Annotated in this window: 57 protein-coding genes, 1 pseudogene and 2 other annotated features (2 of these 60 cut by a window edge); of the genes and pseudogenes, 51 read left to right on the top strand and 7 right to left on the bottom strand. The window is 36.4% G+C overall.

The features are described 5' to 3' along the window. From clpX to yihA, 4 genes are all read left to right on the top strand, one after another. A protein-coding gene (gene clpX / locus GMB29_RS20525; protein WP_136351956.1) for an ATP-dependent protease ATP-binding subunit ClpX crosses the window boundary here: on the top strand, window positions 1–943 show its 3' portion. The gene continues 323 nt to the left of window position 1, outside the view; 943 of the gene's 1,266 nt are visible here — the last part of the coding sequence; its start codon lies beyond the left edge, outside the window; it ends in the stop codon at window positions 941–943. 355 nt (window positions 944–1,298) lie between these two features. Beyond that, window positions 1,299–2,978: an ATP-dependent protease LonB gene (gene lonB, locus GMB29_RS20520; RefSeq protein WP_136351955.1), complete on the top strand. Its 1,680-nt coding sequence runs from the start codon at window positions 1,299–1,301 to the stop codon at window positions 2,976–2,978. A gap of 188 nt (window positions 2,979–3,166) precedes the next feature. After that, window positions 3,167–5,491, top strand: coding sequence for an endopeptidase La (gene lon / locus GMB29_RS20515; RefSeq protein WP_136351954.1), 2,325 nt, complete (start codon window positions 3,167–3,169; stop codon window positions 5,489–5,491). After that, the gene (yihA, locus tag GMB29_RS20510) at window positions 5,488–6,072 is read left to right on the top strand and encodes a ribosome biogenesis GTP-binding protein YihA/YsxC (protein WP_136351953.1); all 585 of its coding nucleotides are present in this window, start codon (window positions 5,488–5,490) and stop codon (window positions 6,070–6,072) included. Before lon ends, yihA begins: the two co-directional genes overlap by 4 nt. 132 nt (window positions 6,073–6,204) lie before the next feature. Here the strand turns inward: yihA and GMB29_RS20505 are convergent, their stop codons facing one another. Continuing rightward, complete coding sequence (locus GMB29_RS20505; protein WP_136351952.1) at window positions 6,205–6,693, bottom strand: LiaI-LiaF-like domain-containing protein; 489 nt, start codon at window positions 6,691–6,693, stop codon at window positions 6,205–6,207. A gap of 274 nt (window positions 6,694–6,967) precedes the next feature. On the opposite strand from GMB29_RS20505, the gene hemA reads away from it, so the two are divergent. The 8 genes from hemA to ysxE all read left to right on the top strand — a co-directional run bounded on the left by hemA (window position 6,968) and on the right by ysxE (window position 15,867). Next, window positions 6,968–8,326: a glutamyl-tRNA reductase gene (hemA, locus tag GMB29_RS20500; RefSeq protein WP_136351951.1), complete on the top strand. Its 1,359-nt coding sequence runs from the start codon at window positions 6,968–6,970 to the stop codon at window positions 8,324–8,326. Between the two features lie 19 nt (window positions 8,327–8,345). Then, window positions 8,346–9,176, top strand: coding sequence for a cytochrome C assembly family protein (locus tag GMB29_RS20495; RefSeq protein WP_136351950.1), 831 nt, complete (start codon window positions 8,346–8,348; stop codon window positions 9,174–9,176). 31 nt (window positions 9,177–9,207) lie between these two features. Next, on the top strand, window positions 9,208–10,140 hold the full coding sequence (gene hemC / locus GMB29_RS20490; protein WP_136351949.1) for a hydroxymethylbilane synthase: 933 nt from the start codon (window positions 9,208–9,210) through the stop codon (window positions 10,138–10,140). Then, window positions 10,140–10,925, top strand: a complete 786-nt coding sequence (locus GMB29_RS20485) for a uroporphyrinogen-III synthase (RefSeq protein WP_136351948.1) — start codon at window positions 10,140–10,142, stop codon at window positions 10,923–10,925. Before hemC ends, GMB29_RS20485 begins: the two co-directional genes overlap by 1 nt. 13 nt (window positions 10,926–10,938) lie before the next feature. Further along, a complete protein-coding gene (hemB, locus tag GMB29_RS20480) occupies window positions 10,939–11,925 on the top strand; it encodes a porphobilinogen synthase (protein WP_136351947.1) in 987 nt (328 codons plus the stop codon). A gap of 38 nt (window positions 11,926–11,963) precedes the next feature. Next, entirely contained in the window at window positions 11,964–13,250 is a 1,287-nt protein-coding gene (gene hemL / locus GMB29_RS20475; protein ID WP_136351946.1) for a glutamate-1-semialdehyde 2,1-aminomutase, read from the top strand. Between the two features lie 253 nt (window positions 13,251–13,503). Next, on the top strand, window positions 13,504–14,688 hold the full coding sequence (gene spoVID / locus GMB29_RS20470; RefSeq protein WP_168733781.1) for a stage VI sporulation protein D: 1,185 nt from the start codon (window positions 13,504–13,506) through the stop codon (window positions 14,686–14,688). A gap of 147 nt (window positions 14,689–14,835) precedes the next feature. Then, window positions 14,836–15,867, top strand: coding sequence for a spore coat protein YsxE (gene ysxE / locus GMB29_RS20465; RefSeq protein WP_136351944.1), 1,032 nt, complete (start codon window positions 14,836–14,838; stop codon window positions 15,865–15,867). Window positions 15,868–15,975: 108 nt separating this feature from the next. Here ysxE and GMB29_RS20460 read toward each other — a convergent pair whose 3' ends face one another. After that, the gene (locus GMB29_RS20460; RefSeq protein ID WP_136351943.1) at window positions 15,976–16,167 is read right to left on the bottom strand and encodes a hypothetical protein; all 192 of its coding nucleotides are present in this window, start codon (window positions 16,165–16,167) and stop codon (window positions 15,976–15,978) included. A 241-nt stretch (window positions 16,168–16,408) separates the two neighbouring features. Continuing rightward, window positions 16,409–16,688, top strand: a binding site (T-box leader). Between the two features lie 65 nt (window positions 16,689–16,753). On the opposite strand from GMB29_RS20460, the gene GMB29_RS20455 reads away from it, so the two are divergent. From GMB29_RS20455 to pheA, 23 genes are all read left to right on the top strand, one after another. Further along, a complete protein-coding gene (locus tag GMB29_RS20455) occupies window positions 16,754–19,405 on the top strand; it encodes a valine--tRNA ligase (RefSeq protein WP_136351942.1) in 2,652 nt (883 codons plus the stop codon). Window positions 19,406–19,474: 69 nt separating this feature from the next. Then, window positions 19,475–20,776: a bifunctional folylpolyglutamate synthase/dihydrofolate synthase gene (locus GMB29_RS20450; protein WP_136351941.1), complete on the top strand. Its 1,302-nt coding sequence runs from the start codon at window positions 19,475–19,477 to the stop codon at window positions 20,774–20,776. A 598-nt stretch (window positions 20,777–21,374) separates the two neighbouring features. After that, entirely contained in the window at window positions 21,375–21,512 is a 138-nt protein-coding gene (locus tag GMB29_RS20445; protein WP_155443928.1) for a hypothetical protein, read from the top strand. A 5-nt stretch (window positions 21,513–21,517) separates the two neighbouring features. Continuing rightward, complete coding sequence (locus GMB29_RS20440; protein ID WP_406600355.1) at window positions 21,518–22,279, top strand: prepilin peptidase; 762 nt, start codon at window positions 21,518–21,520, stop codon at window positions 22,277–22,279. Window positions 22,280–22,397: 118 nt separating this feature from the next. Continuing rightward, window positions 22,398–22,577 carry a hypothetical protein gene (locus tag GMB29_RS20435; protein ID WP_136351940.1) on the top strand — a complete coding sequence of 60 codons (180 nt, stop codon included), beginning with the start codon at window positions 22,398–22,400 and terminating at the stop codon, window positions 22,575–22,577. A gap of 119 nt (window positions 22,578–22,696) precedes the next feature. Then, entirely contained in the window at window positions 22,697–23,743 is a 1,047-nt protein-coding gene (locus GMB29_RS20430) for an SPOR domain-containing protein (RefSeq protein WP_136351939.1), read from the top strand. A 184-nt stretch (window positions 23,744–23,927) separates the two neighbouring features. Further along, on the top strand, window positions 23,928–24,500 hold the full coding sequence (locus GMB29_RS20425; protein ID WP_136351938.1) for a Maf family protein: 573 nt from the start codon (window positions 23,928–23,930) through the stop codon (window positions 24,498–24,500). Between the two features lie 145 nt (window positions 24,501–24,645). Next, entirely contained in the window at window positions 24,646–25,335 is a 690-nt protein-coding gene (radC, locus tag GMB29_RS20420) for a RadC family protein (RefSeq protein WP_136351937.1), read from the top strand. A gap of 247 nt (window positions 25,336–25,582) precedes the next feature. Continuing rightward, entirely contained in the window at window positions 25,583–26,596 is a 1,014-nt protein-coding gene (locus tag GMB29_RS20415) for a rod shape-determining protein (protein ID WP_136351936.1), read from the top strand. Between the two features lie 77 nt (window positions 26,597–26,673). After that, window positions 26,674–27,597, top strand: a complete 924-nt coding sequence (gene mreC, locus GMB29_RS20410) for a rod shape-determining protein MreC (protein ID WP_136351935.1) — start codon at window positions 26,674–26,676, stop codon at window positions 27,595–27,597. Further along, complete coding sequence (mreD, locus tag GMB29_RS20405) at window positions 27,594–28,112, top strand: rod shape-determining protein MreD (protein WP_168733779.1); 519 nt, start codon at window positions 27,594–27,596, stop codon at window positions 28,110–28,112. Before mreC ends, mreD begins: the two co-directional genes overlap by 4 nt. Window positions 28,113–28,214: 102 nt before the next feature. Next, window positions 28,215–28,898, top strand: a complete 684-nt coding sequence (minC, locus tag GMB29_RS20400; protein ID WP_136351933.1) for a septum site-determining protein MinC — start codon at window positions 28,215–28,217, stop codon at window positions 28,896–28,898. 3 nt (window positions 28,899–28,901) lie between these two features. Further along, window positions 28,902–29,705, top strand: a complete 804-nt coding sequence (gene minD, locus GMB29_RS20395; RefSeq protein ID WP_136351932.1) for a septum site-determining protein MinD — start codon at window positions 28,902–28,904, stop codon at window positions 29,703–29,705. A gap of 183 nt (window positions 29,706–29,888) precedes the next feature. Next, on the top strand, window positions 29,889–30,680 hold the full coding sequence (locus tag GMB29_RS20390; protein ID WP_136351931.1) for a M23 family metallopeptidase: 792 nt from the start codon (window positions 29,889–29,891) through the stop codon (window positions 30,678–30,680). Continuing rightward, on the top strand, window positions 30,673–31,539 hold the full coding sequence (locus tag GMB29_RS20385; RefSeq protein WP_136351930.1) for a M50 family metallopeptidase: 867 nt from the start codon (window positions 30,673–30,675) through the stop codon (window positions 31,537–31,539). The genes GMB29_RS20390 and GMB29_RS20385 overlap by 8 nt, the downstream gene beginning before the upstream one ends. 113 nt (window positions 31,540–31,652) lie before the next feature. Beyond that, a complete protein-coding gene (locus GMB29_RS20380) occupies window positions 31,653–33,113 on the top strand; it encodes an Rne/Rng family ribonuclease (protein ID WP_168733778.1) in 1,461 nt (486 codons plus the stop codon). Window positions 33,114–33,294: 181 nt separating this feature from the next. Then, window positions 33,295–33,381, top strand: a sequence feature (ribosomal protein L21 leader region). Window positions 33,382–33,393: 12 nt separating this feature from the next. Continuing rightward, the gene (gene rplU, locus GMB29_RS20375; protein WP_136351928.1) at window positions 33,394–33,702 is read left to right on the top strand and encodes a 50S ribosomal protein L21; all 309 of its coding nucleotides are present in this window, start codon (window positions 33,394–33,396) and stop codon (window positions 33,700–33,702) included. A gap of 11 nt (window positions 33,703–33,713) precedes the next feature. Next, window positions 33,714–34,049, top strand: a complete 336-nt coding sequence (locus GMB29_RS20370) for a ribosomal-processing cysteine protease Prp (RefSeq protein ID WP_136351927.1) — start codon at window positions 33,714–33,716, stop codon at window positions 34,047–34,049. Window positions 34,050–34,065: 16 nt separating this feature from the next. Next, complete coding sequence (gene rpmA / locus GMB29_RS20365) at window positions 34,066–34,356, top strand: 50S ribosomal protein L27 (RefSeq protein WP_136351926.1); 291 nt, start codon at window positions 34,066–34,068, stop codon at window positions 34,354–34,356. 688 nt (window positions 34,357–35,044) lie between these two features. Continuing rightward, the gene (locus GMB29_RS20360) at window positions 35,045–35,596 is read left to right on the top strand and encodes a Spo0B C-terminal domain-containing protein (protein WP_136351925.1); all 552 of its coding nucleotides are present in this window, start codon (window positions 35,045–35,047) and stop codon (window positions 35,594–35,596) included. A 15-nt stretch (window positions 35,597–35,611) separates the two neighbouring features. Next, on the top strand, window positions 35,612–36,895 hold the full coding sequence (obgE, locus tag GMB29_RS20355) for a GTPase ObgE (RefSeq protein WP_136351924.1): 1,284 nt from the start codon (window positions 35,612–35,614) through the stop codon (window positions 36,893–36,895). Window positions 36,896–37,070: 175 nt separating this feature from the next. Further along, the gene (locus GMB29_RS20350; protein WP_136351923.1) at window positions 37,071–37,514 is read left to right on the top strand and encodes an ACT domain-containing protein; all 444 of its coding nucleotides are present in this window, start codon (window positions 37,071–37,073) and stop codon (window positions 37,512–37,514) included. A 20-nt stretch (window positions 37,515–37,534) separates the two neighbouring features. Next, the gene (gene pheA, locus GMB29_RS20345; protein ID WP_136352172.1) at window positions 37,535–38,416 is read left to right on the top strand and encodes a prephenate dehydratase; all 882 of its coding nucleotides are present in this window, start codon (window positions 37,535–37,537) and stop codon (window positions 38,414–38,416) included. 300 nt (window positions 38,417–38,716) lie between these two features. Here the strand turns inward: pheA and GMB29_RS20340 are convergent, their stop codons facing one another. Then, window positions 38,717–39,256, bottom strand: coding sequence for a transcription repressor NadR (locus tag GMB29_RS20340; RefSeq protein ID WP_136351922.1), 540 nt, complete (start codon window positions 39,254–39,256; stop codon window positions 38,717–38,719). A 73-nt stretch (window positions 39,257–39,329) separates the two neighbouring features. Beyond that, entirely contained in the window at window positions 39,330–40,466 is a 1,137-nt protein-coding gene (locus GMB29_RS20335) for an IscS subfamily cysteine desulfurase (RefSeq protein ID WP_136352171.1), read from the bottom strand. A 122-nt stretch (window positions 40,467–40,588) separates the two neighbouring features. Between GMB29_RS20335 and nadB the strand changes: the two genes are divergently transcribed. The 6 genes and pseudogenes from nadB (at window position 40,589) to GMB29_RS20305 (ending at window position 46,900) form a co-directional block, all read left to right on the top strand. Next, window positions 40,589–42,133, top strand: a complete 1,545-nt coding sequence (nadB, locus tag GMB29_RS20330) for an L-aspartate oxidase (RefSeq protein WP_136351921.1) — start codon at window positions 40,589–40,591, stop codon at window positions 42,131–42,133. Window positions 42,134–42,135: 2 nt separating this feature from the next. Then, window positions 42,136–42,966 (top strand): carboxylating nicotinate-nucleotide diphosphorylase, encoded by an 831-nt coding sequence (gene nadC / locus GMB29_RS20325; RefSeq protein ID WP_136351920.1) that lies wholly within the window; start codon window positions 42,136–42,138, stop codon window positions 42,964–42,966. An 11-nt stretch (window positions 42,967–42,977) separates the two neighbouring features. Beyond that, window positions 42,978–44,087 carry a quinolinate synthase NadA gene (gene nadA, locus GMB29_RS20320; RefSeq protein ID WP_136351919.1) on the top strand — a complete coding sequence of 370 codons (1,110 nt, stop codon included), beginning with the start codon at window positions 42,978–42,980 and terminating at the stop codon, window positions 44,085–44,087. Between the two features lie 293 nt (window positions 44,088–44,380). Next, window positions 44,381–44,521: pseudogene (gene safA / locus GMB29_RS28125) on the top strand (SafA/ExsA family spore coat assembly protein); the annotation flags it as partial. 1,408 nt (window positions 44,522–45,929) lie between these two features. Then, a complete protein-coding gene (locus tag GMB29_RS20310) occupies window positions 45,930–46,637 on the top strand; it encodes a YhcN/YlaJ family sporulation lipoprotein (protein WP_227551766.1) in 708 nt (235 codons plus the stop codon). 74 nt (window positions 46,638–46,711) lie between these two features. Continuing rightward, a complete protein-coding gene (locus GMB29_RS20305) occupies window positions 46,712–46,900 on the top strand; it encodes a DUF8096 family protein (protein ID WP_136351916.1) in 189 nt (62 codons plus the stop codon). A gap of 74 nt (window positions 46,901–46,974) precedes the next feature. Here GMB29_RS20305 and GMB29_RS20300 read toward each other — a convergent pair whose 3' ends face one another. After that, window positions 46,975–47,157, bottom strand: coding sequence for a hypothetical protein (locus GMB29_RS20300; RefSeq protein ID WP_136351915.1), 183 nt, complete (start codon window positions 47,155–47,157; stop codon window positions 46,975–46,977). Window positions 47,158–47,364: 207 nt separating this feature from the next. Between GMB29_RS20300 and GMB29_RS20295 the strand changes: the two genes are divergently transcribed. From GMB29_RS20295 to yajC, 7 genes are all read left to right on the top strand, one after another. Continuing rightward, a complete protein-coding gene (locus tag GMB29_RS20295) occupies window positions 47,365–47,898 on the top strand; it encodes a BofC C-terminal domain-containing protein (protein ID WP_227551397.1) in 534 nt (177 codons plus the stop codon). A 308-nt stretch (window positions 47,899–48,206) separates the two neighbouring features. Beyond that, entirely contained in the window at window positions 48,207–48,815 is a 609-nt protein-coding gene (gene ruvA / locus GMB29_RS20290; protein ID WP_136351914.1) for a Holliday junction branch migration protein RuvA, read from the top strand. A 10-nt stretch (window positions 48,816–48,825) separates the two neighbouring features. After that, window positions 48,826–49,830, top strand: coding sequence for a Holliday junction branch migration DNA helicase RuvB (ruvB, locus tag GMB29_RS20285; RefSeq protein WP_136351913.1), 1,005 nt, complete (start codon window positions 48,826–48,828; stop codon window positions 49,828–49,830). Beyond that, window positions 49,823–50,023, top strand: a complete 201-nt coding sequence (locus GMB29_RS20280) for a DUF2905 domain-containing protein (RefSeq protein ID WP_136351912.1) — start codon at window positions 49,823–49,825, stop codon at window positions 50,021–50,023. Before ruvB ends, GMB29_RS20280 begins: the two co-directional genes overlap by 8 nt. Window positions 50,024–50,053: 30 nt before the next feature. Continuing rightward, a complete protein-coding gene (gene queA, locus GMB29_RS20275; RefSeq protein WP_136351911.1) occupies window positions 50,054–51,082 on the top strand; it encodes a tRNA preQ1(34) S-adenosylmethionine ribosyltransferase-isomerase QueA in 1,029 nt (342 codons plus the stop codon). Window positions 51,083–51,200: 118 nt separating this feature from the next. Beyond that, the gene (tgt, locus tag GMB29_RS20270; protein ID WP_136351910.1) at window positions 51,201–52,346 is read left to right on the top strand and encodes a tRNA guanosine(34) transglycosylase Tgt; all 1,146 of its coding nucleotides are present in this window, start codon (window positions 51,201–51,203) and stop codon (window positions 52,344–52,346) included. Between the two features lie 26 nt (window positions 52,347–52,372). Next, window positions 52,373–52,633: a preprotein translocase subunit YajC gene (yajC, locus tag GMB29_RS20265; RefSeq protein WP_136351909.1), complete on the top strand. Its 261-nt coding sequence runs from the start codon at window positions 52,373–52,375 to the stop codon at window positions 52,631–52,633. Window positions 52,634–52,679: 46 nt separating this feature from the next. Here the strand turns inward: yajC and GMB29_RS20260 are convergent, their stop codons facing one another. Further along, on the bottom strand, window positions 52,680–53,066 hold the full coding sequence (locus GMB29_RS20260) for a TIGR04086 family membrane protein (RefSeq protein WP_136351908.1): 387 nt from the start codon (window positions 53,064–53,066) through the stop codon (window positions 52,680–52,682). 225 nt (window positions 53,067–53,291) lie between these two features. Between GMB29_RS20260 and GMB29_RS20255 the strand changes: the two genes are divergently transcribed. Then, entirely contained in the window at window positions 53,292–53,948 is a 657-nt protein-coding gene (locus GMB29_RS20255) for a DUF421 domain-containing protein (RefSeq protein ID WP_136351907.1), read from the top strand. A 94-nt stretch (window positions 53,949–54,042) separates the two neighbouring features. Here GMB29_RS20255 and spoVB read toward each other — a convergent pair whose 3' ends face one another. Beyond that, on the bottom strand, window positions 54,043–55,614 hold the full coding sequence (spoVB, locus tag GMB29_RS20250; protein WP_136351906.1) for a stage V sporulation protein B: 1,572 nt from the start codon (window positions 55,612–55,614) through the stop codon (window positions 54,043–54,045). A 157-nt stretch (window positions 55,615–55,771) separates the two neighbouring features. On the opposite strand from spoVB, the gene GMB29_RS20245 reads away from it, so the two are divergent. Both GMB29_RS20245 and recJ read left to right on the top strand, forming a co-directional pair. Next, on the top strand, window positions 55,772–56,065 hold the full coding sequence (locus GMB29_RS20245; RefSeq protein ID WP_136351905.1) for a post-transcriptional regulator: 294 nt from the start codon (window positions 55,772–55,774) through the stop codon (window positions 56,063–56,065). 344 nt (window positions 56,066–56,409) lie between these two features. Further along, window positions 56,410–57,671: the 5' portion of a single-stranded-DNA-specific exonuclease RecJ gene (gene recJ / locus GMB29_RS20240; protein ID WP_136351904.1), read on the top strand. It continues 1,096 nt past the right edge of the window; only the first 1,262 of its 2,358 coding nucleotides appear in the window; its start codon is at window positions 56,410–56,412; its stop codon lies beyond the right edge, outside the window.

The raw sequence follows: 57,671 nt of genomic DNA, 5'->3' as shown, positions 1-57,671 counted from the left end.
AAAAAGTAACATTGCAATGATTGGGCCAACAGGTAGTGGTAAAACATTACTAGCGCAAACGTTAGCTCGTATTTTAAATGTGCCATTTGCGATTGCAGATGCAACTTCTTTAACTGAAGCTGGTTATGTTGGAGAAGATGTGGAAAATATTCTTTTAAAGCTTATTCAAGCAGCTGACTATGATGTTGAAAAAGCAGAAAAAGGAATTATTTACATCGACGAAATTGATAAAGTTGCACGTAAATCCGAGAACCCATCAATCACACGTGATGTTTCAGGAGAAGGTGTACAGCAAGCATTACTTAAAATACTTGAAGGTACAGTAGCCAGCGTTCCTCCACAAGGTGGAAGAAAGCATCCACATCAAGAGTTTATTCAAATTGATACTACAAATATCTTATTTATCTGTGGTGGTGCGTTTGATGGAATTGAACAAATTATTAAACGCCGTCTAGGTAAAAAAGTAATAGGATTTGGCTCAGACAATAAAAATGCAGATTTAGATAAAAAGGCCCTTCTTTCAAAGGTATTACCGGAAGATTTATTAAAATTTGGATTAATTCCAGAATTTATCGGCCGTTTACCAGTTATTGCGAGTTTGGAGCCTTTAGATGAAGATGCATTGGTAGAAATCTTAACAAAACCTAAAAATGCTCTTGTTAAACAATATCAAAAAATGCTTGATTTAGATGGAGTAGAACTTGAATTTGAAGAGGATGCTCTTCAAGAAATCGCGAAAAAAGCCATCGAGAGAAAAACTGGTGCTCGTGGTCTTCGCTCAATCATTGAAGGCATTATGCTTGATATGATGTTTGATCTACCATCTAGAGAAGATATTGTTAAAACAATTATTACTGGTGATGCAGTGACAGGTAAAACACCACCTAAGCTTGTCTTAAATGATGGTACTGTCGTCCAGGAAGATAAAAAAACTTCTGCATAATGTTTTAAAACGATGATTAAAGTATGGAAGAAGCTGATGTAAAAGTCGGCTTCTTTTTTGTGTCTATCCTATTAACCATCTATTCTTACTAACGTATACATCGGATAGATTCTAATAAAGAAAACATGTTTATTCCTGTTAAACCTCGGAGATACTAGCTATAAATAACCGCTTCATACAATAAGTACCACGAAATATTTTGCTAAAAGCAGCAAAGGTAAGCTAATGCTTGCCTTTTGTCAGCTATAAGTGAGAAGAATCTCTTTTTTATACATAGGCCATGTCCATGTTCATCTAATCATCGTGAACACATGGTTCACAAGTAGCGGTAATCACCTTAGCAGGAGGGACTACAATGAGTTGGACAAGTATCGCTTTGTTTATTCAATTGTTTTTTGGCATTATTATCGGGATGTACTTCTTGAATTTATTAAAAAGCCAAAGAACTCAAAAAATCTCAATTGACCGTGAATCAAAAAAAGAAATGGAACAACTCAGGAAAATGAGATCTATTAGGTTAACGGAACCTTTGGCAGAAAAGGTAAGACCAAAGAGCTTCCAGGATATAGTTGGGCAAGAAGATGGAATTCGTTCCTTGCGAGCCGCATTATGTGGAGCAAATCCACAGCATGTCATTATATATGGGCCGCCAGGTGTAGGGAAAACAGCTGCTGCAAGGCTGGTATTAGAGGAAGCAAAGCGAAATCAAAAATCACCATTCAAGGAAAACGCTGTTTTTGTAGAGTTAGATGCAACAACAGCACGATTTGACGAAAGAGGTATTGCTGATCCTCTTATTGGTTCTGTTCATGACCCGATCTACCAAGGTGCAGGGGCAATGGGACAGGCTGGAATTCCCCAACCAAAACAAGGGGCTGTTACACATGCTCATGGTGGAGTATTATTTATCGATGAAATTGGTGAACTGCATCCTATTCAAATGAATAAATTGTTAAAGGTACTTGAAGATCGTAAAGTATTTTTAGAAAGCGCGTATTATAATGAAGAAAATATTCAAATTCCAACACATATTCATGATATTTTCAAAAATGGCCTGCCAGCTGATTTTCGTCTTGTTGGAGCAACAACAAGAACACCAAATGAAATTCCTCCGGCCATCCGTTCACGATGTCTTGAAGTTTTCTTTAGGGATTTAGAACAGGACGAATTATCAATTGTTGCAAGAAAAGCAGCTAATAAAGTGGAAATGAAAGTAAGTGATGAAGGAATAAATGTTTTAACATCATACGTTCGGAATGGCCGTGAAGTTGTAAACCTAATGCAAATTGCAACAGGTACTGCCTTGTCAGAAGACAGAAAAGAAATAACTGTACAGGATATTGAATGGGTAATTCATTCTAGTCAATTAACACCAAGATATGAGAAAAAAATTAATAATAAGGCAAAGGTTGGCTTAGTTAATGGTCTCGCGGTATACGGCCCAAATTCCGGCGCTCTTTTAGAAATTGAAGTTACCATTATTTCTGCAGAGAAAGATAAAGGGAAAATTAATATTACAGGTATAGTAGAAGAAGAAAGTATTGGCGATCGCTCAAAATCTATTAGAAGAAAAAGTATGGCTAAGGGCTCAATCGAAAATGTCATCACTGTTTTAAGGTCAATGGGAATAAATGCAGGTGATTATGATATACATGTTAATTTCCCAGGTGGCACGCCAATAGATGGACCATCAGCAGGTATCGCAATGGCCACGGGAATCTTCTCAGCCATTCATAGAATTCCAGTTGATAATTATGTAGCAATGACAGGTGAAATAAGTATTCACGGCAATGTAAAGCCAATTGGAGGAGTCATACCAAAAATTAAAGCTGCTAAAAAAGCTGGGGCAAAAACAGTGATTATTCCAAAGGAAAATATGCAATCAATCTTAAAGGATATTGAAGGAATTAAGATTATTCCTGTCACTAATTTACAAGAAGTATTTGATATTGCGCTTGTGAATCCGCCGACAGAGAAAAGTAATCCTTTGTTGCAGAAAAATACCCAAGTTTTTCCGCAACAGGAATCAGTATAACAAGGGGATAGCCCCCTAGTCCTAACTTAAATCTGGGGACAGCCTCCTATAGAGTATATTGCTTAAGTAATCAGTAAATACTTTTTAGGGGTCAGTCCCCTTTTAGTGTTCTTACAAATAGACACTTGTAAAAGAATAAGATAGAATTGAACAAAGAACGATCTATTATGTCATGGAGGTGTAAGAGCATGGCGAAATCAAATACTCTAATCGTACCCCTCCTACCGTTACGAGGCTTGCTAGTATATCCAACGATGGTACTACACCTTGATGTAGGAAGAGAAAAATCTGTTCAGGCGTTAGAAAAAGCAATGATGGAAGATAACACCATCTTTTTAACGACTCAAAAAGAGATTGCGATAGATGAGCCAAATAAAGAAGACATATATGAAATTGGAACTTTAACGAAGATAAAGCAAATGTTAAAATTACCTAACGGAACGATTCGTGTACTTGTCGAAGGCTTAGAACGCGGAGAAATCCAGGGTTTTGTAGAGGAAGATGACTATTTTTCTGTTGAAGTAAAAATGATTGAAGACCCAGTTGAAAAAAGTATTGAAGAAGAGGCATTGATGAGAACAATGCTTGAATACTTTGAGCAATACATAAAACTTTCAAAAAAGGTTTCTGCAGAAACATATGCCACAGTGTCTGATATAAACGAACCAGGGAGAATGGCAGATATTATAGCATCTCACTTGCCGTTAAAACTGAAAGAAAAGCAAGAAGTCCTCGAAACATTGGATGTCAAAGATCGGCTAAATAAAGTGATCTCAATCATCCATAATGAAAGAGAAGTACTTCAGCTGGAAAAAAAGATCGGTCAGCGTGTGAAACGTTCGATGGAACGTACACAAAAAGAATATTATCTTCGCGAGCAAATGAAAGCTATTCAAAAAGAGCTTGGTGATAAAGAAGGAAAAACCGGTGAAGTTTCATCCATTCAAGATCGTATTGAACAAGCAGGTATGCCTGATAATATAAAAACACTTGCTTTAAAAGAATTAGATCGCTATGAAAAGATACCTTCCAGCTCAGCTGAAAGTGCCGTTATCCGGAATTATATTGAATGGCTTCTTTCCCTGCCGTGGTCGAATGCTACAGAAGACCGGTTAGATATCAATATAGCTGAAGAAATACTGAACGAAGAACATTATGGACTAGAAAAAGTAAAAGAACGTGTATTAGAATACTTAGCTGTTCAACAATTAACGAAATCCTTAAAAGGACCAATTCTTTGTTTAGCTGGACCTCCAGGTGTTGGTAAAACTTCATTAGCACGTTCTGTTGCGAAATCTTTAAATCGCCATTTTGTCCGAATTTCACTTGGTGGAGTAAGAGATGAATCAGAAATACGTGGCCATCGACGTACATATGTAGGGGCGATGCCGGGGCGAATTATCCAAGGGATGAAAAAGGCAGGTACGATCAACCCGGTCTTTTTATTAGATGAAATTGATAAAATGTCTAGTGATTTCAGAGGTGATCCTTCAGCTGCTTTACTTGAAGTATTAGATCCAGAGCAAAATCATACCTTTAGTGATCATTATATTGAAGAAACCTATGATCTCTCAAAAGTTATGTTTATTGCAACGGCAAACAATCTGGCTACAATTCCTGGACCGCTTCGTGATCGAATGGAAATCATTAATATTGCTGGCTATACAGAACTAGAAAAAGTTCATATTGGGAAAGAACATCTATTACCGAAGCAATTGCAGGAACATGGTCTTAAAAAATCACATTTGCAAATTCGTGACGATGCCTTGCAAAGTATTATTCGTTATTATACGAGAGAAGCTGGTGTGCGTGGTTTAGAACGTCAGCTTGCAACCGTTTGTCGAAAGGCTGCAAGGCTAATCGTGAAAGAATCTCGGAAAAAAATAATCATTACCGATAAAAACCTTGAAGAATTCCTTGGTAAACATCGTTTTAGATACGGACAGGCTGAACTAGAAGATCAAATTGGCGTTGTAACTGGTTTAGCCTATACGACAGTTGGCGGGGATACTTTATCGATCGAAGTATCTGTTGCTCCTGGAAAAGGGAAGCTAATTCTGACTGGTAAGTTAGGTGACGTGATGAAGGAATCTGCCCAAGCTGCTTTTAGCTATATTCGTTCAAGAGCACAGGAGCTTCACATTGACCCAGAATTCCATGAAAAGAATGATATTCATATCCATGTTCCTGAAGGTGCTGTGCCGAAGGATGGACCATCTGCAGGGATTACAATGGCAACAGCTTTAGTCTCAGCGTTAACAGGCAGACCTGTTCGCAAAGAAGTTGGAATGACAGGAGAAATCACTCTTCGCGGAAGGGTCCTGCCAATTGGCGGCTTAAAGGAAAAAACACTAAGTGCCCACCGTGCAGGGTTAAAGAAAATCATTGCACCTAAGGAAAATGAAAAGGATTTAGATGATATTCCAGAAAGTGTTCGCAATGAGCTCACCTTTGTTCTTGTATCTCATCTAGATGAAGTATTAAAACATGCATTAGCAGAGGAGCAAAAATGAAAGTAACTAGTTCAGAAATCGTAATAAGTGCAGTTAGACCTAATCAATACCCTGCTGAAGATATCCCTGAGATAGCTTTAGCAGGTCGTTCAAATGTAGGAAAGTCATCATTTATTAATAAAATGCTTGCGAGGAAAAATCTTGCTAGAACTTCTTCAAAGCCCGGTAAAACACAAACGTTGAATTTTTATATCATTAATGAAAAGCTGCATTTTGTTGACGTACCAGGTTATGGCTATGCAAAGGTAAGTAAGAAAGAGCGTGAAGCCTGGGGGAAAATGATTGAGACATATATAACATCTCGTGAACAATTGCGGGCAGTTGTTTTATTAATTGATGTTCGTCATCCACCAACACAAGATGATGTGTTAATGTACGGATTTTTAAAGCATTATGGCATTCCTGTGATTATTGTTGCAACAAAAGCAGACAAAATTCCAAAAAGTAAATGGCAAAAGCATGTAAAAGTTATAAAAGAGAAATTAAATATGGAAAAGACTGATGCATTCGTTTTATTTTCATCTGAAACCGGACAAGGAAAAGATGAGGCATGGAAGATCATTCACCATTATACATCATAAAAAATGATGGACGTGAGGTTCTTAAATCAATAAAATCGTATTATCATATAAAAAAGACTGACAAGGAAGTTATTTTCCTATGTCAGTCTTTTGCGTTTTCTGTTAAAAAAATGAGATTGTTAACATACGCGGTTATTTTTTTCTTTTCATAAACAATAGAAAGGCGCCAATAAAAATTAACAAGAATGGCCAATAGGTTTCGAGAATATGTACACCGCTTTTTAACATCGTTAATGATCCAATGATCTTCTGAAAAAAGTGTAGAAATAGGCCAATCGCAAGTATCATCAACCCTTGTGCATATCCTGATTTTGTTTTCATCGAAGTCAATAGTAACCCTGCTGCTAAAATAAAGAGAAAAGCAGCAGGATGATCGGGCCAGTTTGGTAGTTTCGAAAGAAATATAAAGTGAAAACCCAGACCAGCTAAAATAATCCCTGGTAAAATAGCAGAATTATCTTTGTCGAAATGGCCGCTAATTAAGTAGGCAGCACCTAAAAGAATAAGGAACACCTGCCAACTATTTTGATTTTCAAATAAATGAATATTTAATTTTTGGAAAGAATAATAAATACCAATACCTATGAAAATCATTCCGGGTAATAACGATATTTTTTTCATCTGTTCACCTCTTAAAAATAAAAACTATATTTAAAATGTCACAGCAATCCAATCACTTGATAAACAGCCTAATATTTGCTATTGTACAAAGAGAATATCATGATGGATCATGTCATATATTGTAGGTATAATAGACCAACAATGACTTTATTAAATCTAATTTATCATAACACAGAGTTTCAATCACTGTTCACATTTTATGAAGTGATGATTTTCGGACCGTGTTATAATATTACTAAAAGGGATCTTTGCATGTGGGGGTGTAAAGGGGAAAATGCATATACTTGTTGTCGGCTTAAATTATAAAACAGCCCCTGTTGAAATTCGTGAAAAGCTTTCGTTTCAACCGAACGAGCTATCTGATGCGATGAAACAGTTAAAAGACCAAAAAAGCATACTTGAAAACGTGATTGTGTCAACATGTAATCGTACTGAGATTTATGCGGTTGTCGACCAACTTCATACAGGACGTTATTATATCAAAGCGTTTTTAGCAAAATGGTTTGGACTGGAAAAAGATGAGATATCACCTTATTTATTTATTTATGAACAAGATGGTGCAATGGAGCACTTATATAAAGTTGCGTGCGGATTGGACTCGATGATTCTTGGAGAAACGCAAATTTTAGGACAAGTACGCTCTAGCTTTTTGCTATCACAAGATAACCACACTGTTGGTACAATCTTCAATCAATTATTTAAGCAAGTTATAACTTTAGCAAAGCGCTCTCATTCAGAAACAGATATTGGGGCAAATGCTGTTTCAGTAAGCTATGCTGCTGTAGAATTAGCTAAGAAAATCTTCGGTGATTTAAAATCGAAGCATGTTCTTATTTTAGGTGCTGGAAAGATGGGCGAGCTAGCAGCTAAAAACCTGCAAGGAAGCGGCGTTGGCAAAGTTACTGTTATGAATAGGACCCTTCAAAAGGCCGAAGAGCTGGCTCATCGTTTTGATGGAAAAGCTAAATCTATGAATGAGCTTCAATGTGGTCTAGTGGAAGCGGATATCATAATAAGTTCAACAAGCTCAAAAGACTTTGTCATTACAAAGGAAATGATGTCACTTGTTGAGAAAATGAGAAAGGGTCGTCCATTATTTATGGTCGATATTGCAGTTCCTCGTGATTTAGATCCATCTCTTGCTGAATTAGATAGCGTATTTTTATATGATATCGATGATTTACAAGGAATTGTTGAAGCAAACTTGAAGGAGCGGAGAATTGCAGCTGAAAAAATAGAACTTATGATTGAAGCTGAAATTATTCAATTTAAACAATGGATTAATACACTAGGGGTTGTTCCAGTCATATCTGCTCTTCGCCAAAAAGCATTAAACATCCAAGCTGAGACGATGGAGAGCATCGAACGTAAAATGCCAAATTTAACTGAACGTGAGCGAAAGTTACTTAGCAAGCATACGAAGAGTATCATAAATCAGCTGCTAAAAGATCCTATTTTGAAAGTTAAAGAGCTTTCGGCCGGAGAAAATGCTGATGATTCTTTAGATTTGTTTATGAAAATCTTTAACATTGAAAAAGCTGTTGAAGAACAAGTGCAAAAAGAGAGAGCGGAAAAGCTATCATTCACATCAAATGAGCAACTTTCCAATTATCGTGCTTCACTTCAATCGTAAGTGAGAGGACCTCAACAATATGGAAATGAGTTTAACGAGAATCAATGAAGTAGCAATTATACTTTATGCGATATGTGTACTTTTATATTTTATAGATTTTCTTCATATCAACCGGAAGGCGAAACGAGCTGCCTTCTGGTTGCTTTCTATTGTTTGGCTTTTACAAACAATTTTTTTATTTGCTCGTATGTTCCAAACAGGCAGATTCCCTGTCTTAAATGTTTTTGAAGGATTATATTTTTACACATGGGTATTAGTAACCTTATCTGTTGTTTTAAATAAATTCTTGCGGGCAGAATTTATTATCTTTTTCACAAATGTGATTGGCTTTATCATGATGTCATTACATACATTTGCACCAACTCAATATGTTTCAGCAGCGGTTTCAAGTCAGCTTGTTTCAGAACTGTTATTGATTCATATTACAATGGCCATCCTTTCATATGGAGCTTTTTCACTATCATTTGTTTTTTCTATTCTTTATACGTTCCAATACAATCTATTAAAAAAGAAAAAATGGGGAAAACGGCTTTTACGAATTGAGGACCTATCTAAACTTGATCATATGTCATATGTTTTAAATGTGATTGGTGTACCAATGCTTCTATTAAGCCTTATTTTGGGTAGTATTTGGGCATACATAAAGCTAGATACATTTTTCTGGTATGATACAAAGGTTTTTGGTTCTATTATGGTCATGCTTGTTTACAGCATATATTTATATATGAGAATTGTTAAAGAATGGCAAGGTAAATCAGTCGCTTTATTAAATATTGCGTCATTTCTCGTATTATTAATTAATTTTTTCTTGTTTGGCAGCTTGTCAAGATTTCATTTTTGGGGTTCATGATTACATCTTTTAGTGGTAGTAGGAGGATAACATGCGAAAAATTATTGTAGGTTCAAGACGTAGTAAACTTGCGTTAACACAAACGAACTGGGTAATCGACCAACTAAAATCATTTGGTTTACCATATGAATTTGAGATAAAGGAAATTGTAACAAAGGGTGATCGTATTTTAGATGTAACCTTATCAAAAGTTGGTGGAAAGGGCCTTTTCGTTAAGGAGATCGAACAGGCTATGCTTGATGGCGAAATTGACATGGCTGTCCATAGTATGAAGGATATGCCTGGAGTCCTTCCGGATGGCTTGACGATCGGCTGTGTCCCTAAACGTGAAGACTATCGGGATGTGTTAATCTCAAAGGATCATAAAAAGCTTTCTGAGCTACCAAAAGGTGCTGTCATCGGTACTAGCAGCTTAAGAAGAAGTGCACAGCTGTTAATTGAGCGACAAGACATTGAAATCAAATGGATTAGAGGTAATATTGACACTCGACTGGAAAAGCTGAAAACAGAAGATTATGATGCCATTATTTTAGCTGCTGCAGGCTTATCGAGAATGGGTTGGAGCAAAGATGTTGTTACGGAATTTTTGGAGCCTGAAATATGTCTGCCTGCTGTTGGACAGGGTGCATTAGCAATCGAGTGCCGTGAAGATGATCAGGAGTTACTTGACCTATTAGCAAAATTTACTGATGCTGCAACACAAATGGCAGTAACAGCAGAGCGAACGTTCCTAACTAAAATGGAGGGTGGCTGCCAAGTGCCTATTGCTGGTTTTGCAAAAGTCAATGAACATAAAGAAATCACTTTTACAGGCTTAATTGCTTCACCAGATGGAACAGAAATATATAAACAGCAACTTACTGGAAAAGACCCAATCGTATTAGGTGAAGACGTTTCAACAATATTAACTGAGCAAGGAGCAAAGTCACTAATCGACAGGGTGAAAGCGGAGTTAGATTCTTAATGGAAACTGTAGAAAGTCCTTTAAAAGGGAAGCGGGTTTTAATCACAAGGGCTAAGCAGCAAGCCAAAGAGTTTGTAGACAGAATAGAAAAAGCAGGTGGAATCCCCATCACTGCACCACTATTGGAAATCAAAGCAAATAATACTAATTGCCAAGAAATTCAAGGTGCTCTAGAAAATATAAAAAACTACGATTGCATCGTATTTACTAGCGCAAATGGCGTTACTTTTTTTAAAGAGTACCTAGATTTATGGAGGATTCCTTATTCATCACTTGATCATTTAATTGCAGCTTCCGTTGGTAGGAAAACGAGTAAGCAAATGCAAACGATTGGGGTAACCGTTTCGATTATTCCTGAGGAATATGTTGCTGAAAAATTAACAGAAAGTATTTCAGAACACCTTCCAGCAAAATCGAGAATCTTAGTTATACGTGGAAATCTTGCACGGCCGGCACTTGTTACTGGATTAAAAAACTGTGGGTACGACGTAACGGATTTAGTGGTATATGAAACAATACATAATTTAGATGAAGCTGAAAAACTAAGAAACTATGTACTTCAAAAGCAACTTGATTTTATTACTTTTACAAGCTCTTCAACAGTTGACAGCTTTATGAAAATTCTTAATTCTGAGGAATTACGAGAGAGTTTACAAAATGTAACCTTTATTTGTATAGGACCCATCACAAATAAAACATTATTGGAATACGGTTTCAAGGGTTTCATACCAGCTTCCTATACGATTGAAGATATGGTAAAGCTTATGACCGAATTGATTAAATGAGGAGGATATTTCAGTGGATATTCAATTTGATAGACATCGTCGCTTACGCAGCAGTGCAAATATGCGAGCAATGCTCCGCGAGAACCATATACGAGTAGAGGATTTTATCTATCCAATATTCATTGTGGAAGGAGAAAATACAAAGAACGAAGTTTCATCAATGCCAGGAGTTTTTCAATTTTCATTAGATTTATTAAATAAGGAAGTTGAAGAAGTTGTATCTTTAGGTATCAAGTCAGTAATCTTATTCGGTGTTCCAAATCAAGAGGATAAAGATGAAGTTGGAACAGGTGCTTTTCATGATCATGGCATTGTTCAAAGAGCAACTAGACAAGTAAAAGAAGCTTTCCCAGATCTCTTAGTCATTGCCGATACATGCTTATGTGAATATACAGACCACGGTCATTGTGGAATTGTTGAATATGGAAAAATACTTAATGACCCTTCACTTGAGTTATTAGCTAAAACTGCAGTAAGCCAAGCAAAAGCTGGGGCAGATATTATAGCACCTTCTAATATGATGGACGGATTTGTGACAGCGATACGCCAAGGGTTGGACGAAGCTGGCTTTGAACATATTCCGATTATGTCCTATGCCGTTAAATATGCAAGTGCATTTTACGGTCCATTTCGGGATGCTGCACAAAGTACACCTCAATTTGGTGATCGAAAAACCTACCAAATGGATCCGGCTAATCGCGAGGAAGCATTACGAGAAGCACAATCTGACCTTGATGAAGGAGCAGATTTTATTATTGTGAAACCTGCATTATCTTATTTGGACATCATGCGTGATGTGAAAAATCAGTTTAATGTACCAATTGTTGCTTATAATGTAAGTGGAGAATATGCAATGATCAAAGCAGCTGCTGCAAATGGCTGGGTAGATGAAAAGGCCATTGTGATGGAAATGCTAGTTAGTATGAAACGAGCTGGCGCAGATATCATCTTAACATACTTCGCTAAAGATGCTGCACGCTGGTTAAAAGATGAACAATAGTCTTAAAATCATAACGAATGTGAGGAAGGGGAAAGAGAATGAGAAGCTATGTAAATAGTGAGAAAGCATTTAAAGAAGCGCAGTCGTTAATGCCAGGAGGCGTAAATAGTCCTGTTCGTGCATTTAAATCTGTCGGCATGAACCCAATCGTAATGGATCATGGGAAAGGCTCTAAAATTTACGATATTGATGGTAATGAATATATCGATTATGTCTTATCGTGGGGGCCGCTCATTCATGGACATTCACATGATTCAATCGTTGAAGCTCTAAAAAAAGTTGTTGAATCGGGGACAAGCTTTGGCGCTCCAACGGTCATTGAAAATGAATTAGCAAAGCTTGTCATTGAGCGTGTGCCATCAATTGAGATCGTCCGTATGGTAAATTCAGGTACAGAAGCGACAATGAGTGCGTTGCGATTGGCGCGCGGGTATACTGGCCGTAATAAGATCGTGAAATTTGAGGGCTGTTACCATGGACATGGAGACTCTTTATTAATTAAAGCAGGTTCAGGTGTGGCAACGTTAGGATTACCTGATAGCCCCGGTGTTCCAGAAGGGATAGCTAAAAATACGATTACAGTCCCTTATAATGATCTTGAAAGCATTCGTTATGCATTTGAGCAATTTGGTGAGGATATAGCAGGTGTTATTGTTGAGCCGGTTGCTGGAAATATGGGTGTTGTCCCACCACAGCCAGGCTTTTTAGAGGGCTTGCGTGAAGTAACAGAGAAGTACGGTGCCCTTCTTATCTTTGATGAGGTTATGACTGGTTTCCGTGTTGACTACGGTTGTGCCCAAGAATACTTTGGTGTGACTCCAGATCTAACATGCTTAGGTAAAGTAATCGGTGGCGGACTTCCTGTAGGTGCTTACGGTGGTAAAGCAGAAATTATGCAACAAATAGCTCCAAGCGGACCAATTTATCAAGCAGGAACATTATCAGGTAACCCGCTGGCAATGACTGCTGGATATGAAACGTTAAAGCTGCTAACAAGAGATTCTTATAAAGAATTCAGACGCAAGGCAGATCGTCTTGAAGAAGGTTTATCAAACGCTGCGAATGAATTTGAAATCCCACATACCATTAACAGAGCTGGTTCGATGATAGGATTCTTCTTTACAAATGAATCTGTCATAAACTATGAAAAAGCAAAAACTTCAAATCTTGAATATTTTGCGAGTTACTATAGAAGTATGGCAAATGAAGGGGTTTTCTTGCCTCCATCACAATTTGAAGGGTTGTTCTTATCAACTGCACATACTGATGAGGACATTGATTTTACAATTGAGGCAGCTCGAAAAGCGTTTGCTGCGTTGAAATAATAGTTGGAAAATGCCTAACACAATGAGAGTGTTAGGCATTTTTTGTATTTTTGGAATACATTTTAATTATGTATAGTAAAAATAAATGAACAAACGTTTTAGTCAGAAACAGATAGTTAAATCCTGTGTGAAAGTAAGGAAAATGTACAATTAATTAGGCCAGCAACAAAATATCAATCATAATTCCAAGGATTCCTTCATACATCTGTAATGTCATAGTAATTTATTAGGCTATTTGAAAGGAGGAAATATTTTGTCTCAGGAACAACAACAATTACGCTTTTCTGTTGAAGAATCGGTTTGGTTTCAAAAAGGACAGGAAGTATCTGAACTTTTATCCATTTCTTTAGATCCTGATATCTCAATTCATGAGCATGAACAGTATATTTCAATTCGAGGTGCACTTTTACTTACAGGTGAATACAAAATAGATACCATTGCGGATGTGCAGGATCAATTTGAATATGCAAATGTACGGTATGTAAATGAAGTGACAACGCGTGAAGATGGTGTTAGTGAGATAAATCACCGTTTTCCAGTAGATATTACAATTCCAAATAATCGAATCGAGAATTTAGAGGAAGTATATGTTTCAATTGAATCGTTTGATTATGAAATTCCAGAAGTGAAATGTTTAAAGCTAATAGCTGATTTGTCAATTAGCGGTATTACAAATGAGCAAATTCAACCAGTTGCACCACCAGAAGTAGAAACTCAAGAGGAAGAAACATTTGAAGCACTTTACAGGGCTCCGCAGCAACAATCATTTGATGAAGAAAAAGAACAAACATTTCAATTTCAGCAGAACTCGACAAATCCTTTCTCTTCTTTTTATCAAGAGCAGTCTGAAGAAGACGTGGACAAATTATCAACTGATGCTTCTAAGATAGAGCAAGATATTCGTGCAGAAGAAAACTCAGTTGAAGAAATAATTGAACCTGCTCAAGAAGAGAAAGTTGAAGTGACGAATGAAAGTAATGAAGTAAATCAAGAAGTAAATCAAGAAATAAATAAAGAAGAAGTTGTAGTGAATGAAAAACAGCAAGAAGAACTATATGAACCGTTTATAGTTGAGGTTAGAAAAGAAGAACAAATGACAGAAGACCCTCAGCCTCAGGAAGTACATTATTCATTCTTCTCGAAATCCGAAGAGCTTGAGAGTACTAATCCACAAGAAGCAAAAGATAAAGAGGTTGTCAGAGAAGATCATAATGAGAAAGATGCACATTATTTAACAAGTCTTTTTGCCCGCGATGGAGAAGAGGATTTCTCTCGGTTAAAAATGTGTATTGTCCAACAAGGAGAAACGATTGAACTAATCAGTGAACGGTATGATATTTCGGTGCAACAAATTCTTCGTGTTAATAATTTTAATGCAGATCAAGATGTGTATGAAGGACAAATCCTTTATATCCCTGCATATTCAACAAGTAAGTAATAAGCGATGAACCATTCTTAAAAAGCAGCAGGGGAACCTTTTCCTCGGCTGTTTTTTGAATATGATAAGTTGATTAGGTATTCGTATTACTTTTTTATAACCATAAGCTTTCTTAGACTACTTAGTTGGATCTGAGGTGTCTCAACAGTGGCAATACAAGTTGATAAAATGAAGCCATTATTAAGTCAATATGATATTCAACCTGAATATATAGAGGAAATAAGCCAAAAGACAATAAAGGTTTATGCAAATACTGGCACGTATGTGCTGAAAAAGCTTACAAATAAAGGTAACCCTTCTTTTATTGATACATTATCAACCTTATCACAACAAAAATACTCCAGTTATGTACCAATCGTGAAAAATAGAAACCAGCAATTTATTTCGTATCATAATGGTGAGTACTATTATCTGATGCCTTGGCTTGTTAATGAAACAGAGGATGAGCTTGATGCACGCCATCAATATTTATTTAAAGAGATTGCCAAAATGCATAGTCGTACGGAAAAAGAAATAAAACTAAACGGGCAAGAAGCCAAATTACATTATGAAACATTATCAAAGAGATGGGATGAAACAAAGTTATTTTATGAATCATTTGTTGATCAATGTGAACAAAGACTATATCTTTCTCCGTTTGAATTACAAGCAGTCACTTATTTTATTGAAGTAAGTCGTGCTATAGATTTCTCTAGAAAAAATTTAGAAGAATGGTCAGAGAAAATGGAAGAAAAGGAGAAAACAAGAATTGTCTTAAATCATGGCAAGATATCTGCCCATCACTTTTTATATGATGAGAATGGTTCAGGACGATTAACTAATTTTGAACAAGCAAAATATGGTGCACCAATTGATGATTTCCTTCTGTTTTTGAATCGAACAGCAAAAACCTTTCCAACTCAATGTGATGACTGTATAAACTGGTTTTATACGTACCAGAAGATCTATCCTTATACTGAGGCAGAAATGCAATTATTTTTAAGCTATTTGGCTTATCCGGACAAAATATGCCGTGTCATTAAGAGCTATGTACGTAAAGGTAAAAATCAATCTGAACAAGAAAGCAATAAACAATTAGTGAAAGCATATTGGCATTTTAAAAACATCGAATACTTTGTTATGAAGATTCATGAAATTGAAGAGAAAAAAAAATTGCAAGCAGAAACGGCTAGTAATTAGCAGAAACAAAAATCATGTCAGACCACTCTTTTAAGAGGTCTGACATTTCTTTTTAATAATGAAATGATCTTAATTGTTCTAGCGTGTATGAAGTGCTTGACGTCATTCTTATATCCAATCGTAACGAAAGGCAGCAGCAAGCACGATCAATAGAGCTAATAAAAGAACATCAAAAGATGTTGGAAAGAAAACTGTTCGAATTCCTTGAAAGATCGTTAATGGAATAATAATTTGAATACCGATCTCCCTAATTTGTCTTGCCCATGGCGGGAGTGTGTAGGGATTAAACCGCCGTTTCATGCACAACTCCTCCTCGTTATATGCCTTTACCTTAAAAAGTAAACCCCTCATGTAAATGACCTTTCAAAGCATATACACCTGAAAAAATCAATCTCTATGTTCATGATGGCGGGAATCTACTTATATCAAAATATGAAGAACAGACTTAAATGGTTCCTGTATAGAAAAAGAGAAAAATGGCGAAGATATTGACGAAAAAATGATTTTTTTAGTAATATAGAATAGGATCAATTACATACAACAATAAACATTGATTGGGAAGAGTACAATTGTTATCTCTTTACAGAGAGAGAAATCATTTTGCTGGAAGGTTTCTTACGCAGATACATTGGAATGTCGCCCATGAGTTGCTTCTTTGAATTGTTAGTAGGAGAAGCCGGTAAAGACCGTTATCATATTGAGAGCATAGACTAATACTATGTATGAGCATCTTATTTGCCCTTGGCTGATCAAAGAGCTTTTACATTTTTGTCTATGAAAAAAGGTGGTACCGCGAAAAATATTCTCCTTTCGTCCTTTTATTGGATGGAAGGAGTTTTTATTTTGTACATAAAAGTTTTGATTACAGTTTTTTTGAGGAGGAAACATGATGGGAAATAATGAACAACAACATGAATTACCAACAAAGTATGATCCACAATCAATTGAAAAAAACCGCTATTCGTTTTGGTTAGAAGGAAAGTACTTCGAGGCAACAGGTGATGAAAAAAAGCAGCCATACACAGTCGTCATTCCACCACCTAATGTTACAGGTAAGCTTCACTTAGGACATGCATGGGATACAACGTTGCAAGACATTGTGACACGTATGAAAAGAATGCAAGGTTTTGATGTATTATGGCTTCCAGGTATGGACCACGCAGGGATCGCAACTCAGGCAAAGGTTGAAGCAAAGCTACGTGAAGAAGGCAAATCACGCTATGACCTTGGCCGTGAAAAATTCGTTGAAGAAACATGGAAATGGAAAGAAGAATATGCAGGCCATATACGTGAACAATGGTCAAAAATCGGTCTTGGCTTAGACTACTCCCGTGAACGTTTTACACTTGATGAAGGCTTGTCAAAGGCTGTGCGTGAAGTATTTGTTACGTTATATAAGAAAGGCCTTATCTACCGTGGAGAATATATTATTAACTGGGATCCACAAACGAAAACAGCCCTTTCTGACATTGAGGTAATTTATAAAGATGTCCAAGGTGCATTCTACCATATGAACTATCCATTAGCAGATGGAACAGGTTCAATCGAAGTAGCAACAACACGTCCTGAAACAATGCTTGGTGATACCGCTGTTGCTGTACATCCAGAGGATGAGCGCTATAAGCATCTTATTGGGAAGAACGTTGTGTTGCCAATTGTTGGCCGTGAAATTCCGATCGTTGGTGATGACTACGTTGATATGGAATTTGGTTCGGGTGCGGTTAAAATTACACCAGCACATGATCCAAATGACTTTGAAGTTGGAAATCGTCATAATTTAGAACGGATTCTTGTCATGAATGAAGATGGCACGATGAATGCAAACGCGGGAATCTATAATGGATTAGACCGATTTGAATGCAGAAAGAAAATTGTGAAGGATCTGCAAGATCAAGGCGTTTTATTCAAAATTGAAGAGCATATGCATTCTGTTGGTCATAGTGAAAGAAGCGGTGCAGTTGTCGAGCCTTATCTTTCAACACAATGGTTTGTTAAAATGCAGCCATTAGCAGACGAAGCGATTAATCTTCAGCAGTCTGAAGGCAAAGTCAACTTTGTTCCTGATCGTTTTGAAAAAACGTATTTACGCTGGATGGAAAACATCCGTGACTGGTGTATCTCTCGTCAGCTTTGGTGGGGACATCGTATTCCTGCTTGGTACCATAAAGAAACTGGGGAAGTTTACGTTAATCAAGAGCCGCCAGCAGATATCGAAAACTGGGATCAAGACCATGATGTTTTAGATACATGGTTTAGTTCAGCTCTTTGGCCGTTCTCGACAATGGGCTGGCCTGATACAGAAGCAGCTGATTTTAAACGTTATTACCCGACAGATGTCCTTGTAACGGGCTATGATATTATTTTCTTCTGGGTATCAAGAATGATTTTCCAAGGACTTGAGTTTACTGGAAAACGCCCGTTTAAGGATGTCCTCATACATGGACTTGTCCGTGATGAACAAGGACGCAAGATGAGCAAATCACTTGGCAATGGTGTTGATCCAATGGATGTTATTGATCAATACGGTGCAGACTCGCTTCGTTACTTCTTATCAACTGGAAGCTCACCTGGACAGGATTTACGCTTCAGCTATGAAAAAGTTGAATCAACTTGGAACTTTGCCAATAAAATTTGGAATGCTTCGCGATTTGCATTAATGAATATGGACGGTTTAACGTATGAAGAAATTGATTTATCAGGTGAAAAATCTGTAGCGGATAAATGGATTTTAACGCGTTTAAATGAAACGATCGACAATGTAACAAAGCTTGCAGATAAATATGAATTTGGCGAAATCGGCCGACTTCTATACAACTTTATCTGGGATGATTTCTGTGATTGGTATATTGAAATGGCCAAGCTTCCGTTATATGGTGAAGATGAGGCAGCGAAAAAGACAACACGCTCAATTCTTGCTTATGTTCTTGATAATACAATGAGATTATTACATCCGTTTATGCCGTTTATTACAGAAGAAATTTGGCAATCACTTCCACATCAAGGTGAGTCAATTACAATAGCGGCTTGGCCAACTGTAAACAATGAGCTTACAGACAATAAAGCCGCAACAGAAATGAAATTGCTTGTTGAAGCCATTCGCGCCGTTCGTAATATTCGGGCAGAAGTAAATACGCCAATGAGTAAACAAATTGATATGCAAATAAAAGCAAAAGACGAGAATGTGCTAGCACAACTTGATAACAATCGTGCTTATATCGAGCGATTCTGTAATACTAGCTCCTTAACGATTAAAACGGATCTTTCATCACCTGAAAAATCCATGACGGCAGTTGTGACTGGTGCTGAAATCTTCTTACCTATCGAAGGCTTAATCAACATTGAGGAAGAAATTAAACGTCTTGAAAAAGAACGTGAAAAGCTTGATAAAGAAGTAGAGAGAGTTCAAAAGAAATTAGGAAATGAGGGCTTCTTAAAGAAGGCTCCTGAAAAGGTAATTGAGGAAGAAAAAGCAAAAGAAAAAGATTACATCGAAAAAAGAGACATTGTTTTAGCTAGAATTAAAGAACTAAAAGGATAAGATAAACTTTACTCGGGTGTGCATTTAAAGCTCACCCGAGTTTTTCAATACTCCTTGGGAGGGAATTTCATGTTTGAGCATTATAATGAAGCGATCGCCTGGATTCATGGCCGCTTGAAATTTGGAGTAAAGCCAGGCTTAAAAAGAATGGAATGGCTTTTAGAAGAATTACAACACCCGGAAAGAAACATACCAACGATTCATGTTGCAGGAACGAATGGGAAAGGCTCAACTGTTTCTTACATGCTGCACATGTTAACTGAAGCCGGCTATAAAGTTGGAACTTTCACTTCTCCATATATTGAAACATTTAATGAACGTATAAGTGTAAATGGTCATCCGATATCTGATCAAGAGATGCTAGAGTTAGTAAATGAAGTAAAGCCGTTAGTAGAAAAAATTGAGAGAACGGAGTTAGGCGGTCCAACTGAATTTGAAATTATCACCACAATGATGTTCCTCTATTTTGGAAAATATAACAAACCAGACTTTTTACTGCTTGAAACAGGATTAGGGGGAAGACTGGATTCTACGAATATTATCAAGCCAATTGTATCGATTATTACGAATGTTGGATATGATCATATGAATATTCTTGGTTCAACAATTACGGAGATTGCCGCTGAAAAGGCTGGGATTATTAAAGATCAAGTGCCGGTATTAACTGGGGTACAAGATCGAGAGGCATTAACCGTTATTCGGAACGCGGCAGATGAAAGAAGAGCACCACTATATGTATTAGATGAGGAATTAATGATTCTTGAAAGCACCTTAATAGATGGTAAGGAAGTATTCTCATTGGATACACCTTTTCAGCATCACGATCACCTATTGTTATCGATGAAAGGTGAACATCAAATTAAGAATGCTGCATTAGCAGTTGGAGCTATCGATTATTTAAAACAAATGAATAAAATAAAAATTAGCGAAATTCAAATATGTCACGGTCTTGATAAGACAAGTTGGAAAGGTAGATTTGAAAAAGTAAGCAGTAATCCTGAAGTTATTATTGACGGCGCTCATAATAAACAAGGGATTGAAAGTCTATTGGATACATTAAAAAGACATTATCCGAATAAAAATATTCACTTTCTATTTAGTGCATTAAAAGATAAAGATTACATTGAGATGATCGAACAATTGTCTAGTATTGCAACCTCAATTCATTTCACAACCTTCGACTTTCCAAGAGCGGCTTCAGCTAATGAACTATTTTCTGTGTGTAACTTACAAGAAAAATCTTACTCAGAGGATTGGCGGGACATCTTAAAAAAGCTTGTTGAAGATTTTAAAGACAGTAAGGAAGACTTACTTGTTGTAACAGGGTCATTGTATTTTATCTCAAGTATACGAGAAAGGTTCGTTAGATAATGTCATTACTTTTACGAAAAAAAGTTGATGGAATGAATTCCTACAACTTTTTTCTCGTTCAATTATTTTTCTTTATTAGTATCAGCTTTAAATATTGTCTCTATTGAAGGAGGAACATCTTTTTCATCTGGGAAAAAGGGGACATTACTTTGACAATTGTAAGTTACTCTCGTACCCCCATTACCATAAAATGAATAGGCGATGATTGAACGATAACAGTGCTGCCATTATTAATTGTACTGCTGGATTTCATGATTAAATTACCAGTTACATAGTTCATTCGTTTACCTGAATAAAGTATTTTTATATGTACATTTTAGATGTTGAGATTATCAACGACAATTTTAATACCATTATTTTGATTTCAGGAAAATACATATTTTTATTGAGTTGCAAAGGATCATTATTTGTTAAATAATGATCAATTACATAATACAAGTAATTTTATCAATTATGATTTCTATGTTCGACAATTTAAATCAAATTGGGTAATGATTTACAAAAACGTAACATATAAATGGTAGAATAGTCATGCTATAATAACATTGGTTTAGGACTATGACATTATAAAACTAGGGGAGAAGGAGATCGATTTTATATGTTGAAAAATCAACGTGGATTAACGCTGCTTGAGTTGCTAGCTGGTTTAAATGAACATGCTGCAGTACAACTAGTTAATACAACACAAGGTGCTACTTCTGTTACAGAGAAAAAATTAATAGAATATATTAAATAATGATGATGTTAATTATTTTATTATGTTTTTACGGCCTGCTCCTAGGATCTTTTTACAACGTAGTCGGTCTTCGAATCCCAAAAAATAAATCAATTGTCACACCTTGGTCTGCATGTTTGAGTTGTAACCATACATTAACAGCAGTTGAGCTAATTCCTGTTGTTTCTTTTCTATTACTAAGAGGAAAATGCCGCCATTGCGGGGCAAAGATCTCACCTTTGTATCCGTTTGTTGAGTTAATGACAGCGATCTTATTTATGATTTCTCCCATACTTGTTGGCTGGAATGTTGAATTGCTGATATCTTTGACATTAGTGTCATTATTTATGATAATCTTTGTATCTGATATTACTTATATGCTTATACCTGATCGAATCTTACTGTTCTTTTTTGGACTCTTCCTAATAGAGCGGATCATCTATCCTTTAGATCCATGGTACGATTCTATTATTGGTGGACTAGTTGTTTTTATCCTACTATTACTTATTGCCTATGTGAGCAAAGGTGGAATGGGTGGCGGAGATATTAAGCTATTTGGAGTTCTTGGCTTTGCGCTAGGGCTGAAGATTGTCCTTCTTGCTTTCTTTTTATCTACTCTTATTGGAACACTATTTGGGATGATAAGCATATTACTAGGCAAGCATAAAAAGCGAGAACCTATTCCATTTGGCCCATCTATTATGTTTGGAACTTTACTAGCTTATTATTTTGGGGATCAGCTCATTTTACTTTATCTTTCTTTCATTGGTTTTACTGCTGGAGGTTAGTATCATGCTTTTCTCATTTAATCGTAAAATTGAAGAAAGGATAATTCCTTAAGAAGGATGGCATCATTATTGATACGATTGAATAGCAAACAAACTTTCATTTACTGGTCCTCCTGAAATGACTCAAATAAATCAAGTAATTGAAACAATTGATTATCAAGTCCAGCTTTCTGCTTACTATTTTCCGACATTAACCGACTTAGAGGATGATTCTCCGACTATTGATACACCGCCTTCAAGTAAAAAACATAACCCGCTATTTCCTTTTATTAAAGAGGAGAATGACGAACAATCTTAGTATTTGACGAAAATTTTCAAGGACAAGACGACAAATGTCTTGTTCTTTTTCTATTCCTTTCTGATAGCATGGTAAGCAAAATGAGCGTACGTGTTTAAGCAGAGAAGGGTGGTAGGCACATGGACAAGCAAACGACAGACACGTTAAAAATAAAAATTAATGGCTTAGAACGCCCATTGACAAAAGAGAATGAGAACACTGAGGAAATTCCAATTACATCTTGGGATGAAAAGCTTAAAGCTGAAACTGAAGTGGCATCTGCTAAACAGCCAATAGAAAAAGAGGACGAATTTCCATGGCTGTTACCAGATGAAGAGGAGGAAATTTATTTAGAAGATCCGAAAGTAATCACACCGTCGAAGAAAAAGAAACAACTATCGAATCAAACGATTACTCCGTATCACTATCCGACTAAAAGCAATCGCAAGAAGTATGATGTAGCATTTCCTGTAAAAAGAATTATGACAATTCTATTGTTAGCGATTGGTGTTGGGATCATGTTCGGGTATATTGCGTTGAATTTTTTGTCAAATGACGATATGCCAACAGCAAGTACACCTAGTGAAGTGATCAATGAAAATCAAGCAAACATAGAAAATTCAGAAGGTGTTAATGATGAAAAGGAAACAGGTACAAATGCAGGAGTGAGCACGTCGTCTACAGCGACACTCCAATTATATGCTGTTCAAGGTGGAATTTTTTCCACAAAAGCGGGAGCTGAGACAGTCGCTTCTGATATAAAAGCAAAAGGATTTGCTTCAGCCGTGATGGAAATAGATGGTTCTTTCACTGTGTTTGCGGGCTTGGGCAAAGAGAAAGCTCAAACCAGTGCACTTAATGAACAATATAAACAAAAGGATTTCGCTGATTTTTGGGGAGGTAAACAACTTTCATCTCCCATTTCTACTAGCAGCTCTGCAGCACAATGGGCAAGTTCTATTCAAGAATTATCATCGTTATCCTCGTTAATAGCAAATGGAAATAGTGTTAGTGATGATGAGATAACCAAAGCAGAAAGTGCAATAAAAGAAATAAAAACAAGTGATGAAACGGAAAAGAAACTACTTGAAAAATTATTACTAGCTGCAGACAATGTAAAAAATAATCAAGGTTGGGAAGCGCAGCAAAAGTTGTTAGACGTAATGAGTGGAATAAGTAGTAAGTAAGAGACAGATTGCGGTCATTTTTCTCCATACTTTTTCAAAAAAGCGGGGAAAGATAATACGTATATCGGTCTTTTTTTTATTTATTCAGCTAAAAATGATTTTTAGTAAATTGTCCAATTTGCAATCGTTTGATACGATAAAGAGGTATCTTCTAATCTGAAACAAAGAAAGGATGGCTTTCATCATGAATTCACACCTCATATTAGCTTCAGCTTCTCCCCGCAGAAAAGAACTTTTGGAACTGCTTCAAATTCCTTTTGAGGTAATTGTGAGTGCAATCGAAGAACACGTTGATGACCAGCTTCACCCAGCAGATATGGTTCAATCGTTAGCCTATCAAAAAGCGGAAAGTGTAGCGAAATCAAATCAAGGTTCATATGTAATTGGTTCAGATACATTAGTTGTCTTTAAAGGTCGTATGTTAGGAAAGCCTAAAGATGAAAATGAAGCAATGCAAATGCTCCAAATGTTATCTAACCAAACACATGAAGTGTACACGGGTGTATCGATTATTCATGGAGAACATATTCGTACCTTTTATGAAATGACGAGTGTAACGTTTTTTCCTCTCTCAGAAAAGGAAATCAAAGATTATATCGCGACAGGTGAACCGCTGGACAAAGCCGGATCTTATGGGATTCAAGGGTACGGTTCTTTATTTGTTAAAAAAATTCATGGCGATTACTATGCGGTTGTAGGGCTTCCGGTAGCAAAAACAAATCGAGAGTTGTTAATGATGGGGTTTAAACGCTCGTAAAAATGGTAAATTCAAAAAGGTGCAAATTAATTGTTTTCAGTAGACAGTGCCGTTTTCAGTGGATAAAACGGCAAAGAAAGTTCATGATATAAATACACGTAAACAAAATGACAAACTGAGCAGAAAGGGAAGCGGAGGAGGATTTATGGATCTAACAACGTTTAAAATCCGCGATTTCCCAGAAGATGAGCGTCCGAGAGAACGCTTATTAAATGAAGGTCCTGATAAATTATCAAATCAAGAGCTTTTAGCAATATTGTTAAGAACAGGGACGAAAAAAGTATCGGTTTTAGAGCTCTCTCAAAAATTGTTAAAACATTTTGAAGGATTAAGAATGTTAAAGAGTGCATCTGTAGAGGAGATAACTACGATCTCAGGAATAGGAAAAGCAAAGGCCGTACAAATTTTAGCGGCACTTGAGCTGGGCAGAAGGATAAATCGCCTAACATATGATGATCGTTATGTTATTCGCTCTCCACAGGATGGAGCAAACTATGTAATGGAGGAAATGCGCTTTTTAAGTCAGGAACATTTTGTTTGCTTATATTTAAACACAAAAAATCAAGTGCTGCATAAACAAACAGTGTTCATAGGTAGTCTAAATGCCTCAATTGTTCACCCTCGCGAAGTTTTTAAAGAAGCATTTAAACGCTCTGCGGCATCTCTCATTTGTATCCATAATCACCCTTCAGGTGACCCAACACCAAGCAGAGAGGACATTGAAGTAACGAAACGACTTATTGAATGTGGTAAGGTATTAGGAATAGAACTTTTGGATCATCTCATTATTGGTGAACAAAAATTTGTGAGCTTAAAAGAAAAAGGCTACGTGTAATACTTTTTTTTTTGTGTAATTACGATATAATATGGTTTATGGGTTTTTTTAGTTTTATAAAAACTCTGTAGTATTAAGGAAAGATGAAGAAGCGAGTTTCGGATAACTAACCTCATTGATGCACAATCAAGATCAGTTCATAACTGAAAGTAGTCTAATCCTCAAAAAAAAGAAAGTTGTATTCTGTCAATTTTCCTAAAATAGTTAAAAAATCATATAATTTGTTTCAGAAAGGAAGATACACCTAATGTTCGGTATTGGTACAAGAGACCTTGGAATAGATTTAGGTACTGCAAACACACTCGTATTTGTTAAAGGAAAAGGAATCGTTGTCGGAGAACCATCTGTTGTTGCAATGCAAACAGATACAAAACAAATCGTTGCTGTTGGCAATGATGCAAAAAACATGATTGGTCGTACACCAGGAAATGTTGTTGCACTTCGTCCGATGAAGGATGGAGTTATTGCTGATTATGAAACAACTGCCACTATGATGAAGTACTATATTAATCAAGCAACAAAAACAAATGGCGTATTTTCACGAAAGCCTAATGTCATGGTATGTGTTCCTTCAGGTATTACAGCTGTTGAGGAACGCGCTGTTATTGATGCAACTAGACAGGCTGGTGCAAAAGAGGCTTATACAATCGAAGAGCCATTTGCAGCAGCAATTGGTGCTAATTTGCCTGTTTGGGAACCAACAGGAAGCATGGTTGTTGATATCGGTGGTGGAACAACTGAAGTTGCGATTATCTCGCTAGGCGGTATTGTAACAAGTCAATCAATCCGTGTTGCAGGTGACGAAATGGATGAGGCGATTATTACATATATTAGAAAGACGTATAATTTAATGATCGGTGATCGTACTGCTGAAGCTATTAAGGTAGAAATTGGTTCAGCGGGTTTTCCAGAGGGTGTCGAAAATATGGAGATTAGAGGACGTGACCTTTTAACAGGTCTACCAAAAACGATCGAAATTACAGCAGCAGAAATTGCTGAGGCATTAAAAGATACAGTATACACAATTGTTGACACTGTTAAAAATACGTTAGAAAAAACACCGCCAGAGCTTGCTGCAGATATTATGGATCGCGGGATCGTTTTAACAGGCGGTGGTGCTTTGCTGCGTAACTTGGATAAAGTTATTGGGGAAGAAACAAATATGCCGGTGTTAATTGCTGAAGATCCCCTAGATTGTGTAGCAATTGGAACAGGTAAAGCACTAGAGCATATTCATTTATTTAAGAATAAAGCAAGATAATCGATCGTTGATTATAGTCTTTGGTGAAAATCAAAGGCGGGGATTGAAACGGAAATATTAGTTAAGAGGTGTTCATCATGCCACAGTTTTTCCTAAATAAACGCCTTATCTTGTTGCTAGTTAGTATCATTCTTTTAGTGGCATTGATTGGTTTTTCCTTAAAGGAAGATCGTAAATTAACTTGGCCTGAGCAATTTCTGCAGGATTCTGTAGGAGTTTTTCAAACGATATTTCATAAACCGGCACAATATGTTTCAGGTTTTTTTGAGAATGTAAATGATCTAAGAAAAACATATGAAGAGAATGAGTTACTAAAAAGTAGACTTGATGAATATATGCAGCTTGAAGCAGATCTTCAAGAGTATAAAGTAGAAAATGATCAATTAAAAGCCGAGTTGGGTAAGGTTGCTGATTTAAGAGTGTATGATCCTATATATTCAGCAGTAATAGGTCGTAATCCCGATAGATGGTATGATTATCTTTCAATTGATAAAGGTGCACAAGATGGTGTAGAACATGACATGGCTGTCGTGACGGCTCAAGGACTTGTTGGAAAGGTGAAAACTGTATCACAATTCACATCAACCGTACAATTATTAAGTGCAACTGATATTGAAAATCGTATTTCAGCAGAAGTTTTACCAGCTGAAAATAATGAGAAAGATGAAGATACAAAGACAACTGGTGAAAAGGTTACTGGGTTAATTGAGGGATATGACGAGGAGAAAGGTGCGCTCATGCTTCGCCGAATAGAGTCGGACGTTACACTCGTAGAAGGTCAAAAAGTTATTACCGCAGGAACTGGCGGAGTTTTCCCTGGTGGAATCCTCATTGGTGAAATCATAGAAATAGAACCTGATTCATATGGTTTAGAGCAAATGGCCTATGTTAAACCTTCTGCTAACTTTTATGATATCGACCGAGTTTGGGTAGCAGATCGTGCGGCTAAATATGAGGATCCTGTATCAGTGATTAACGAGGAAGAGGAGGAAGAATCGTGAGACGTTTCATTCTCCCTTTTCTTGTCCTGTTTATATTTATCAGTGAAAGTATTTTCGTTGATCTTGTCCATCTGCCATTTGCGTCAGAAAATCAATTATATATCCCCAGGTTCGTTTTAATCATCGTTATCTTTATAACAGTATTTATGAACCGAACACAAGGAATGTTATTTGGGGTTGTGTTTGGATTATTACATGATATTGTCTATATTGAAGTGATCGGGATTTATCTATTAGTATATGCGTTTCTAGCTTATTTGATTTCAAAAGCAATGAAGGTTTTACATAATAATGTCTTTATGACGCTGTTTTTAACGATTTTAGCGATTACTTTGCTTGAATATTATGTATATGGAATAAATTATTTAATTGGAACAACAAAGATGCCTTTATATCATTTTACAACATTAAGACTGCTGCCAACCCTTGCCTTAAATTCTATTTTTGCAATTCTATTCATTTATCCTGTGAAAAGATTTTTAGAGAAAATAAAAGTGGAAGAATTAGATAGTTAATTTGACATAATAAAAGATGCAATAAAAAGCTTATTTTATTCTTAAATAAAAAAGGGATTTTGAGCATTTCTGTCGAATAGTAAAGTCGTTGAGGTGAACGTTATGAAAGTTCAAAAACAACAATTTGTTACGATAAAAGGCACAAAAGATGGCTTAACGTTACATCTCGATGATTCATGTTCATTTGATCAATTGCTTCATGAACTCGAGGAAATGCTGTCTTTAAAACAATATGTTCATGGGTCAGGCCCAGTTATTGGTGTTAATGTGAAAGTTGGAAACCGTTTCGTAAATAAGAATCAAAGAGAAAAACTAGAATCGGCGATAAAACAAAAACGTAATCTCATTGTTGAAACAATTGAAAGCAATGTAATGACAAAGGATGAAGCGCTAAGACTTAAAAGAGAAACAGAAGTTGTATCGGTTGCTAAAATCGTACGCTCTGGTCAAGTGTTACAAGTCAAAGGCGATTTACTCCTTATTGGTGATGTAAATCCAGGAGGTACTGTTATTGCTGGAGGTAATATATTTATTCTAGGTGCATTAAAAGGGATCGCACATGCTGGTATAGATGGAAATAAACAAGCCGTTATAGCAGCCTCGTTATTGAAACCAGCACAACTTCGAATAAGTGAAATCATAAACAGAGCACCTGATTTCATACAAACAGAAGGCAGCGATATGGAATGTGCATTTTTAAATGAAAATGATGAAATGATGATTGAGCGATTACAGCAACTTACTCATTTACGACCTAATTTAACAAGGTTTGAAGGGGGAATCTAACTTATGGGTGAAGCGATTGTCGTTACCTCAGGAAAAGGTGGAGTTGGTAAAACAACGACATCAGCAAATTTAGGGACAGCTTTAGCTATTCTAGGCAAACGTGTTTGCTTAGTTGATACAGACATCGGTCTTCGAAACCTAGATGTTGTAATGGGATTAGAAAATCGGATTATTTATGATCTTGTTGACGTTGTAGAAGGACGTTGTAAAATTCATCAAGCGCTTGTCAAAGATAAACGATTTGAGGATTTATTATATTTGCTGCCTGCTGCTCAAACAAGTGATAAAACGGCAGTAAAGCCTGAGCAAATGAAAAAGCTCATTGATGAATTAAAACAAGATTATGATTATATTGTAATTGATTGTCCTGCAGGTATTGAACAAGGCTATAAAAATGCTGTGGCAGGTGCTGATAAAGCGCTAGTTGTTACAACTCCTGAAATTTCAGCAGTACGAGATGCAGACCGCATCATCGGTTTGCTAGAGAAGGAAGAAATTGAGCCGCCGAAATTAATTATTAATCGAATTCGCAATCATCTTGTTAAAAATGGGGACATGCTTGACGTTGATGAAATTGTCACACATCTTTCCATCGATTTAATAGGAATTGTAGCGGACGATGACGATGTCATTAAAGCATCAAACAATGGTGAGCCAATTGCCATGAATCCAGATAATCGTGCAGCAATTGCTTATCGAAATATTGCCCGCCGTATTCTAGGTGAATCTGTTCCATTGCAATCATTAGATGAGCAGAACAAGGGTGTTTTATCTAAATTAAAAAAATTCTTTGGTGTTCGAGTTTAAAAACCATCATAATAGATTTATAGAATAAGAAAGATTAGTGAATGGAACATCACTAATCTTTTTTTGTTTTATTTTTCATTCATTAAGATATAGAAACTTCTACCTGATCTGCAATAAAATTTGATCATATCCTCTCCGGACAAGGCATAAACTTGTACAAATTGACTAAAAGGATTGATGGGGATGAGTCATCGCGCGGATGAAGTGAGAAAACGAATTGCAAAAAGAAAACGTGACAGAGGGTTGCCGAATGAAAATGAATTGTCTAAGCAAACATCATTATTTATGAATGATGAAGAAAAATTTGGCGTTTATTCCCCTCCAACGTATGAAGCTGGTCCTGGTAATGGTAATGGTAATGGTGGACACCCGCTTTTTAGTACAGAAGTATTTATTTTTAAATTACTATTATCAGCAGTTATCGTTTTAGTTACTGCAATTGCCTTTAAAAATGGTTCGCCTTTATTTAAAGAAGTAAGATCTGCTATTTCATATACCTTTGAAGAGGAGTTTCAATTTGCAGCAGTTTCAACATGGTATCGCGATAAGTTTGGTGAGCCACTTGCATTGTTTGAACCTAAAAATGAACAAAGTAGTGAATCGGGAAGTGAGACACAATCTGCACAGCTATCTGTTCCAGCCTCAGGCAAAGTACTCGAATCATTTGAGGATAATGGTCAAGGAATAATGGTTGAAACTGATTTACCATCTGTGGAAGCGATGAATGAAGGAATTATTATTGAAGCCGGAGAAAAAGCTGATACTGGTCTTACCATTGTTCTGCAGCATGCTGATGGGACAAAATCATGGTATGGGAATTTAGATAAGGTCGATGTTGCCCTCTATGATTTTGTTGAAAAAGGAAAAGAGTTAGGGAAAATCAAACTAAGCGAAAATCAGAAGGGTACTTATTATTTTGCCATTAAAAAGGGTGATGATTTTATCGACCCAAATCAGGTGATACAATTTGAATAATTACTTATCACTTTTACAAAAAATCCATATCCATCCATTATTATGGGTCATGATAGGAATTAGCGTGCTGACAGCGAACTTTAAGACGTTATTTTTGTTGATGCTGATCGTATTTATACATGAAATGGGCCATGCAATAAGTGCTCATTTTTTTTCTTGGAGAATTAAAACAGTCATGCTTCTTCCTTTTGGAGGTGTGGCTGAGGTTGACGAACATGGAAATCGATCATTGAAACAAGAATTCATTGTAGTGTTATCAGGTCCCATTCAGCATTTATGGCTTCAAGGTACAGCACATTTACTTTTTGTAACAAATGTCGTTAATGTTGATGATTATCACTTGTTTACGTTCTACAATGTATCCATTTTACTATTCAATTTACTGCCTGTTTGGCCTTTGGATGGTGGTAAGTTATTATTTATCCTTTTCTCAAATTATTTGCCATTTAAAAAAGCACATTTCTATATGATTGTGTCATCTATATGTTTCTTATTCCTTTATGTACTAGTGATTTTAATTTTTTCGTCAAATTTTCTTAACATGTGGATTATAACAACATTTCTTATTTATAGCTTATATCATGAATACAAGAATAGAATGTATGGCACTTTACGATTTTTAATGGAGCGTTACTATGGTAAGCAAGATACGATAAATCAGTTAAAACCAATTGTTGTTGATGAATCTGAGCTTATTTATCATGTACTGCTTCAATTTCAAAGAGGCTGTAAGCATTTAATCGTGATTGAACGAAACGGTACAAAAATATCAGAAATGGATGAAAATGAACTGCTTCATGCGTTTTTTGCCAACAAGCTTACTGATTCAAAAATCGGTGACTTAGTATATGCTTATTAAAGTACACATTCATCAATTTAATGGTTTATTTCTTCTGTGGTATAGTAATCAAAGGGAAAATGAAAAACGTGTAAAAATGGATCCCTTTTTGCCATAGAAAGAAGGTAAATGTAGTGAGAAAGCTGATCATAAATGAAAAAACGAAAGAAATTCGCTGTGCGGTTACTGAACAAAACCAACTTACTGAAATTCATCAAACATATTCATTTGAGAATGAAATAGTTGGGAATATCTATATTGGTCGTGTAACAAAGGTTCTACCTGGCATGCAGGCTGCTTTTGTTGATTTAGGATTAAAGCACAATGGCTATTTACATCGCAATGATTTAATCACATTTCAACAAAAAGGAAATACAAGCTCACAGACATCCATATCACAATACGTACGTGAAGGTGAGCAGCTTCTTGTTCAGGTAGTGAAAGAGGGATCTGACCAAAAGGGCCCGAAGCTCACGACCAATATCGAATTTAGTGGAAAGCTATTGGTTTACATGCCGTATGGTGATTATGTCGCTGTTTCTAAAAAGGTATCAAATGAAAACGAGAGAAATAGATTATTATATATTGCACAAGAGCTCTGCGAAGGAAATGAGGGGCTTCTTTTTCGTACTGAATGCTATGAAAAATCAGCAGAAGAAATAAAGAGTGAATATATCAATCTAAAGAAACAGTTTCAGGACTTGCAAAAATCGACTCACAAAAAACCAATATGTGTATTTGAAGCAAGAACTTTTGTTGATCGAATAGTAAATGAACTTGCCATTCAAACGGATGATACAATAATAAGTGATCAAATAGAGAGTGTTAAAAAATTAAAGAAGCAATTTCCAAGCTCAACGGTTCTTTACCATGATAAGAAAGAATCAATTTTTTCCGCTTACAAAATTGATCAAGAAATTGACAAGCTTTTAAAACAGATTGTTTGGTTGAAAAATGGCGCCTATATTATTATCGAACGAACAGAGGCAATGACGATTATTGACGTTAATACTGGAAAATTTTCCGGGAAATTATCGATGCGTGACACCGTTCTAAAAACGAATCAATTAGCAGCGATCGAGATAGCAAAACAAATCCGCCTAAGAAATATAAGCGGGATCATCTTAATTGATTTTATTGATATGAAGCATAAGGAAGACAAGTCTTCAATTGTTGAAACTGTTAAACATGAGATGAAGAAGGATCGAATCCAGCATAAAGTACTTGGTTTTACTGAACTAAATATTTTACAAATAACGCGTAAGAAGGTTCGCAGACCGTTAGAGGAAAGTTTAACTGATCACTGTCCAACATGTAATGGAACAGGACGAATTCCATCTTTAGAGGCGGTTGCATATAAGTTAGAAAGAGAGCTCTGGGAGCATCAATTTATGGATGAAGAGGCAATTTGGGTTGAAGCAACAACAGATGTTATTAGGTTAATAAAAGGTGAAAATGAGGAACATTTAAAACAGCTTGAAGAAGCTTTAAAATATAAAGTGATCTGTACGACAATATCTAGTATAATACCCACATATCAAATAAAGCAGATAGGTGATTTAGCTTCTATTAGGGATAGAATAAAGGAGATTTAAAAGTCCAATAATCGCCTACATCTAATAACAATCCAAAAGGATGAGGTAAGCCAGTTTGTCCCAGAGCAGTATAAGCCACAGCATGTGGTTTTTTTTAATACTCTCTCTAAGTTAACATAAAAATATGTTGCATATTTTAAAGGTTTTTGATATTATGGTTAATGTTATGATTTGTAGCGCACCCGTGCTACAACCGCTCAAAATTAGGTAAAAGTAATGTTAGTACATATGCTGCATTCACCTGATTATGGCGAGTCTGAGTTTATAGGAGGTGCAAGGAATGTACGCAATTATTGAAACTGGTGGAAAGCAAATTAAAGTTGAAGAAGGTCAAGTTATCTATATTGAGAAGCTTGGTACTGAACAAGGTGAAACTGTTACGTTTGACAAAGTTTTATTTGTAGGTGGAGACAACGTTAAAGTTGGTAGCCCAACTGTTGACGGAGCGACTGTAACTGGTAAAGTTGAAAAACACGGTCGTCAAAAGAAAATCACTGTCTTCAAATATAAAGCTAAGAAAAACTACCGCAAAAAACAAGGTCACCGTCAGCCATACACTAAAGTTGTGATTGACACAATCAACGCGTAAGGCTATTTGAAATGATAAATGCGAAAATTTATCGTTCGAATGAGGGACTTATAACATCGTTCATATTATCTGGACATGCCGAGTTTGATGAACACGGAAAAGATATTGTTTGCGCTGGAGCTTCAGCTGTTACTTTTGGTGCAGTTAATGCAGTACTGTCTCTAACAAAAATTGAACCACAAATTGAGCAAGGTGGAGATGGCGGCTATTTACATGTTAAATTGCCGGTTGATCTCGACAAATCAACAAGTGATAAAGTTCAGCTTTTGCTTGAGGGTATGCTAGTTTCACTTCAAACAATTGAAAGAGATTATGGACAATATATTTCTGTAAAGATAATGAATTAAACAGGAGGTGAACTTCATGTTAAGATTAGATCTTCAGTTCTTCGCATCTAAGAAGGGGGTAGGTTCGACTAAAAATGGTCGTGACTCTCAGGCAAAACGTCTTGGTGCAAAGCGTGCAGATGGACAATTGGTGTCTGGTGGTTCAATTCTTTACCGTCAACGCGGTACAAAAATTTACCCAGGTGAAAACGTTGGCCGTGGCGGTGATGACACACTATTCGCAAAAGTTGATGGTGTTGTTAAGTTCGAACGTTTCGGACGTGACCGTAAAAAAGTTAGCGTATATCCAGTAGCACAAGAAGCATAAGTTCGTTTGAAAACTCTAACCTAACTTAGGTTAGAGTTTTTTTATTTCAGCTCTTTTCTAAAAGATTGTTGTTTTTATATAAGGTCCTGGAACAAAATTATTTAGGTTGATTGGAGCGTAAGGTGCGAGACTCCTGTGGGAGTATCGGGACAGGTGAGATCCTACAGGCACTAGCGCCGAGTAGGCTCAACGCCCGCCCCATGGTCATCGAGCAACACTCGTTCCAATCAACCATTCCCAATACTTGTTATATAGCAACAAAGTTTGCGAAAACAGCCTTTATTTTAAATCTGAATAACGGGAAGTACGACTTTGCAACAAGAAGAAAATAAAAGGGTATATGTGGAGCTAATGGCTAAGAAAAGCCAAATTACGTTTCACAATAATCTTGTCTTAAAATTGTGCTTCAACATATCGCTCCAATACTTCCCCTAAAAGCCTATTGGATATGTCCAAGTAAAAAGTGTACTAAGTATTAGGAACTACACGATTTATATCCTCTCTAGGTTATAAAACAAGCATGAATAAGCGGCAGCTGCTTTAATCATCATTCTTCTGTTTAGAAATAATCGATTGATCTGACCATTTGCCCTTATGTTACAAAACAATGTTTGTTATAATTCTTATTACAGTCAAATTAGTATAACTCCTTGATGAAATGAGTATTGAATAAATAGGAGAAAAAGTTATGAATAATAATCAAAATAAATGGAATATTGTCGATTTATTAAGCCATTCACGTCATGATTGGATGAACAAATTACAATTGATTAAGGGTAACCTTTCTATGGAAAAATACGATCGGGTTAACGATATTATTGAAGAAATTATCATAGAGTCACAACAAGAATCAAAGCTGTGTAATTTAAAAATGCCAAATTTCGCCAGTCTCCTCTTAACATTTAATTGGAGTAGCCATCATTTTGTATTAGATTACGAAATTTTAGGTCAAATACTTTCTTTAGAAGCATATGACACTATCATAACGCAATGGAGTAAGAGCTTTTTTAATATTCTAGATAAGTCAGTTGATTTAAGTAGTGAAAATCATGTTAGCATTACAATTGAAATCGGTTCAGATAAAGAAGGAATTCGTTTCTTTTTTGATTTTAATGGCATAATAAAAGATATAGAACAAATCACAGATTGGTTACAGGCTGTTGAACAATCTCAAATTAAATTGAACGAATTTCATGTAGATACATATGAATTAACGGCGGTTATTTCACTTGGTATTTAGAACGGAGGAAGACAAATGTTTGTCGATCAGGTCAAGATATATGTAAAAGGCGGCGACGGAGGTAACGGAATGGTTGCCTTCCGTCGCGAGAAATATGTGCCAAAGGGGGGACCTGCTGGCGGTGATGGCGGAAATGGTGCTGACGTTATATTCGAAGTAGAAGAAGGGCTAAGAACGTTAATGGATTTTCGCTATAAGCGTCATTTTAAGGCACCACGCGGCGAGCATGGCATGTCAAAAAATCAGCATGGTAAAAATGCTCAACCAATGATTGTAAAGGTTCCACCAGGAACAGTTGTATCAGATGAAGAAACAGGCCAGGTTATCGCAGATCTAACTGAACATGGACAACAAGCGGTCATTGCTAAAGGCGGTCGCGGCGGTCGCGGGAACTCAAGATTTGCAACACCAGCCAATCCCGCTCCAGAACTTTCGGAAAATGGGGAACCTGGAATTGAACGAAATGTTATTTTAGAATTAAAGGTACTAGCAGATGTCGGATTAGTTGGATTTCCAAGCGTAGGAAAATCAACATTATTATCAGTCGTTTCCTCTGCGAAACCAAAAATTGCTGAATATCACTTTACAACACTTGTTCCTAATTTAGGTATGGTTGAAACAGAAGATGGCAGAAGTTTTGTCATGGCAGATCTGCCTGGATTAATTGAAGGTGCACACCAGGGTGTGGGATTAGGCCATCAATTCCTGAGACATATTGAACGTACACGTGTTATCGTACATGTTATTGATATGTCAGGTCTAGAAGGAAGAGATCCTCATGAAGATTATCAAACGATTAATGCCGAATTAAAGGAATATAATTTACGTTTAACTGAAAGACCGCAAATTATCGTTGCAAATAAAATGGACATGCCAGACTCAGAAAATAATTTGGCTGAGTTTAAGAAAAAGCTAGAAGATGATGTGAAAATCTTCCCTATCTCTGCGATTACGCGAGAAGGCGTTCGTGAGCTGTTATTTGAAATTGCCGATGCGATCGAACGTACACCAGAATTCCCATTATTCGAAGAAGAGCCTGCTGAACATAGAGTAATGTATGAATTTAAGAAGGAAGAACCAAACTTTGCCATTACACGTGATAGTGAAGGATCATATGTACTGACTGGTGAAAAAATTGAGAAACTCTTTAAAATGACAGATTTCTCACGTGAAGAGTCTGTAAGACGTTTCGCTAGACAACTTCGTGGACTTGGCGTGGATGAAGCTTTACGTGAAAGAGGCGCCAAAGACGGAGATATTGTTAAATTACTTGAATATGAATTTGAGTTTGTTGAATAGGATAGAGCCTATTTATCAGATATTTACTCAACACATACAGGAGAGCTATTATGAGCTCTCTTTTTTAAGTCAAAGAAATATTTCTTCAATTTCTATTTTCTTGAGAAAAAAGAAGAAATTTAGCTAATATTGTGATAAATTATCTACATTAAGATAAAATGTTGGGAGGGAGACTATGAAAGATGAAACGTTTTATTTAGTACGCGAAGACATTTTACCAGAAGCAATGAAAAAAACGCTTGAAGTGAAAAAGCTCATTGAGAGAGGGAAAGTTGATTCTGTTGCTGAAGCTGTTCAACGTGTCGATCTTAGCCGCAGTGCGTTTTATAAATATCGTGATGCTGTGTTTCCATTTCATACAGTTGTGAAAGAAAAGCTTATAACGCTGTTTTTCCATCTTGAAGATCGTAGTGGAACATTGTCACAGTTATTATCAGTTGTAGCGAATGCTGGCTGTAATGTCTTAACAATTCATCAAACCATTCCAATTCAAGGCCGAGCAAATGTCACACTCTCCCTTAATACAAATGGAATGACAGAGGATATAAATCGATTAATGGTGAAATTAAGAAGAATGGAATTTGTCGACAAAGTAGAAATACTAGGTCAAGGAGCATAAGGAGTTGAAATTGGTTGGCAATAAGGATAGGATTTTTAGGGCCGAGAGCAACATTTACCCATTTAGCTGTTCAAGCATTTTTTGGAGAGGAAGTAGAACAAGTTGCATATAAGACCATTCCTCAATGTATAGATGCGGTAGCGGCTGGGGAGATTGATTTTGCTGTCGTACCGACAGAAAATGCCCTAGAGGGTTCGGTTAATTTAACATTTGATTACTTAATACACGAACAACCATTATACATAGTTGGAGAAATTGTTTCACCAATCGAACAACATTTAATGGTGCATCCTTCAAGAAAAAATGAATGGGAAAACATTACTCGCGTATATTCACATTCACATGCGATTGCACAATGTCATAAATTTTTGCATCACAAATTTAATGGAGTGCCATATGATTATGCAAGTTCAACAGGAGCTGCCGCACAATATGTTAGTCAGCACCCAGAAGAACCTGTAGCTGCAATTGCAAATGCACTTGCGGCAAAGGAATATGGACTAGAAATTGTCATGACAAATATTCATGATTATCATTATAATCATACACGATTTGCCATTCTACATCCTGCAAATCAACTTGAATATAAGAGTCCGAATCTAAAACCAGATAAAGGTAAGACAACATTGATGATTACGTTGCCATCTGATGATCAATCAGGTGCACTCCATCAAGTTTTATCAGCATTTACATGGCGTAAGCTGAACATGTCTAAAATTGAGTCAAGACCAATGAAAACTGGATTAGGAAATTACTTTTTTATTATTGATATTGATATGCTCCTCGATAATGTACTCATACCAGGTGCAAAAGCTGAGCTCGAAGCCTTGGGATGTACCGTTAAGCTATTAGGATCATATGAAGCATATTCAATTAAACAAAACAAAGAAAAAGAAAGTTAAACACGTAACCTTATTTATTAGGCTCTTTTATAAGAGGTTGTTGTTTTTAAAACGAAAACTAATTTAGGTTGATTAGAGCGAAAGTGCGAGACTCCTGCGGGAGTAGCGGGACAGGTGAGACTCATGCAGGCGTTTACGCCGAGGAGGCTCACCGCCCGCCCCGCGGTCATCGTGCATCTCTCGCTGCAATCAACCACACCGCACTACTTGGTAAATAGCAACAAAGTTTGCGAAAACAGCCAATTATTAAAAGCAAGTGACATTGCCACCGAATGTCACTTGCTTTTTGTATTTATACGTCTATTCCTGCATTAAAAACCCAGCTTTTTTGAGTTCCTCACACGCTCGGTCTAATTTTTCTAGTGAATCAGCTTGTAATGTATGCAGATGGAGCCCGTTTGTAAGCTGTGATAAATATGCGGCGCTATTGTTTTCAATCTTTTTTACGAATTCTTTTACATCATTTCGATTACCTACCATAATTGAAGCAGTTAATTCACCATAAACCTGGTGCTCTACGATGACATCCTTAACAATAACACCATGATCAACAATCATAGTTAATTCTTCAATTGCTTGTTCTGGAGCATGGTTACAGGCAATAATCCGTTCGATGATTTTATTCTGGCTATCTGACTCTTTTAAAAATACATATCCTTGACTTGTGGCGATGATTGGATAATTTTTAGCTTTGAGTAGAGAGATGTCTTGGACAATGACCTGCCTGCTAACATTTGTCCGATTTGCGAGATCGCCTCCTGTAATTGGTTTGTCTGCTTCCGATAGTAACTCTAATAAAAGAGTTCTGCGGTCTTCTCCAGATAATTTTTCATGGTTCAATGCAATCCTCCCTTTCTTCTTATCTTATTTTTATTTTTGCTTAAGAATATCAAAATCTTTTTTTCTGGTGCGCTTATTTTTTAAAGTTGTCCACAATGTTAAAAAGAACGTGTAAAAATGATTTCAATTGCTCCTCGGTTGTATCGGTTCCTATTGATATTCTAATATATTGTTTTGCTTTATGCTCATCAAACCCTAAAGCTAAAAGCGAGCGTGACGGTGCTTGCATGCCAACTTGACATGCGCTGCCGGTTGATATGGCAAAACCAAAACGATTGCATTCTAACATAATATATTGACCTTCTATACCATCTACTAACAATGGGAGGATATTAGGTAGAAAAGGATCCATACTTTCGTTTACTAACAATATTTTATCTTGATAGGGCTTTAGGAAGTCAATAAATTTGCTTCTTAAGCCTAAATAATATTCCGTATTGTTTTCCATTGCTGCTGAAATATCTTTCGCTGCTGTAGCAAATGCAGCTACTGCTGGAACATCTACTGTACCAGGCCGAAAACCTGATTCATGTGTCGTCCCAGGAATAACAGGCTGCCAATATACAGATGGGTGAATGTATGCAGCTCCAATACCTTTAGGTCCATAAATTTTATGGCTTGAAAAAGAAATAGAATCAAGTTGAGCCTTTTCAATATTTATTGGTAGCTTTCCGAATGTTTGAACACAATCACTGTGGAATAATACGCCATGAACTTTCAATAAAGGTCCAATTTTTTCAATTTGATGTACAGTTCCAATCTCAGAGTTCCCGTGCTGAATGGATACTAAACCAGTATTAGCCCGCAAGGCGTTTTTTACGATTTCCTCAGTGATCTGACCTTTATGATTCGGTTCTAAAAAGCTAACCTCATATCCCTCTGTCGAAAGCTTTTTAAAAAATGTATAAAGAGATGAATGTTCAATACTCGATGTTATAAGATGGTTTTTTTCTGGATGTAACCCTTTTAAGAGTGACTGGATGGCTAAAATGTTAGCCTCACTGCCACCACTTGTAAAATAAAGTCCTTTCTCATTTCCGCCTATAATGGATGAAATAAGTTTTCTTGAAGCTTGTAAAGTTCGAGCGGCTACATCCCCGATATCATGCAAGCTATTGCTATTTCCAAAAGCATGTTTAGCAGCTTTAGCATATATTTCTAAAGAGTTGTCACTTATTGGAGTTGTTGCTGCGTAATCAAGATAGATCAATGAATTCACCTCTGTTTTTCTCTTAATCTAAAAAATTGTAATGAAAAAACTCTTGTCATTATTTTAATAATATGTAAATATAGGTGTCAAGACACGTGTAAATTACAGAAGGGGGTTATACATTGCCACAAACAGATGTCATTATAATTGGAAGTGGAATTGCAGCCCTTTCTGCTGCTTACCATATGCGAGATAAACACGTCACAATGATTACGAAATCCTCCTGGTTAACAAGTAATTCAATGCTTGCACAAGGTGGTATTGCAGCAGCGGTTCATAAAAAAGATTCATGGAAAAATCATTATGAAGACACAATAGTCGCAGGTTGTTACCACAATGATAATAAAAACGTTGAATATCTCGTACAAGACGGTCCATTAGAAATTTTTGATTGGTGTCAAAAAGGAATGATCTTTGATTGTGACAAAAATGGACAATTTCTACTTGGTAAAGAGGGTGCCCATAGTCATCATCGCATTATTCATGCAGGTGGCGATGCTACAGGAAAAGAGCTAACACAATTTTTATTTCATTCGACGAAATCGTCGATTAACTTGATAGAAAATGAAGTGGTTGTCGAATTAATCATCCAAAATGGAGAATGCCTTGGTGTTTATACAAAAAATAACAAAGGTATGTTGGAGCGATATCAAGCAAGTAAAACGATTATTGCTAGCGGAGGCTGTGGGGCTGTATACGGACATACTTCGAATGCAGACGTGATCACAGGAGATGGAATTGCCATGGCTTATCGATCTGGTGTTGAAATTGTAGATATGGAATTTATTCAATTTCATCCAACAATGCTTCATATAAACGGCAAATGTGTAGGACTCATTTCTGAAGCAGTTAGAGGAGAAGGGGCAAAATTAATAAACCAAGATGGTGAGAACTTCATGAAAGATCTTCATCATCAAGGCGATCTGGCCCCGAGAGATGTAGTATCAAGAGCGATTTTTGAACAAATGAAAAATGGCAGCAACGTGTATTTAGATATTTCTAGCCTTTCAAATTTTTCAACTAGATTTCCGACTATCTCAAACTTATGTAAGCAACATGGTATTGATTTGTCTATAGGTCGGATCCCTGTAGCACCTGGTATGCATTTCTTGATGGGGGGAATCCGAACTAATGATAAAGGTGAGACAAATATAAAAAGTCTATTTGCTGTAGGCGAAGCAGCTTGTACTGGTGTACATGGAGCAAACCGCCTAGCAAGTAACTCATTATTAGAAGGGCTTGTCTTTGGAAAAAGGGTGGCAAACCATATCTTAACATTGCCTTTGGAACAAACTGCTTACACTGATCCTAAATGGGAAACATTTGAAAAGAAAAAGTTTAATAAATGGCCTTCAAAACAGCAAATTCAGAAAATTATGACAAACTATGTTGGAATCCAAAGAACAGAAGCTGAACTAATAGATGCAGTGAAATGGTTTGAAACATATCAGCCCTCTTTTTGGGACTTTAATGTGAAGGATTTCACAATGGATGAAATAGAAATAATTAATCTGTTAACAGTTGGCTGGTTGATTGCTTCGTCTGCATTAAAACGTACTGAAAGCAGAGGCGGGCATTTTCGTTTAGATTACCCAGAAAGCAATGATAATGAATGGAAACAAAAGCAGATCTTTCGGACTAGAGCTGAAATGTATGTGGGGTGCTAAGGATGAATGGAATAAAATTAAAAAGAAAATTAGAAGATTTTTTCCTCGAAGATTTAGGTGAATGGGATGTATCAAGTCAAACGATTTTTGATAAAGAATCTAGAGGAGAGGCAATTATTGTTGCAAAAGAGGACGGTATATTAGCAGGAGTTGACGTCATTGCAGCAGGTTATTCTTTATTCGAACAAAAAGTGGATGTCATCTTAAAAAAACATGACGGAGATGTGTTGGAAAAAGGTGATATTATTGCAGAGATAGAGGGTCCGGTTTCAATTATCTTAAGCGGAGAACGGGTGATTTTAAACTTACTGCAACGTATGAGTGGAATTGCGACACTAACAAATAAGGCGAATCATCTACTTCAATCAGATCATACGAGAATATGTGACACGAGGAAAACGTCTCCGGGACTGAGAATGTTCGAAAAATATGCAGTTCGTTGCGGAGGAGGCTTTAACCATCGCTTTGGTTTATATGATGGGGTCATGATAAAGGACAATCATATTGCTTTTGCAGGCTCTATACTAAATGCTGTGAAAGAAGTCAGAGCAAAAACGGGTCATATGGTTAAAATTGAAGTTGAAATTGAGACCGAAGAACAACTGCTTGAAGCAATTGAGGCTGGTGCAGATGTGATTATGTTTGATAATCGATCTCCAGAAGAGGTTGCTAAATTTGCTGAGCTAACGCCAAAACATATTATAACAGAGGCATCAGGCGGAATAGGCCTTCATAATTTAGCAGACTATCGTGATACAAAGGTTGATTATATTTCATTAGGTATGTTAACACACTCATATAAATCATTAGATATAAGCTTAAATGTGAAATAGGGGGATATTCAATGGAATTATTAGATATTCTTGAACACGAGAAAAAAGAAATGATGCCAGAATCCTATAAAACACGTTCAATTGAAGAAATGGAACAGCGTGTTCTAGAAATTAAACAGGCATTTGGCTCAAAGCTTTATATTCCAGGGCATCACTATCAAAAAGATGAGGTTATTAAATTTTCAGATGTCACAGGTGATTCCCTGCAATTAGCGCAAGCAGCAGCTGTAAATAAAGATGCAGAATATATTGTCTTCTGTGGTGTTCATTTTATGGCTGAAACAGCAGATATGTTAACATCTGAGGGCCAAAAAGTTGTATTGCCTGATATGAGAGCAGGCTGTTCAATGGCTGATATGGCTGATATTGATCAAACAGATCGTGCTTGGGCACAACTACAACAATTATTTGGAGACACGATTCTTCCATTAACTTATGTAAACTCTACGGCGTCTATTAAAGCATTCGTAGGGAAAAATGGCGGAGCAACTGTAACATCCTCTAATGCAAAAAAAATGCTTCAGTGGGCGTTTACACAAAAGGAAAGGATATTATTTTTGCCTGACCAGCATCTCGGAAGAAATACAGCTTATGATTTAGGGATTCCCTTGGAGAAAATGGCCATTTGGAATCCAATAACAAATCAGTTGGAATATGATGGAGATGTTGAGGATGTTGTCGTTATTTTATGGAAAGGTCATTGTTCTGTACATGAGAATTTCACAGTAAGTAATATAGAGCATATTCGAAAGACAGAACCTGATATGAACATTATTGTTCACCCTGAATGCAGTCGAGAAGTGGTCGGTTTATCAGATTATGCTGGATCAACTAAATATATAATTGAAATGATCGAAGCAGCTGAGCCGGGTTCAAAATGGGCAATTGGAACGGAAATGAATCTTGTCAAACGTATTATTGATCAAAACCCAGATAAAAAAATTGTATCGTTAAATCCATATATGTGCCCATGTTTAACGATGAATCGAATTGATTTGCCGCATCTGTTATGGGCTTTAGAAGGTTTAGAAAAAGGTGAACTAACAAATCAAATCATTGTCCCTGCAGAAATTACAAAGGATGCTGTATTAGCATTAGATCGTATGCTTGCAAATGTATAATTAGTGTAAAGAAAAGGAGCTAACAATTTTGTTAGTTCCTTTTTATTTTTTTTTTACTACATAGTAGGAACCTTCAAAGGTTTCTTCCTATATAAGCAGGTTATCCAATTTTTAATACGAGTTTTAATCATAATTTTCATTTTCTCTTCATAAATTGTGATGAAGATTAGTGGAATTATGTTTAACGATTATAACATGAAAAACATAATCAATTTTATTTTGAAAATTGATTTATGTTAAAGCGACTCATCATGATGAGGCTAGATTCACTTTTATGCTTAGGAGGGAAAGCATTGAAAATTCATATTGTACAAAAAGGCGATACTCTTTGGAAGATTGCTAAAAAATATGGGGTTGATTTCGAAGAGTTAAAAAGCATGAACACTCAATTAAGCAATCCAGATTTAATTATGCCAGGAATGAAAATTAAAGTACCATCAGGCAATCCATCAGGCAATGTGGCGATTAAAAAAGAAGCACCAATGACTATGCCGGCACAAAAGAAAGAAATGCCTATGGTTGAACATCCTTTTGCAAAAGAAAAACCAAAGGAAGTTCTAGGTGTAGAAGATACTGTACCGAAGGAACCAATTCAAGAAAAACCATCAAAACCTTATATACCTCCTGTACCAAATGTTCAACATCCGGTATATACTGGCTTAGATGTGAATAATTATTATACGGTGAATATGGCGATGATGCCGCAAATGGCAGCCCCGCAATTGCCGCCTAAACCTGAAAATGTTTTGCCAGAAATGACAAAAGCTGAGGAAGATACGTATAAGGAACCCGCTAAAGAAAAGCCATATTACGAAAAAACAGAACAACAAGAGGAGGCTTTTGAAGAGATGGCGAATATGCCGAATATATCAAACATACCAAATATACCAAATATGCAAATGCCTGCATATACTGCTCCAGCGATGTACCAACCGTATTATTGTCCGCCACCATATATAGTGCCTGTTTCACCTATATTACCTGGAAGCGGATTGTGTCCTCCAGGACCATATCATCCAATGCCATATGGTTATGACCCAGCAATGATGCCAAATCAGCCATACCCAACAGCTGTAAGTCCAGCTGAATATGATGAAGATGAAAATATGGCTCCTTTAGCAAACCAGCCATACCCGCAAGAAATGGCTCCAGCTCAATATGGACCAGGATTTCCTGTAAATCCATATGCGGGAGTTCCAGTCTCACCAGTATTACCCGGATCTGGTTACTATCCTAATCAAGTCTTAGGGGCATATAATGAAGATATGGATGATGATTATGATTACGAAAATCAAGCACCAGCAGCAAATATGCCATATCCACAAGCTGTTGCACCAGCATATGCTCCTAATCCACATGATTGCGGATGTGGGGGGCCGGCTCAAGCTCAAGGATATCCGCATCATCAAGGTTTTCATTATGGCTATCCAATGCAACAACCTTTTGCGGGCTATCCAATGCAGCAGCCATTTGCGGGTTATCCAATGCAACAGCCATTTGCGGGCTATCCAATGCAACCAATGCAACAAATGCAGCCGCAATCTATGGCTTCACAAGGGTATAATCCAACTCAATTTTCACCACAAGATGGTCAACTATTCGGAACACCTAATTTTGATGATCGGGAAGAAGACGAGGATTAAAATAAAAAATAAAGCAGAAGAATTTCTTCTGCTTTATTTTTTTCTATCGTGATAAAAGTATACATTTTTACATTACCCATTATTTAATGTTGTTACCGTTAAGTAACAGTTTGATCTCCCTTCTAAAGGTACAAGCTATTGAATGAGCATTATTGCTCTTTTTGAAAGTAACCACAGGGGGGTTTTTGTATTGAATAAAATGAAAAAAGCTTCTGCGTTATCAGCCATTGCGATTATATCAACAAGCCTAGCTGCTTGTAATGCAAACCAAGGTGCATTAGATACAAGACAAAATGACAATGCACAGCCTATGGGATACTATTCAAATGAAGATACGAATGTCGATAACGAGGGTCCTGTTACTGAAATGATGGACGGAATGAATAATGAAAACAATGATAATTATTTTCGTCGAGTCAACGATCGTAATCAAAATCGTAATATGACAAATCAAACAGTTCCACTTGGAGATCGTGATAATGGTCTAGTAAGAGATAATCGTTATAGCCATAACGATGAAAATTATCATGGTCATATAAGAAATGTTGGGACGAACCAACGTGAAGAAGGAAAAACTGCACAACAGGTTAGGAATGCAGTAGAAAAAATGAATCATGTTGATGAAGCACGTGTCTTAGTTACGGATAACAATATCATTGTTGCAGTAGATACTCAGGGAACGGAAGAAAATCAATTAAAAGATAAAATTAGAAAACAAGTTCAAAAAGTGGCAAAAGGAAGAAATGTACAAGTAGTTACAGATGAAGGTACATTTACTCGAGTCCGAAATATTGATAATGATATTCAAAACGGAGTAGACAGAAATAATGTTGATACGGATATCAATAATTTAATGGATGATTTAGGGGATGCAATTGAACGACCTTTTAATAATAATCGCGACTAAATGACAAGGGGATTTCCCCTTGTTTTTTTCCATGTTATGATAGAAATTATACTATTTATTCGTAGGTGATATGTATGGATGAAGTAAAACCAAAAAGAGAAACAAAAGGAATAGATACATCAATTGTTTATGATTTCAAAGAATACCCTGATGAAATAAGCGGCAGATGTGATAATTGTGGTAACACATTATTTAAAAGTTCTGTAAAAGATTTTATCTTTCTTAGAGAATGCAGAGAATGCGGCATGAAGAAGAGTATTTAGTATCAAAAGTTTCATAAAAGGAAAAGTCACTCAGATGAAGGAGAATTGACAGTTGAGTGACTTTTTTGCATAAACTATTTGTTAAATAAATCCCTTACGCCTTTATAAATGAGGATTAGTGAGAAGACAAGAACTGCTAATGCTCCAATAACTGTTGTAAATGGTGTTAAACTAGCTAAGAAACCTGTTAATGTTACCTCAATTAGTGCAAAGCCAGATAAAATACCAGCTAAATATAAGAAAATCCAATTATTCATGGTCATCCCTCCTTTTACTAACAATATATGTCCCAAAGGTATGTGGAGTTTAATGATAATGCCTATAAAAGAATAATATTTCAGAAAAATAAATAGCGGACTTGAAATTTATTATTATTGCTTAAACTTTCTATTATTGGTCACAATAATAAATGATCTGATTTGTTAATTAGTTTTGTACGAATTTAAATGAACGAGGTGAGCTAGATGAGCATGTTTCATCACAGTCGCATCCTTACCGTTTTTGTTTTATTTACAGTGTTTTTTAGTATTACGTTAATAAACGGTAATCAAAAAAATCTAAAAGCAGAAGAAATAATGGATCATGTACCTCTAACTATAAAAGTCGTTTTACAGCGAACATATCTCGATGGGGAGTTAAGTGAGGAAGTAAAAAGTGAGAAAATTTTTTCCATGGATGATTTCTGGACTACTTATCATGAATGGCAATTAATTGATCAAAATAAAGAAAGAATCATTATAAGAAAAAAGATAGATGATATTTCGCCACTTTTAAAAACAAATGGCTACTTCGGCATTTCTGGAGATGGCACATTATCAATATTTAATGGAAAACCTGAAACAAATGATGTTATACAATCTTTTTTTCAAATTGATATAAAAAAACTAGAAAGCCATAAACATGATGAATTAATGGAAGGGATAAGAATTCAAACGAAAAATCAGTATTTAGAAGTTCTAGAAACGCTTGAAAACTATTCTAAACCAGCCAAAAAATAAACAAGGGCTTTCATTAAATAAGTCAGCTTATAGAGGTAATACCTAGTCCTCTGTCATTTTATAAGACCGACATTTCTGCCTGTAAATATGAGATAATTAGGCGCTTCACTCATTAAGGGTAAAAACCCGAATGAGTGTTTTTTTTGTTATAAAATTCTTTTCAAATAATTTCGAAAAATACCAAGCTCTTGTTTTTAATGGTATGATAGATCATAGGAACAATTGTACGCATACTACTTGCAAAATTTCCTTCTGATTCTAACTTTTTTTTGTTACAATGAGGTACAGTCGCATGAGAGGTGAATATTTTGATTGAATTTATTAAAGGGTTTGTGGATCATGTGACACCGGAATATATCGTCATAGATCATAATGGCTTAGGCTATCAAATACATACACCGAATCCGTTCATTTATAAAAAAAGCAAACAAGATGAAATTATCATTTATACATATCAGCATGTTCGTGAAGATATATTAGCTTTATACGGCTTTCAATCTAGGGAAGAAAAAGCTTTATTTATGAAACTTCTTAATGTTACAGGAATTGGCCCAAAAGGCGCACTGGCAATCCTTGCTTTTGGCGATCCATCACAGGTGGTAGAGGCAATTGAAAATGAAAATGATACATTTCTCGTTAAGTTTCCTGGGGTTGGTAAAAAAACGGCACGCCAAATTATTTTGGATTTAAAAGGTAAACTTGGCGATGTGGCCGCTTTATATGGACCAAACCTCTTTACACATGAAGATATGGAAGAAAAACAAACAGCAAACACAGCCTTGAATGAAGCTATTGAGGCATTAAAAGTGTTAGGATATGCTGAGCGTGAAATAAAAAAAGTGGTCCCATTACTGCAAGAAGAAAGATTAACGACAGATCAATATGTTAAAAAAGCATTGCAAAAGCTATTGAAGTAAGGTGATAAACATGGATGAACGCCTTGTATCAAGTGAAGCAGATGGACAGGAATCCTATATTGAGCAAAGCTTGAGGCCTCAAACTTTAGCACAATATATTGGACAAGATAAAGTGAAAGAAAATTTAAAAGTGTTCATTGAAGCGGCAAAGCTGCGGAGTGAAACACTAGATCATGTATTATTATATGGTCCTCCAGGTTTAGGGAAGACAACATTAGCTACCATAATTGCAAACGAAATGGGTGTGAATATTCGAACAACTTCTGGACCTGCGATTGAACGTCCGGGTGATTTAGCAGCTGTTTTAACAGCTCTTGAGCCTGGAGATGTATTGTTTATTGATGAAATCCATCGTTTACATCGCTCGATAGAAGAAGTGTTATATCCTGCCATGGAAGATTTTTGTCTCGATATTGTCATCGGTAAAGGTTCCTCAGCTAGGTCAGTTCGTTTAGATCTCCCGCCATTTACGCTTATTGGAGCAACAACAAGGGTCGGTTTATTAACCGCACCGCTTCGGGATAGATTTGGTGTTTTGTGCAGATTAGAGTACTATAATGAAAAACAGCTGGCACATATCATTGAACGTACGGCTGATATTCTTGAAATGGGTATAGAAGAAGATGGAGCCACTGAAATGGCAAGAAGGTCAAGAGGTACTCCGAGAATTGCCAATCGATTACTTAGAAGGGTAAGAGATTTTGCTCAAGTTATGGGAGCTGAGATAATCACTAATGATTTAACGATTGAAGCACTTGAACGGCTTCAAGTTGATAAATTAGGGTTGGATCATATTGATCATAAACTGCTTTTAGGTATTATTGAAAAATTCCGTGGAGGACCGGTTGGGATTGATACAATTTCGGCAACAATAGGAGAAGAGGCTCATACGATTGAAGATGTGTATGAACCTTATTTACTTCAAATAGGTTTTTTACAAAGAACTCCTAGGGGCAGAATTGTAACTGATCTTGTTTACCGCCATTTCCAAATGGAGGTGCCGAATAATGACTGATTTTCCAAAGATTTTAATGATCATTGGTGGTTTGCTTTTAGTCATAGGTTTTTTTATGCAATTTATTGGGAAACTACCAGGTGATATTATCTTTAAAAAAGGGAATACAACCGTGTTTTTCCCAATTGTCACATGCATTGTGATTAGCATCGTCCTTTCATTGATATTATCATTATTGGGCAGGTTTAAATAATGTAAGCTATTTTAGAAAAAGGTGAATGTTTTGAAGGTAGAATTATTTGATTTTCATCTTCCAGAAGAATTAATTGCACAAGTTCCATTAAAGGATAGAGATGCATCAAGACTAATGGTTCTTCATAAGGAAACAGGTGAAATCCAACATGAGACTTTTAAGTCCATCATAGATTATTTTCATCCTGGTGATTGCCTTGTTTTAAATAACACAAGGGTAATGCCAGCAAGGCTGTTTGGGGTAAAAGAAGATACTGGGGCAAGTATTGAGGTTTTATTATTAAAACAACAAGAGGCGGATGTTTGGGAAACGTTGGTTAAACCGGCGAAAAGGGTAAAGGAAGGAACAGTCATTTCTTTTGGTTCCGGTGTCCTGAAAGCAACATGTGTCGGTACAAGTGACCATGGCGGACGATTACTCCATTTTGACTATGAAGGAATCTTTTATGAAATTCTTGATTCACTTGGAGAAATGCCATTACCGCCTTATATAAAAGAACAATTGGATGATCGTGAACGATATCAAACTGTTTTTTCACGTGAAATTGGTTCTGCAGCAGCTCCGACTGCAGGCTTGCACTTTACGAAAGAAATACTCCAGCAATTAAAAGATAAAGGCATTCATATTACGTTTATTACTCTACATGTTGGTTTAGGTACATTCCGTCCGGTTAATGCAGATACAGTAGAAGAACATGAAATGCATGCAGAGTTCTATCAAATGACAGAAGATACGGCAGCACTGTTAAATGAGGTTAGAGCAAAAGGTGGGCGTATTATTTCAGTTGGAACAACATCTACTAGAACACTTGAGACGATCGCGTCAAAACATGATGGGAAATTTGCAACAGATAGTGGCTGGACGAATATTTTTATCTATCCAGGCTATGAATTTAAGGGGATTGATGGAATGATTACGAACTTCCACCTTCCTAAATCTTCACTCATTATGTTAGTAAGTGCCCTTGCATCAAGAAATCATGTATTAAATGCATATGAAACAGCTGTTAAAGAAAAATATCGATTTTTTAGCTTTGGAGATGCTATGCTTATCATCTAAATTTAAATCATCAGGATATTAGCAGTGCTCCAACTTCATTGCAAGAGCGCCATTACACGTGGATGCCTATTGTCCAAGCCGCAAGGCGCTTACGCATTTTTATTAAGGAGGAAAAAAGGTGTCAACATCACCAATTCGTTACGAACATATAAAAACCTGTAAACAAACAGGAGCAAGGTTAGGTAAGGTGCATACTCCGCATGGCAGCTTTGAAACACCAGTCTTTATGCCGGTTGGTACACTTGCCACAGTGAAAACAATGTCTCCAGAAGATCTGAAAGAAATGGGAGCAGGTATTATTTTAAGTAATACTTATCATTTATGGCTTCGTCCTGGCAATGAAATTGTAAAAGAAGCCGGTGGTTTACATAAGTTTATGAACTGGGATCGTGCGATTTTAACAGATTCGGGCGGATTCCAGGTATTTAGTCTAAGTGATATGAGAAGAATTGAAGAAGAGGGTGTCCATTTCCGTAACCATCTAAACGGGGACAAGCTTTTCCTTTCTCCAGAAAAGGCTATGCAGATACAGAATGATTTAGGTTCTGATATTATGATGGCTTTTGATGAATGTCCACCGTATCCAGCTGAATATGATTATATGAAGAAATCAGTTGAACGTACTAGCCGATGGGCGGAACGTTGTCTGGAAGCTCATAAACGACCTGACGTACAAGGCTTATTTGGGATCATCCAAGGTGGAGAATATGAGGAATTACGTAAACAAAGTGCAAGGGATTTAGTTTCGTTAGATTTTCCAGGTTATGCCGTGGGTGGTTTATCTGTTGGTGAACCGAAAGATGTCATGAATCGTGTTCTTGAATTTACGACTCCACTTATGCCTGCAAATAAACCGCGATATTTAATGGGGGTGGGTTCACCTGATTCATTAATTGACGGAGCTATTCGTGGAATTGATATGTTCGATTGTGTACTGCCAACTCGTATTGCACGTAATGGAACATTGATGACAAGTGAAGGTCGTTTGGTTGTTAAGAATGCAAAATATGCAAAAGATTTCGGACCATTAGACCCGAATTGCGATTGTTATACATGTCGAAATTATTCACGAGCTTATATTCGTCATTTAATAAAATGTGACGAAACATTCGGATTAAGATTAACTTCTTATCATAATCTATATTTTCTGGTAAACTTAATGGAGAACGTAAGGCAAGCTATCCGTGAAGATCGTTTAGGCGATTTCCGCGATGAATTTTTTGAACAATATGGCTTTAATAAGCCGAATGCGAAAAACTTTTAAGCATGCTTGAAAGGGGGGAAATGTAAATGGATATGTTAACAACAGTACTACCTTTAGTTCTTATGTTTGCAATTTTTTATTTCTTGCTGATTCGTCCGCAGCAAAAGCAGCAAAAAGCGGTACGTGAGATGCAAAGCAGCCTTCAAAAAGGCGATAAAATTGTAACAATTGGCGGACTACACGGTATTTTAGATTCAATCGATGAAGATAAGATTGTTTTAAAAGTTGGTGACGGAACTCGTATGACGTTCGATCGTCGCTCAATTCGTGAAGTCGTAAAAGACTAAATACATAGCAGTACAATAAAAATCAGGGTTTATATAAACCCTGATTTTATTTACTCTCTCTTGAAGAAGTCATATTAACACCAAAAACTCCTCCAATCATTGCTACTATTAAAAAACCTCCATGATACAACGTTTCTTCCATCGTAAAAATTTGTCCATATCCTAAAAACTTAAAAAGAAAGATAATCAATGAGTAAAGCAGGGCAGTTACTCCACCAACTAACCAACCTTTTTCCTTTCCATTTCCGCCAGCTACAAATCCGCCGATAAATAAAGCTAAAATAGAAAGGCCTAAAAGCAGCCAAGTGATAGATGATTCAGTTAGACTAGTGAATTTTAACAGAGAAGCAAAGATCAAGCTTGTTACTAATGCAATCACAAAAATAGTGATAAGTCCATAAAGGATGGCTTTTCCCCATTTTTTTGTTTCCATAAGTGTTCCTCCTATGTGAATTCATATTCAAGCTTGTTGCAGCTCGTCTTAATACAGAATATTCATAGAAGAAAAAAATAGAATATAAATATTATGTTGAACCCTACTCGATTAATGATCTTGATAAAACATTTATCATAAATGAAGATTTTAAGATTACTTACATAAAAGAAACGTAAACGCCTAAACTATTCATAAGTAAATGGTGAAAAAAGGAGGCATATAATGGAGTTTTATTTAACCATTGTGGCTCGAACAATCATTCTTTATTTCGTAATTGTTTTAATTTTTCGGTTAATGGGGAAAAGAGAAATTGGAGAATTAAGTATATTTGACTTAGTTGTATTTCTAATGATTGCAGAATTAGCTGTAACGGCTATTGAGGATCATAAAGATCCATTAATTCATACGATTATCCCGATGTTTCTTCTTATGGTTATTCAAATTTCATTAGCGATTTTGTCGGTTAAATCTCAGAAAATTCGTCACTTACTTGATGGAAAACCTACCATTATTATCAATCGCGGAAAGGTTGATGAGCATGCAATGAGAACGCAACGCTATAATTTTGATGATTTAATGACACAACTCCGTGAAAAGGATATTAGTAATGTTTCTGATGTAGAATTTGCCATTTTAGAATCATCTGGCAGTTTATCAATCATTAAAAAAGAAAAAAATCAAAAACAACAGCCAGAGCTACAAGTTCCACTTATTATTGATGGCGATATTCAAGAGGACAATTTAGAGACTATTCAAAAAAATAATTTATGGCTAAGGCAGCAACTTCGTAAACTAGGTTATTCTGACATAAAACAAATTTCTTTATGTACATTTGGAAAAGGAATCTTTTTTATTGATCTTAAGGATGAAAAAAAGTGATCGTGAATGTTCAGAAATAGACTATGATAACATTTTTTTTATTTATGCGAATGACAAAAGCAGACGGTAAAAAAATCCGTCTGTTTTTTAAAAATTATTTCACAGGAATAAATCTTGCCAGACGCACTCCGATATAAGGAATTCGTTTCACTTCATCCCTTTCTACCAAGTTTAAGAGTAAAAGGAGTATACAGTAAATAATAGTTGTCACACATAATGCAATCATCAATCTAAGCACGAAAGAACTATGAATCAAGATGTTTTCATAAACAAGAAATCCACTAACTCCTGAAATAATCATCGTCAAACCGCTTTTTAAATAGTCCCTGATATAGATAGTAAATGGAATGACTTTCATTACAGTAGCAAAGTGTAAAGAGGTAACAAGCATCATTCCGATCACAATAGCTAAGCTTGCTCCAAGGATCCCAAGCGATGGCCTTGTAGCTAATACAAAAATTAACGCCGTTTTAACCGCTGCACCTATTAAGCTATTAACCATTGCCGCTTTTGCTAAGTTAAGTGCTTGTAAAACCGCTTGTAATGGTCCTTGGATATAATGAAAAATAAAGAAGGGAGCCATAATTTGCACGAATATTGCAGATTGACTACTGCCGTACATGACGATCATTAAAGGTTCGGCAAACACGTATAATACGACACATGCTAAGCCCCCGCTAACAATTGATAATCTTAGTGCCTGTTGTAAGCGATGTTCAACAAGCTTTAATTTGTTTTGGGCCATGGCTTCACTAATCGCTGGAACCAAAGATGTTGATAAAGAAAATGTAATAAAAGATGGAAGCATTAATAATGGCAGGGCATACCCTGAGAGACCACCGTATTGCTTTGTTGCCAATGCTGTTGCAACTCCAGCAATTGCCAAACTATTTGCTACAACGATTGGCTCAATAAACCAAGAAATGGACCCAATAAATCGACTTCCTGTTGTTGGGAGGGCAATGCTCATCAATTGATTAAATGTCTCTTTCCCATTCTTAACAGATTTAAAAAATTTCCTGCGAATTTTTATTTTCTTTTTAAATTTGAACATCGCTGCTAAATAAATGAGAGATATAAGTTCACCGATAACGGATGAAATCATTGCCCCTGCTGCTGCGTATTCAATTCCGTACGGTAAAAAAGCAGTTGTACAAAGGGCGACTAATGATATTCTTACAACCTGCTCTAATACTTGTGAAGCTGCAGCGGGACGCATGTTTTGTTTGCCTTGAAAATAGCCGCGAATGACAGAAGAAATCGCCACAATTGGGACAACTGGAGTAATCGCAATAAGTGGCCAGTAAGTTCGATTATCAGTAAATATATTTTCAGATAAAAAAGGAGCAAGTAAAATTAAAGCAGGAGTGAAAAGGATGCTTAAAGTCCCTGTTACTGATAAGGAAACAACAAGTATTTTTTTTATTTTACGTTGGTCTCCCTGTGCCTCTGCTTCTGCAACAAGCTTTGAAATAGCAACTGGCAGACCTAGTTGAGTTATTGTAATAACGAGACTTAGTGTAGGAACAGCCATCATATATAAGCCTACACCCTCAACACCTACAAAGCGTGCTAATACGATACGATTGATAAAACCGAGGACACGCGTAATAAACCCTGCTAAAATTAAAACAAGAGTTCCTTTTAGAAATGTTTGCTTTGACATTTTTCCCCCTGCCTTCTCAAGTAACATTTAATCAATTACAATTACTATATGCGGGTTAATAGGCCAAGCATGACAAGTTCTAAAGAGATTATAATGAAGAACAGTTTGATGACATCTACATATAAAAATTTTTTAGATAAAAAGGAGCAGAAACCCTATGGAAAAACATCCATTTGATGATTTCAAAGATCATGTGAAACCTGCAATTATAAGCAAGCTTGAGGAATTTAATATTCTCGGGTATGAAGATGTAACAGAAGAAAAGATATGGGCGTTTCTAAAAAATAAAAAGTGGAAGAAAACGCCGGAACTTTCTGTACATGAAGTGGTTCGTGATGTACTAGCTCTCAGGGTCGGTGATTTTATGAATTATGCTACAGTTGAATCATTTAAATCATCAAAATGGTTTGAAAGTGAAGAAGGGAAAGATTTATTAAAAGGGTTAATCTAGAAGTATTGAAAGTTATTTAGTTTTTGGTCTATTACAGCTCTAATCCACTAAAGTCATGAGCCACTCAAATAATTGAAGACAAAGAACGCCTTATATTTATGAATCGTCTTAAGCATGTCGGGGCTGAACAAGGCGCTTTCACTTTTCTAAGTGTCTAGCTCCAGCGCCTAGCCCCTCGAGTCATAAGCCACTCCATAATTGAAGGCAAAGAACGCCTTCTATTATGGATTGTCTTATGCATGTCGGGGCTGAACAAGGCGCTTCCGCTTTTCTAATCTTCCATAAAGCTTAAATTGAAACCCCTTGATCACTCTTGTATAATGAGATGATTGAGGGGTGAAACTATGTTAAAACCTAAAACCAGATGGGTCGTACAAACATCTGATGAATCTTTAATTAATACACTAATAGATGAATTGTCGATTACACGTCTAGTTGCATCACTACTCGTTAATCGCGGCATTACAACAACTCAAGAAGCTCGTGAATTTTTACAAGCGGAACAAAAGGCTTTTCACGATCCTTTTTTATTAAAAGATATGGACAAGGCTGTACGCCGAATAATGAAAGCGATCGAAGCCCAAGAAAAAATATTAATCTATGGTGACTATGATGCAGACGGTGTGAGTAGCACAACAGTTCTGTTAACTACTTTAAGAAAATTAGGAGCAATAGCTGATTTTTATATACCTAATCGATTTACTGAAGGATACGGGCCAAATGAAACAGCATTTAGACAAGCACATGATAACGGGTTTACCCTTATCATCACAGTCGATACAGGTATTGCAGCCGTACATGAGGCTGATATCGCAAGAGAGCTTGGTGTGGATCTTATTATTACTGATCACCATGAACCAGGCCCTACTTTACCTTCTGCGTTAGCTATAATTCATCCGAAGCAACCACAATGTTCATACCCTTTTAAGGATTTAGCTGGTGTTGGAGTTGCTTTCAAATTAAGCCACGCCCTTCTCGGCGAACTGCCATCAGATTTATTAGAAGTTGCAGCGATAGGAACGATTGCAGATCTTGTCCCACTTCATGGTGAAAATAGACTTATCGCCAAAAAGGGTATTAATCAATTGAAAACAACCAAACGCATAGGATTACAAGCATTATTAAAAATTGCAAAAGTTAATAGCTCAGAGATTAACGAAGATACAATTGGCTTTGCCTTAGCGCCTCGTATTAATGCGGTCGGCCGTCTCCAGTCTGCAGATCCGGCAGTTGACTTATTATTATCAGATGACTCTGAAGAAGCTTTTGATATTGCACAAGAAATAGATTCATTAAATAAAGAACGTCAAAAAATTGTAAGCTCTATGACAGATGAAGCAATTGAGGAAGTAGAAACAAATTTTCCAATTGCCGAAAATCCAGTTCTTGTTATTGCTAGGGAAGGGTGGAATCCAGGAGTTGTCGGGATTGTCGCATCACGATTAGTTGAACGCTTTTACAGACCAACAATTGTCCTTAGTATTGATAAAGAAAAAGGTATTGCAAAAGGTTCCGCAAGAAGTATTGTAGGATTTGATTTATTTGAAAATCTCTCAACCTGCCGAGATATTTTACCGCATTTTGGTGGACACCCAATGGCAGCAGG

This window comes from Metabacillus sediminilitoris (assembly GCF_009720625.1).
Taxonomy (GTDB): domain Bacteria; phylum Bacillota; class Bacilli; order Bacillales; family Bacillaceae; genus Metabacillus; species Metabacillus sediminilitoris.
This window is presented reverse-complemented; position numbering and strand designations above follow the sequence as displayed.

Excerpts from the sequence above, each read along its gene's own strand:
- GMB29_RS20245 (WP_136351905.1), top strand. The coding sequence starts at position 55,772 with ATGGAAAAACATCCATTTGATGATTTCAAAGATCATGTGAAACCTGCA.
- yajC (WP_136351909.1), top strand. The coding sequence starts at position 52,373 with ATGGATATGTTAACAACAGTACTACCTTTAGTTCTTATGTTTGCAATT.
- GMB29_RS20360 (WP_136351925.1), top strand. The coding sequence starts at position 35,045 with ATGAATAATAATCAAAATAAATGGAATATTGTCGATTTATTAAGCCAT.
- rpmA (WP_136351926.1), top strand. The coding sequence starts at position 34,066 with ATGTTAAGATTAGATCTTCAGTTCTTCGCATCTAAGAAGGGGGTAGGT.
- ruvB (WP_136351913.1), top strand. The coding sequence starts at position 48,826 with ATGGATGAACGCCTTGTATCAAGTGAAGCAGATGGACAGGAATCCTAT.
- radC (WP_136351937.1), top strand. The coding sequence starts at position 24,646 with ATGGATCTAACAACGTTTAAAATCCGCGATTTCCCAGAAGATGAGCGT.
- GMB29_RS20440 (WP_406600355.1), top strand. The coding sequence starts at position 21,518 with ATGTTAATTATTTTATTATGTTTTTACGGCCTGCTCCTAGGATCTTTT.
- minD (WP_136351932.1), top strand. The coding sequence starts at position 28,902 with ATGGGTGAAGCGATTGTCGTTACCTCAGGAAAAGGTGGAGTTGGTAAA.
- GMB29_RS20370 (WP_136351927.1), top strand. The coding sequence starts at position 33,714 with ATGATAAATGCGAAAATTTATCGTTCGAATGAGGGACTTATAACATCG.
- GMB29_RS20495 (WP_136351950.1), top strand. The coding sequence starts at position 8,346 with ATGGAAATGAGTTTAACGAGAATCAATGAAGTAGCAATTATACTTTAT.
- yihA (WP_136351953.1), top strand. The coding sequence starts at position 5,488 with ATGAAAGTAACTAGTTCAGAAATCGTAATAAGTGCAGTTAGACCTAAT.
- obgE (WP_136351924.1), top strand. The coding sequence starts at position 35,612 with ATGTTTGTCGATCAGGTCAAGATATATGTAAAAGGCGGCGACGGAGGT.
- GMB29_RS20305 (WP_136351916.1), top strand. The coding sequence starts at position 46,712 with ATGGATGAAGTAAAACCAAAAAGAGAAACAAAAGGAATAGATACATCA.
- GMB29_RS20280 (WP_136351912.1), top strand. The coding sequence starts at position 49,823 with ATGACTGATTTTCCAAAGATTTTAATGATCATTGGTGGTTTGCTTTTA.
- GMB29_RS20390 (WP_136351931.1), top strand. The coding sequence starts at position 29,889 with ATGAGTCATCGCGCGGATGAAGTGAGAAAACGAATTGCAAAAAGAAAA.
- GMB29_RS20460 (WP_136351943.1), bottom strand. The coding sequence starts at position 16,167 with ATGAAACGGCGGTTTAATCCCTACACACTCCCGCCATGGGCAAGACAA.
- hemL (WP_136351946.1), top strand. The coding sequence starts at position 11,964 with ATGAGAAGCTATGTAAATAGTGAGAAAGCATTTAAAGAAGCGCAGTCG.
- GMB29_RS20450 (WP_136351941.1), top strand. The coding sequence starts at position 19,475 with ATGTTTGAGCATTATAATGAAGCGATCGCCTGGATTCATGGCCGCTTG.
- GMB29_RS20310 (WP_227551766.1), top strand. The coding sequence starts at position 45,930 with ATGAAAAAAGCTTCTGCGTTATCAGCCATTGCGATTATATCAACAAGC.
- lonB (WP_136351955.1), top strand. The coding sequence starts at position 1,299 with ATGAGTTGGACAAGTATCGCTTTGTTTATTCAATTGTTTTTTGGCATT.
- GMB29_RS20430 (WP_136351939.1), top strand. The coding sequence starts at position 22,697 with ATGGACAAGCAAACGACAGACACGTTAAAAATAAAAATTAATGGCTTA.
- lon (WP_136351954.1), top strand. The coding sequence starts at position 3,167 with ATGGCGAAATCAAATACTCTAATCGTACCCCTCCTACCGTTACGAGGC.
- hemA (WP_136351951.1), top strand. The coding sequence starts at position 6,968 with ATGCATATACTTGTTGTCGGCTTAAATTATAAAACAGCCCCTGTTGAA.
- mreC (WP_136351935.1), top strand. The coding sequence starts at position 26,674 with ATGCCACAGTTTTTCCTAAATAAACGCCTTATCTTGTTGCTAGTTAGT.
- GMB29_RS20445 (WP_155443928.1), top strand. The coding sequence starts at position 21,375 with ATGTTGAAAAATCAACGTGGATTAACGCTGCTTGAGTTGCTAGCTGGT.
- GMB29_RS20505 (WP_136351952.1), bottom strand. The coding sequence starts at position 6,693 with ATGAAAAAAATATCGTTATTACCCGGAATGATTTTCATAGGTATTGGT.
- GMB29_RS20255 (WP_136351907.1), top strand. The coding sequence starts at position 53,292 with ATGGAGTTTTATTTAACCATTGTGGCTCGAACAATCATTCTTTATTTC.
- GMB29_RS20425 (WP_136351938.1), top strand. The coding sequence starts at position 23,928 with ATGAATTCACACCTCATATTAGCTTCAGCTTCTCCCCGCAGAAAAGAA.
- nadA (WP_136351919.1), top strand. The coding sequence starts at position 42,978 with ATGGAATTATTAGATATTCTTGAACACGAGAAAAAAGAAATGATGCCA.
- GMB29_RS20295 (WP_227551397.1), top strand. The coding sequence starts at position 47,365 with ATGAGCATGTTTCATCACAGTCGCATCCTTACCGTTTTTGTTTTATTT.
- spoVB (WP_136351906.1), bottom strand. The coding sequence starts at position 55,614 with ATGTCAAAGCAAACATTTCTAAAAGGAACTCTTGTTTTAATTTTAGCA.
- GMB29_RS20350 (WP_136351923.1), top strand. The coding sequence starts at position 37,071 with ATGAAAGATGAAACGTTTTATTTAGTACGCGAAGACATTTTACCAGAA.
- rplU (WP_136351928.1), top strand. The coding sequence starts at position 33,394 with ATGTACGCAATTATTGAAACTGGTGGAAAGCAAATTAAAGTTGAAGAA.
- hemC (WP_136351949.1), top strand. The coding sequence starts at position 9,208 with ATGCGAAAAATTATTGTAGGTTCAAGACGTAGTAAACTTGCGTTAACA.
- GMB29_RS20455 (WP_136351942.1), top strand. The coding sequence starts at position 16,754 with ATGATGGGAAATAATGAACAACAACATGAATTACCAACAAAGTATGAT.
- minC (WP_136351933.1), top strand. The coding sequence starts at position 28,215 with ATGAAAGTTCAAAAACAACAATTTGTTACGATAAAAGGCACAAAAGAT.
- GMB29_RS20415 (WP_136351936.1), top strand. The coding sequence starts at position 25,583 with ATGTTCGGTATTGGTACAAGAGACCTTGGAATAGATTTAGGTACTGCA.
- GMB29_RS20485 (WP_136351948.1), top strand. The coding sequence starts at position 10,140 with ATGGAAACTGTAGAAAGTCCTTTAAAAGGGAAGCGGGTTTTAATCACA.
- GMB29_RS20435 (WP_136351940.1), top strand. The coding sequence starts at position 22,398 with ATGACTCAAATAAATCAAGTAATTGAAACAATTGATTATCAAGTCCAG.
- GMB29_RS20300 (WP_136351915.1), bottom strand. The coding sequence starts at position 47,157 with ATGAATAATTGGATTTTCTTATATTTAGCTGGTATTTTATCTGGCTTT.
- nadC (WP_136351920.1), top strand. The coding sequence starts at position 42,136 with ATGAATGGAATAAAATTAAAAAGAAAATTAGAAGATTTTTTCCTCGAA.
- GMB29_RS20260 (WP_136351908.1), bottom strand. The coding sequence starts at position 53,066 with ATGGAAACAAAAAAATGGGGAAAAGCCATCCTTTATGGACTTATCACT.